Annotated in this window: 53 protein-coding genes and 3 tRNA genes (1 of these 56 only partly in view); 31 read left to right on the top strand and 25 right to left on the bottom strand. The window is 58.8% G+C overall.

What is annotated here, in order from left to right:
- Nucleotides 1–306: 306 nt before the first annotated feature.
- Nucleotides 307–1,371, bottom strand: a complete 1,065-nt coding sequence (hisC, locus tag MHM85_RS12535; RefSeq protein ID WP_139526263.1) for a histidinol-phosphate transaminase — start codon at nt 1,369–1,371, stop codon at nt 307–309.
- A gap of 182 nt (nt 1,372–1,553) precedes the next feature.
- Here hisC and MHM85_RS12530 point away from each other — a divergent pair, with 182 nt between their 5' ends.
- From MHM85_RS12530 to mnmH, 4 genes are all read left to right on the top strand, one after another.
- Nucleotides 1,554–2,003, top strand: coding sequence for a copper resistance protein NlpE N-terminal domain-containing protein (locus tag MHM85_RS12530; RefSeq protein WP_139526264.1), 450 nt, complete (start codon nt 1,554–1,556; stop codon nt 2,001–2,003).
- A 98-nt stretch (nt 2,004–2,101) separates the two neighbouring features.
- Nucleotides 2,102–3,475 carry a DNA repair protein RadA gene (radA, locus tag MHM85_RS12525; RefSeq protein WP_139526265.1) on the top strand — a complete coding sequence of 458 codons (1,374 nt, stop codon included), beginning with the start codon at nt 2,102–2,104 and terminating at the stop codon, nt 3,473–3,475.
- A gap of 34 nt (nt 3,476–3,509) precedes the next feature.
- Nucleotides 3,510–4,547, top strand: a complete 1,038-nt coding sequence (gene selD / locus MHM85_RS12520; RefSeq protein WP_219863939.1) for a selenide, water dikinase SelD — start codon at nt 3,510–3,512, stop codon at nt 4,545–4,547.
- Complete coding sequence (gene mnmH / locus MHM85_RS12515) at nt 4,544–5,632, top strand: tRNA 2-selenouridine(34) synthase MnmH (RefSeq protein ID WP_219861795.1); 1,089 nt, start codon at nt 4,544–4,546, stop codon at nt 5,630–5,632. Before selD ends, mnmH begins: the two co-directional genes overlap by 4 nt.
- Before the next feature lie 25 nt (nt 5,633–5,657).
- Here the strand turns inward: mnmH and MHM85_RS12510 are convergent, their stop codons facing one another.
- Nucleotides 5,658–6,350 carry a type 1 glutamine amidotransferase gene (locus MHM85_RS12510; RefSeq protein ID WP_153844183.1) on the bottom strand — a complete coding sequence of 231 codons (693 nt, stop codon included), beginning with the start codon at nt 6,348–6,350 and terminating at the stop codon, nt 5,658–5,660.
- 153 nt (nt 6,351–6,503) lie between these two features.
- Here MHM85_RS12510 and MHM85_RS12505 point away from each other — a divergent pair, with 153 nt between their 5' ends.
- Complete coding sequence (locus MHM85_RS12505; protein ID WP_153844182.1) at nt 6,504–7,106, top strand: YjaG family protein; 603 nt, start codon at nt 6,504–6,506, stop codon at nt 7,104–7,106.
- A 4-nt stretch (nt 7,107–7,110) separates the two neighbouring features.
- On the opposite strand, the gene MHM85_RS12500 is transcribed toward MHM85_RS12505, so the two are convergent.
- The 5 genes from MHM85_RS12500 to hisB form a co-directional block, all read right to left on the bottom strand.
- Nucleotides 7,111–7,617 (bottom strand): hypothetical protein, encoded by a 507-nt coding sequence (locus MHM85_RS12500; RefSeq protein ID WP_153844181.1) that lies wholly within the window; start codon nt 7,615–7,617, stop codon nt 7,111–7,113.
- Nucleotides 7,618–7,648: 31 nt separating this feature from the next.
- Nucleotides 7,649–8,422 carry an imidazole glycerol phosphate synthase subunit HisF gene (gene hisF / locus MHM85_RS12495; RefSeq protein ID WP_139526270.1) on the bottom strand — a complete coding sequence of 258 codons (774 nt, stop codon included), beginning with the start codon at nt 8,420–8,422 and terminating at the stop codon, nt 7,649–7,651.
- On the bottom strand, nt 8,419–9,165 hold the full coding sequence (gene hisA, locus MHM85_RS12490) for a 1-(5-phosphoribosyl)-5-[(5-phosphoribosylamino)methylideneamino]imidazole-4-carboxamide isomerase (protein WP_219861792.1): 747 nt from the start codon (nt 9,163–9,165) through the stop codon (nt 8,419–8,421). The genes hisF and hisA overlap by 4 nt, the downstream gene beginning before the upstream one ends.
- An 11-nt stretch (nt 9,166–9,176) precedes the next feature.
- Nucleotides 9,177–9,818 carry an imidazole glycerol phosphate synthase subunit HisH gene (gene hisH / locus MHM85_RS12485; RefSeq protein ID WP_139526272.1) on the bottom strand — a complete coding sequence of 214 codons (642 nt, stop codon included), beginning with the start codon at nt 9,816–9,818 and terminating at the stop codon, nt 9,177–9,179.
- 94 nt (nt 9,819–9,912) lie between these two features.
- Nucleotides 9,913–10,506, bottom strand: coding sequence for an imidazoleglycerol-phosphate dehydratase HisB (gene hisB / locus MHM85_RS12480; protein WP_139526273.1), 594 nt, complete (start codon nt 10,504–10,506; stop codon nt 9,913–9,915).
- Between the two features lie 172 nt (nt 10,507–10,678).
- Here hisB and MHM85_RS12475 point away from each other — a divergent pair, with 172 nt between their 5' ends.
- The 7 genes from MHM85_RS12475 to MHM85_RS12445 all read left to right on the top strand — a co-directional run bounded on the left by MHM85_RS12475 (nt 10,679) and on the right by MHM85_RS12445 (nt 15,467).
- Entirely contained in the window at nt 10,679–11,158 is a 480-nt protein-coding gene (locus tag MHM85_RS12475) for an acetyl-CoA sensor PanZ family protein (RefSeq protein WP_139526274.1), read from the top strand.
- Nucleotides 11,159–13,492, top strand: a complete 2,334-nt coding sequence (locus MHM85_RS12470) for an AsmA family protein (protein ID WP_219861790.1) — start codon at nt 11,159–11,161, stop codon at nt 13,490–13,492.
- Between the two features lie 102 nt (nt 13,493–13,594).
- Nucleotides 13,595–14,686, top strand: a complete 1,092-nt coding sequence (gene mutY / locus MHM85_RS12465; RefSeq protein WP_239286085.1) for an A/G-specific adenine glycosylase — start codon at nt 13,595–13,597, stop codon at nt 14,684–14,686.
- Between the two features lie 48 nt (nt 14,687–14,734).
- Nucleotides 14,735–15,010, top strand: a complete 276-nt coding sequence (locus MHM85_RS12460) for an oxidative damage protection protein (RefSeq protein ID WP_139526277.1) — start codon at nt 14,735–14,737, stop codon at nt 15,008–15,010.
- A gap of 152 nt (nt 15,011–15,162) precedes the next feature.
- Nucleotides 15,163–15,238, top strand: a tRNA-Phe gene (locus MHM85_RS12455).
- A gap of 6 nt (nt 15,239–15,244) precedes the next feature.
- Nucleotides 15,245–15,319 (top strand) — tRNA-Gln (locus MHM85_RS12450).
- A 72-nt stretch (nt 15,320–15,391) separates the two neighbouring features.
- Nucleotides 15,392–15,467 (top strand) — tRNA-Thr (locus MHM85_RS12445).
- A gap of 401 nt (nt 15,468–15,868) precedes the next feature.
- On the opposite strand, the gene MHM85_RS12440 is transcribed toward MHM85_RS12445, so the two are convergent.
- On the bottom strand, nt 15,869–16,189 hold the full coding sequence (locus tag MHM85_RS12440; protein ID WP_153844177.1) for a DUF4124 domain-containing protein: 321 nt from the start codon (nt 16,187–16,189) through the stop codon (nt 15,869–15,871).
- Between the two features lie 249 nt (nt 16,190–16,438).
- Nucleotides 16,439–16,888, bottom strand: coding sequence for an META domain-containing protein (locus tag MHM85_RS12435; protein WP_239286087.1), 450 nt, complete (start codon nt 16,886–16,888; stop codon nt 16,439–16,441).
- Between the two features lie 271 nt (nt 16,889–17,159).
- On the opposite strand from MHM85_RS12435, the gene MHM85_RS18505 reads away from it, so the two are divergent.
- The 4 genes from MHM85_RS18505 (at nt 17,160) to MHM85_RS12410 (ending at nt 19,156) form a co-directional block, all read left to right on the top strand.
- Complete coding sequence (locus tag MHM85_RS18505) at nt 17,160–17,441, top strand: general stress protein (protein WP_139526280.1); 282 nt, start codon at nt 17,160–17,162, stop codon at nt 17,439–17,441.
- A gap of 76 nt (nt 17,442–17,517) precedes the next feature.
- The gene (locus tag MHM85_RS12420) at nt 17,518–17,721 is read left to right on the top strand and encodes a hypothetical protein (RefSeq protein WP_139526281.1); all 204 of its coding nucleotides are present in this window, start codon (nt 17,518–17,520) and stop codon (nt 17,719–17,721) included.
- 52 nt (nt 17,722–17,773) lie between these two features.
- Nucleotides 17,774–18,610 (top strand): manganese catalase family protein, encoded by an 837-nt coding sequence (locus MHM85_RS12415; RefSeq protein WP_239286089.1) that lies wholly within the window; start codon nt 17,774–17,776, stop codon nt 18,608–18,610.
- 42 nt (nt 18,611–18,652) lie between these two features.
- A complete protein-coding gene (locus tag MHM85_RS12410; RefSeq protein WP_139526283.1) occupies nt 18,653–19,156 on the top strand; it encodes a DUF892 family protein in 504 nt (167 codons plus the stop codon).
- Between the two features lie 179 nt (nt 19,157–19,335).
- Here MHM85_RS12410 and MHM85_RS12405 read toward each other — a convergent pair whose 3' ends face one another.
- A complete protein-coding gene (locus tag MHM85_RS12405; protein WP_239286091.1) occupies nt 19,336–21,360 on the bottom strand; it encodes a CocE/NonD family hydrolase in 2,025 nt (674 codons plus the stop codon).
- A gap of 10 nt (nt 21,361–21,370) precedes the next feature.
- Nucleotides 21,371–22,663 (bottom strand): ATP-grasp domain-containing protein, encoded by a 1,293-nt coding sequence (locus tag MHM85_RS12400; protein ID WP_239286093.1) that lies wholly within the window; start codon nt 22,661–22,663, stop codon nt 21,371–21,373.
- Between the two features lie 425 nt (nt 22,664–23,088).
- Here MHM85_RS12400 and MHM85_RS12395 point away from each other — a divergent pair, with 425 nt between their 5' ends.
- The 3 genes from MHM85_RS12395 to MHM85_RS12385 all read left to right on the top strand — a co-directional run bounded on the left by MHM85_RS12395 (nt 23,089) and on the right by MHM85_RS12385 (nt 25,986).
- On the top strand, nt 23,089–23,892 hold the full coding sequence (locus MHM85_RS12395) for a Crp/Fnr family transcriptional regulator (protein ID WP_153842469.1): 804 nt from the start codon (nt 23,089–23,091) through the stop codon (nt 23,890–23,892).
- 317 nt (nt 23,893–24,209) lie between these two features.
- Nucleotides 24,210–25,193: an ectoine hydroxylase gene (gene thpD / locus MHM85_RS12390; RefSeq protein ID WP_239286095.1), complete on the top strand. Its 984-nt coding sequence runs from the start codon at nt 24,210–24,212 to the stop codon at nt 25,191–25,193.
- 127 nt (nt 25,194–25,320) lie between these two features.
- Complete coding sequence (locus MHM85_RS12385; RefSeq protein ID WP_139526288.1) at nt 25,321–25,986, top strand: fumarylacetoacetate hydrolase family protein; 666 nt, start codon at nt 25,321–25,323, stop codon at nt 25,984–25,986.
- Nucleotides 25,987–26,066: 80 nt separating this feature from the next.
- Here MHM85_RS12385 and speA read toward each other — a convergent pair whose 3' ends face one another.
- Together speA and MHM85_RS12375 are read right to left on the bottom strand one after the other, a co-directional pair.
- Nucleotides 26,067–27,989: a biosynthetic arginine decarboxylase gene (gene speA, locus MHM85_RS12380; protein WP_239286097.1), complete on the bottom strand. Its 1,923-nt coding sequence runs from the start codon at nt 27,987–27,989 to the stop codon at nt 26,067–26,069.
- Nucleotides 27,986–28,945 carry a homoserine kinase gene (locus MHM85_RS12375; RefSeq protein WP_153842471.1) on the bottom strand — a complete coding sequence of 320 codons (960 nt, stop codon included), beginning with the start codon at nt 28,943–28,945 and terminating at the stop codon, nt 27,986–27,988. The genes speA and MHM85_RS12375 overlap by 4 nt, the downstream gene beginning before the upstream one ends.
- Nucleotides 28,946–29,118: 173 nt before the next feature.
- Between MHM85_RS12375 and polA the strand changes: the two genes are divergently transcribed.
- On the top strand, nt 29,119–31,884 hold the full coding sequence (gene polA, locus MHM85_RS12370; protein WP_239286099.1) for a DNA polymerase I: 2,766 nt from the start codon (nt 29,119–29,121) through the stop codon (nt 31,882–31,884).
- Between the two features lie 112 nt (nt 31,885–31,996).
- Here polA and MHM85_RS12365 read toward each other — a convergent pair whose 3' ends face one another.
- Nucleotides 31,997–33,022 (bottom strand): Fe(3+) ABC transporter substrate-binding protein, encoded by a 1,026-nt coding sequence (locus MHM85_RS12365; RefSeq protein WP_139526292.1) that lies wholly within the window; start codon nt 33,020–33,022, stop codon nt 31,997–31,999.
- Between the two features lie 237 nt (nt 33,023–33,259).
- On the opposite strand from MHM85_RS12365, the gene MHM85_RS12360 reads away from it, so the two are divergent.
- On the top strand, nt 33,260–34,357 hold the full coding sequence (locus MHM85_RS12360; RefSeq protein ID WP_139526293.1) for an ABC transporter ATP-binding protein: 1,098 nt from the start codon (nt 33,260–33,262) through the stop codon (nt 34,355–34,357).
- A 25-nt stretch (nt 34,358–34,382) separates the two neighbouring features.
- Here the strand turns inward: MHM85_RS12360 and MHM85_RS12355 are convergent, their stop codons facing one another.
- The 4 genes from MHM85_RS12355 to dctP all read right to left on the bottom strand — a co-directional run bounded on the left by MHM85_RS12355 (nt 34,383) and on the right by dctP (nt 39,266).
- Complete coding sequence (locus MHM85_RS12355) at nt 34,383–36,083, bottom strand: iron ABC transporter permease (RefSeq protein ID WP_153842472.1); 1,701 nt, start codon at nt 36,081–36,083, stop codon at nt 34,383–34,385.
- A 173-nt stretch (nt 36,084–36,256) separates the two neighbouring features.
- Entirely contained in the window at nt 36,257–37,585 is a 1,329-nt protein-coding gene (locus MHM85_RS12350) for a TRAP transporter large permease subunit (RefSeq protein ID WP_196781559.1), read from the bottom strand.
- Nucleotides 37,582–38,085 carry a TRAP transporter small permease subunit gene (locus MHM85_RS12345; RefSeq protein WP_139526296.1) on the bottom strand — a complete coding sequence of 168 codons (504 nt, stop codon included), beginning with the start codon at nt 38,083–38,085 and terminating at the stop codon, nt 37,582–37,584. The genes MHM85_RS12350 and MHM85_RS12345 overlap by 4 nt, the downstream gene beginning before the upstream one ends.
- A gap of 77 nt (nt 38,086–38,162) precedes the next feature.
- Nucleotides 38,163–39,266, bottom strand: a complete 1,104-nt coding sequence (gene dctP, locus MHM85_RS12340; protein ID WP_139526297.1) for a TRAP transporter substrate-binding protein DctP — start codon at nt 39,264–39,266, stop codon at nt 38,163–38,165.
- 331 nt (nt 39,267–39,597) lie between these two features.
- Between dctP and MHM85_RS12335 the strand changes: the two genes are divergently transcribed.
- Nucleotides 39,598–41,799, top strand: coding sequence for a GNAT family N-acetyltransferase (locus MHM85_RS12335; RefSeq protein ID WP_139526298.1), 2,202 nt, complete (start codon nt 39,598–39,600; stop codon nt 41,797–41,799).
- Between the two features lie 32 nt (nt 41,800–41,831).
- Nucleotides 41,832–43,289, top strand: coding sequence for an aminoacyl-histidine dipeptidase (locus MHM85_RS12330; RefSeq protein ID WP_153842475.1), 1,458 nt, complete (start codon nt 41,832–41,834; stop codon nt 43,287–43,289).
- Between the two features lie 106 nt (nt 43,290–43,395).
- Here MHM85_RS12330 and MHM85_RS12325 read toward each other — a convergent pair whose 3' ends face one another.
- Nucleotides 43,396–43,872 (bottom strand): Dps family protein, encoded by a 477-nt coding sequence (locus MHM85_RS12325; protein WP_139526300.1) that lies wholly within the window; start codon nt 43,870–43,872, stop codon nt 43,396–43,398.
- 161 nt (nt 43,873–44,033) lie between these two features.
- Entirely contained in the window at nt 44,034–45,167 is a 1,134-nt protein-coding gene (locus tag MHM85_RS12320) for a glycerate kinase (RefSeq protein ID WP_239286101.1), read from the bottom strand.
- A gap of 116 nt (nt 45,168–45,283) precedes the next feature.
- On the opposite strand from MHM85_RS12320, the gene MHM85_RS12315 reads away from it, so the two are divergent.
- From MHM85_RS12315 to MHM85_RS12300, 4 genes are read left to right on the top strand one after another with little or no spacing between them, the layout of a single operon-like run.
- Entirely contained in the window at nt 45,284–45,859 is a 576-nt protein-coding gene (locus MHM85_RS12315; protein WP_239286103.1) for a hypothetical protein, read from the top strand.
- A complete protein-coding gene (locus tag MHM85_RS12310; RefSeq protein ID WP_239286105.1) occupies nt 45,856–46,230 on the top strand; it encodes a hypothetical protein in 375 nt (124 codons plus the stop codon). Before MHM85_RS12315 ends, MHM85_RS12310 begins: the two co-directional genes overlap by 4 nt.
- A complete protein-coding gene (locus tag MHM85_RS12305) occupies nt 46,230–46,901 on the top strand; it encodes a DUF1007 family protein (protein WP_275443487.1) in 672 nt (223 codons plus the stop codon). Before MHM85_RS12310 ends, MHM85_RS12305 begins: the two co-directional genes overlap by 1 nt.
- A gap of 59 nt (nt 46,902–46,960) precedes the next feature.
- Complete coding sequence (locus tag MHM85_RS12300; protein WP_239286107.1) at nt 46,961–47,971, top strand: nickel/cobalt transporter; 1,011 nt, start codon at nt 46,961–46,963, stop codon at nt 47,969–47,971.
- A 2-nt stretch (nt 47,972–47,973) separates the two neighbouring features.
- On the opposite strand, the gene MHM85_RS12295 is transcribed toward MHM85_RS12300, so the two are convergent.
- Nucleotides 47,974–48,393 (bottom strand): HIT domain-containing protein, encoded by a 420-nt coding sequence (locus MHM85_RS12295; protein WP_153842480.1) that lies wholly within the window; start codon nt 48,391–48,393, stop codon nt 47,974–47,976.
- A gap of 166 nt (nt 48,394–48,559) precedes the next feature.
- On the opposite strand from MHM85_RS12295, the gene MHM85_RS12290 reads away from it, so the two are divergent.
- Entirely contained in the window at nt 48,560–48,691 is a 132-nt protein-coding gene (locus tag MHM85_RS12290) for an entericidin A/B family lipoprotein (protein ID WP_139526306.1), read from the top strand.
- 121 nt (nt 48,692–48,812) lie between these two features.
- Complete coding sequence (locus MHM85_RS12285) at nt 48,813–49,172, top strand: I78 family peptidase inhibitor (RefSeq protein ID WP_239286109.1); 360 nt, start codon at nt 48,813–48,815, stop codon at nt 49,170–49,172.
- Here MHM85_RS12285 and MHM85_RS12280 read toward each other — a convergent pair.
- On the bottom strand, nt 49,169–49,774 hold the full coding sequence (locus tag MHM85_RS12280) for a LysE family translocator (RefSeq protein ID WP_153842481.1): 606 nt from the start codon (nt 49,772–49,774) through the stop codon (nt 49,169–49,171). The two genes, MHM85_RS12285 and MHM85_RS12280, sit on opposite strands and share 4 nt — an antisense overlap.
- 95 nt (nt 49,775–49,869) lie before the next feature.
- Here MHM85_RS12280 and MHM85_RS12275 point away from each other — a divergent pair, with 95 nt between their 5' ends.
- Both MHM85_RS12275 and MHM85_RS18500 read left to right on the top strand, forming a co-directional pair.
- Nucleotides 49,870–50,955, top strand: a complete 1,086-nt coding sequence (locus tag MHM85_RS12275) for a PLP-dependent aminotransferase family protein (RefSeq protein WP_343218335.1) — start codon at nt 49,870–49,872, stop codon at nt 50,953–50,955.
- Entirely contained in the window at nt 50,940–51,209 is a 270-nt protein-coding gene (locus MHM85_RS18500; protein ID WP_343218334.1) for a hypothetical protein, read from the top strand. The genes MHM85_RS12275 and MHM85_RS18500 overlap by 16 nt, the downstream gene beginning before the upstream one ends.
- On the opposite strand, the gene MHM85_RS12270 is transcribed toward MHM85_RS18500, so the two are convergent.
- The 3 genes from MHM85_RS12270 to MHM85_RS12260 all read right to left on the bottom strand — a co-directional run.
- Nucleotides 51,210–52,214, bottom strand: a complete 1,005-nt coding sequence (locus MHM85_RS12270) for an ion transporter (protein WP_239286111.1) — start codon at nt 52,212–52,214, stop codon at nt 51,210–51,212. It lies immediately after the preceding gene.
- Between the two features lie 33 nt (nt 52,215–52,247).
- Nucleotides 52,248–52,793 carry an acyl-CoA thioesterase gene (locus MHM85_RS12265; RefSeq protein ID WP_089675809.1) on the bottom strand — a complete coding sequence of 182 codons (546 nt, stop codon included), beginning with the start codon at nt 52,791–52,793 and terminating at the stop codon, nt 52,248–52,250.
- Between the two features lie 72 nt (nt 52,794–52,865).
- Nucleotides 52,866–53,897 carry the 3' portion of a short-chain fatty acid transporter gene (locus MHM85_RS12260; protein WP_139526311.1) on the bottom strand. Its footprint extends 279 nt past the window's final position, so only the last 1,032 of its 1,311 coding nucleotides appear in the window; its start codon lies off the right edge, out of view — the gene reads right to left on this strand; its stop codon occupies nt 52,866–52,868.

Raw genomic sequence — 53,897 nt, 5'->3', positions numbered from 1 at the left:
ACGGGAACCGCTTCAGCGGGCCCGAAGGGCGAGTCTCAGGATGAGACGAGTAAAGTCGCGGAGCGCCGCCCGCCGGGTGGCCGGCCCGAACATAATCAGGCACTTATACCGCAAAGAACCCAGCCAACCGGCTGGGTTCTTTGTTGCGCGCTCGATAAGCCCCGTACACACCGTGTACGGGGCTTTCTGCCGTGTGGACGCAGTACCCAACAGAGAATGTACACTGCATACTAAAAACCCAGCCAAGTGGCTGGGTTTTGGTGTTCAAGCATCAGGTGCTTCAGCATTGCGGGAAGCTAAGTAAAGCTATTGACCGCATAGGGACTCTAGCGCTTCGATAAAGCTATCCATCTCGTCATCGGTGCCGATGGAGATGCGCAGGAAGTTGTTGAGCAGATCGGTATTGAAGTGGCGTACTAAAATACCTCGCTCACGAAGCCCTGCAAACAGCTGCGCTCCGGCAACGTCCGGGTGCTGGGCCAGCAGGAAGTTGGCTTTCGAGGGTAGCACTTCGAAGCCAAGGGCTTCCAAGCGCTGACGCGTGCGCTCCCTAGTAGCTATGACGTTGTTTCGGCAGGCGTCGAAGTGTTGGGTGTCTTTCAATGCTTCGATCCCTACGACGCTGGCTAGGCTGTCGACCGGATAGGAGTTGAACGAGTCCTTCACTCGTTGTAAGCCTTCGATCAGCTCGGGAGAACCAATCGCGTAGCCGAGGCGAAGCCCGGCCAAGCTGCGCGACTTCGAAAACGTACCGGTGACTAGCAGGTTGGGATAACGCTCGATAAGAGCCACCGCGCTCTCAGCGCCAAAATCGACGTAAGCTTCGTCGACCAACACCACCCGATCCGTCACGCGCTTCAGCAGGGCTTCGATACTGGCGAGCGGGTGGGCATGTCCGGTTGGCGCATTAGGGTTGGCAAAAATTACCCCAGCACGCTCAGAGGCGCTCGCCAAAGCGTCCAAGTCGACTTCCCACTGGTCGTTGAGTGAGTGCTTACGTAACTCGACGCCATACAAATTGGCATAGACGGGATAGAAGCTGTAGGTGATCGAGGGAACATCCAACGGAGCGCCTTGGCAAAAAAACGCCTGAAAAGCGAAGGCCAACACCTCGTCGGAGCCGTTCCCTACGAAGGTTTCTGCTACGCTAACGCCATAGGTCTTTGCCAAGGTTTCCCGCAACGACAGCGAGGTTGGATCAGGGTAAAGACGCAAATGATCGATCGCATACTGGCGCAGCGCCTCGCTCACGCCAGGCGCGGGCGGGTAAGGATTTTCGTTGGTATTGAGTTTGATGACACGTTCGCGGGGTTGTTCACCCGGCACGTAAGGCGTCAGATCCCTAATGGCAGGGCTCCAATATTGGCTCATGAGCGTAACCTGATTATCCTAGCGGTAATCGCACCATGGTCGCCTGATGGCCGCAAGAGCGCAAGCCTTCCCTGTGGCATGCGATAACTGTCTGCGTGGGGGTGGGCGTCGCACCTTGTAGCGGTTATGCTGTCATAAGCGCGCGAAAGAAATGTATGTCCAACACCATAAGGAGACACCCAATGCAATTCAGGAGTTTGCTAGCCGGTTCGGCTATGTTGGCACTGTTGGCGGGCTGTGCAGCTGGCCCAACGGATCAGCGCGACGATGCAGGGATGACAGCATCGCAGGCTAACTATCAAGGCACCCTGCCTTGCCGTAACTGTGACGGCATTGACCTGGATGTTACGCTGGTTGGTGAAGAGATGAGTGCTCCGGAAGAGCGTACGTTCACTCTGGATGCTACCTACCGTAACCATCCCCAGACACCGCCAGACGAGAACTACGCCGGTAACTGGGAAGTGTTGACCGGCACGCCCTCTGACCCCGACGCAACGGTCTACGAGCTTACGCCGAACGGCGACGGTCAGATCTACTACTTCCAGCGCATCGATGAGCGTACTCTGGAGCTGATCGACCCTGAGCGCCGCCGTTTCGAAAATGGCGAGATGTTGCAGTTACAGCGTCAATAAGCCCTATACGACGCTCGAAGGCGGCCACTGGCCGCCTTTTGCATTTCTGAGCACTCTTTTAGCCCTTTACGTGACACAAGAAAAGGAGCGAACAGGCGGTGGCAAAAGCGAAAAGTGCCTTTGTCTGCACTGAATGCGGTGCAGAGTATCGTAAATGGCAAGGTCAATGTACCAGCTGCCAAGAGTGGAACACGCTCACAGAGGTCAAACTGGCAAGCGCTCGTCCCGGTAGCGGCACCGCATCCAGCGGGCGAGCGGGTTACGCAGGCGATCTGTCGCGCGACGTGGTGGATCTCAGCAATGTCGATTTAAGCGAAGTTCCCAGGCTGACCTCGACCTTCGCCGAGTTCGACCGCGTACTCGGCGGTGGTTTGGTGCCAGGGTCTGCCGTGCTGCTGGGCGGTAACCCGGGAGCCGGTAAATCGACGCTGCTGCTACAAACCGCCTGCAAGCTTGCCCAGCAGCGGCGTATTCTCTATGTCACGGGAGAAGAGTCGCTGTCCCAGGTGGCCATGCGCGCCCACCGCCTGCAGTTACCCACCAATGGCTTGAAGATGTTGGCAGAGACCAGCGTCGAGACCATTCTAGCGGTGGCAGAGCGGGAGAAGCCGGAAATATTGGTCATCGACTCCATTCAAACCATGCATTTGGAGGATATTAGCTCGGCCCCTGGCGGCGTTGCCCAGGTGCGCGAGTCCGCCGCTGCACTGACTCGCTTTGCCAAGCAGACCCATACCGTGCTGCTGCTGGTGGGGCACGTCACCAAGGATGGCACGCTGGCGGGTCCCAAAGTGCTCGAACATATGATCGACGCTTCGCTACTGCTGGAAGGCGGCGCCGACTCCCGCTTTCGCACCCTACGCGGCCAGAAGAACCGTTTTGGTGCCGTCAACGAGCTGGGCGTTTTCGCCATGCTTGAACAAGGCCTCAAGGAGGTCAAGAACCCCAGTGCCATCTTCCTCTCGCGTCAGGAACAGCAGGCGCCGGGCAGCCTCGTCATGGTGGTGTGGGAAGGAACCCGGCCGATCCTGGTCGAAGTGCAAGCCCTCGTCGATGAGTCTGCTCTGGGCAACCCGCGTCGTGTGGCCGTCGGGGTCGATCAGAATCGCCTGGCCATGCTGCTGGCGGTATTGAATCGCCATGGTGGGCTGTTTACCGGGGATCAGGACGTTTTCCTGAATGTGGTAGGTGGTGTCAAGGTGCTGGAAACCAGTGCGGATCTTGCCGTACTGCTGGCCGTGGTGTCCAGCCTGCAGAACCGCGCGCTTCCCAAGGAGCTGGTGGTGTTTGGTGAGGTAGGACTTTCCGGTGAGATACGCCCGGTCCCCAGCGGCCAGGAGCGTATTGCAGAAGCGGCCAAGCACGGTTTTCTTCGCGCCATCGTCCCGCGCGCCAATGCACCCAAGCAGGCCCCCAAAGGCATGGAAGTGATTCCCGTGGATAAATTGAGCGATGCCCTGGAAGCGCTGTAACTTCGGCTATGCTTAACCAAAAAGGAGAGGGATGATGAGTTCGATTCGCTTGACCCAATATAGCCACGGAGCGGGCTGCGGCTGCAAGATCGCTCCGGACGTACTCGATGGCATTCTCGCCAAAGCCGGGCCTGCGGCGGGGCACCAGCGGCTGATCGTAGGCAATCAAGGTCGTGAAGATGCCGCCGTCTACGATCTGGGCGATGGTCGCGGCATGATTGCGACCACCGACTTTTTCATGCCCATCGTCGATGACCCGTTCGATTTTGGTCGTATCGCCGCGACCAACGCCATTAGCGATGTATACGCCATGGGAGGTACTCCCGTCATGGCGCTGGGCATTTTGGGTTGGCCGCTGGATAAGCTGGGCCCAGACATTGCCGGCGATGTGGTCGCAGGTGCCCAAGCGGTCTGCCGTGAGCTGGGCATTGCCCTGGCCGGTGGACACTCCATCGATGCCCCAGAGCCAATGTTTGGTTTAGCGGTAAACGGCCTGGTCGATCTCGACCATTTGAAACTCAACAGCCAAGCCAAGCCCGGCGACCTGCTGTTTCTGACCAAACCGCTCGGTGTCGGCATACTCACCACGGCCGAAAAGCGCGGCCTGCTGGAAGCAGGGCACCATGGTCTTGCGCGGGAAACCATGCTCAAACCCAACGCCATTGGGGTCGCGCTCGCTCAAGTGAAGGGCGTCAATGCCATGACGGACGTGACCGGCTTTGGCTTGGCGGGGCATCTAAACGAAATGTGTAGTGCCAGCGGCGTGATGGCCGAGATCGATTTTCGCCGCCTGCCTAGGCTCGCCGAGGCGGAAGGTTACCGTCGCCAAGGCGCCGTGCCCGGTGGTGCCGTGCGTAATCGTGACGCACTGGGGAGCGCGCTACCGGCGATGGATGAAGCCCACTGGCAGTGGCTATGCGACCCGCAGACCTCGGGTGGCCTGCTGATCAGTGTGGATCCCGCCTGGGAAGATGATGTAGAGCGCATTGGGCGCGAGCATGGGCTCACGCTAGCGCCGTTCGGTACCCTCAAAGCAGCCCTGGGCAAAATAAGCATCGAGGTCGTTGGATGACGCTGTCGACCACGCCAGCCTCTCTTGAACTGATTGTAGCGAACACACCGCTGATCGATGTGCGCGCCCCGGTTGAGTTTGCCCAAGGCAGCCTTCCGGGGGCGGTCAATCTGCCGCTGATGATGGACGAAGAGCGCCATCAGGTCGGCATTGCTTACAAGCAGCAGGGCCAACAGGCCGCCATTGCGTTAGGTGAGCGGATGGTCAGTGGTGAGGTGAAACAAGCCAGGATCGCTGCTTGGCAGCAGTACTTGGCCCAGCACCCAGAGGCGATCGTTTACTGCTTTCGCGGCGGGCTACGCTCGAAAATTGCTCAGCAGTGGCTGGCCGATACTGGAGTTCATCGTCCGCGTATCGAGGGAGGTTGGAAGGCGCTTCGCCAACGGCTTTGCCAGCGGATCGATGAAGCCGCTCGCCAACCCATGCTGGTGATTGCCGGGCTGACCGGTTGCGCGAAGACCGCGCTGATCCATCGACTGCCCAATGGGATCGATTTGGAAGCCTGTGCCAATCACAAAGGCTCCGCATTTGGCCGACAGCCCGAGGAACCCACGACGCAAATCGATTTCGAGCATGCCTTGGCCCAGCGTTTGATAGGGCAGACGGGCAAGCTCGTCTTGGAGGATGAGTCGCGGCAAATCGGCAACGCCAACATTCCGCTAGAGGTTTGGTACGCCCTGCAGCGCGCGCCGCGTATTCGCATCGAGATGCCGCTCGATTGGCGACTAGATCAGTTGCGTCGCGACTATATCGAAGCGCTAGAGCAGGGCTATGCAGCGCGCTTTGGCCCGGAAGAGGGACGACGACGTATGCAGCGCCAACTGTCGAGCGCCCTGGAACGGCTGGCCAAGCGCCTGGGCAATGCGCGTCTACAGCGCCTGCAGCGTCTGCAGACCATGGCGTTCAGAGCTCATGCCGCTGGCGATATCCAGGCCCATGAGGCGTGGCTCGCCCCGCTACTCACCGAGTATTACGACCCCCTTTACCGTTACCACCTGGAAAAGCAGCAGAACAATCGGCCCGCAGAGCTCTTCGTGGGCGATTGGGAGAGCTGTCTTGCTGCTGCGCGGCAGTGGAGTACTTAACGGTGACGCCCCGAGCGGTGGGGCATCAAGCGCTCTTAAGCCACTGAGTCATGACGCGATCCAGCAGCGGTGCCAAGCGCTGAAAGCGCGCGGGGTCTTCCAGTATCTCCTCATCGGTTTGCAAAAAACGCCCGGTGGAGGTGCTTTTCGCCTTGGGGCGGTCGGGATCGCGAAGCAGCGGAGCGAGGCTCGCTTGGGTGGTCTCGACGTGGCATAGCAAGCCTACTACCCGGCCGACATCCCAGCTAAACCCCTGTAGCGGCGCCGCCGCGCTGCCGCCCAGCGGAATCGCACCATCGGGTAGGCTGAATACCAAACGATGCCACATGAATGCCTCGAACTGCTCGGGTAAATCGAAGCCGCTTTCCGGCGCTAGGGTAACGGTGTGCCAACCGGTTTCGGGGTAGGTGCCGGGGGCGATGACGGCCTCGAGTGCTTCTGCTACCCAAAGCGCTCCCAAGCCAATGCCCAGCATTGGCTTTTGTCCATCTAGATAACGATGGATCAGTTTACGCTCCGCTTTGTGCCAGGCGGGAGGCTCGCTAACTAGGCTATCGGGGCCATCCAGCACGATGAGCGCATCGGACTCCCCAGGGCGGGGCGTGAGTTCTCCCGCGTAAAGATGAAAAACGGTGTAACTATGGCCCATACTCTCAAGCCAGTCGGTCAGACGGGCGGGGCCATGGTCAGGGCCGTGCTGTAGCAGATGAATATGCATGGTAATCTCCTCGCCGGCCGAGCACATCGAGTGCAGCGGTGTACCCGCCGCGTGGGTGCGACGATAACGTATCGTGTTCGATTCACCAACTCAGTTTCGCCAACTCAGTTTCACCCACATACTTTCACCAACAGAGTGACTCAGGACATCAGCATGGTGGCTAAACCCCAAGGATTCTATCAGCGGCTGCAACTGCTGCCGCTGCCCGCCCAACAAGCCTTCATGGCAGCGCTGTGTGAGCGCCTACTGCCGAATTACGCCCTGTACGAGCAAACCAGTGGCCAGGGCGATGGGCACACCCTTCGCACCGTACTGAATTTGGTGTGGGAGCGCTTGAGCGTCCCCCACGCCAGCATCGATTTTGCCCGCCAAGCAGACAAGTTGGCCGAGTGCGAGCCGCCGGAGGGGGACGAGAGTTTTGGTGCACGTCGGGCGCTGGACGCGGTGGTGTCGATCTCTGCGCTACTCGATACGCTGCAAGGTGAATCCCCCGAAGCCGTGCTGGACGTCAGCCGCACGTCGCGGGCTGGCGTGCGAGCGTTCATCGAACTCACCGAGGGCGAAGTGGACGCGCAAGCGCTGGCTCTGATCATTCGCGACCATCCGTTGATGGAGGACGAAAACGACTTCCAAGACGCAGTGCTTGAAGCGGTCAGCGGGCCGATCAATAAAACCACGCTCAAAGAGATTCGCACGCTGGGTCGCAATGGCGGTATTAGTAATTTGGGTTTGAGCCTGGAAGACGCCGACGGCTAGAGCATCAAAAGCGCATGCCTGCCGTTATCATGACGCCCGCCGTTCCGAAGACGATGAGATCAGACTCCACTCGCCCCCACTGAACGCCAATGCTGGGCAGAAGCGCGGGGGCAATCTCTAAATGGTTGAGAGGAATTTTATCGCGGTATTCGTCTTTATAGCCGCGTAGTAAACCGCCCGTTAGCTTGGCGCGCACGCTAATCTCATCGGTGAGCTGCCATAGTGGAAACTCACGGCCAGCGTAAAAGTACCAAGTGGGTTGATCGAACGAGTTTTTGAACCAAGCCGCACCGGCTAGCCAGCGCTCTGGATTGTGAAGCTCGATACTCACCAGATTTTGCTGGTTGGTGTGTTCTGGGTCGGGCTCGAAGTGTCGTGTCAGCAGGCTGGTTTGCACAAGCGTGTGATCGAGCGTAAGAGTGGGAGGCCAGTCCGGCAAAGAGAAGGCTGAGGCAGATGCACTCAGCCAAACTCCTGCCACTCCTCCAATCCATGGAATATTGCGGCGCATTAACAGCCCCTCAGTAAAGGGATAAGAGTCATCACAAACGCATTTCGATGCCGCGCTCGGCCATGTAGCGCTTGGCTTCCGGAATGGTGTATTCGCCAAAGTGGAAAATGCTGGCCGCTAGGACTGCATCGGCACCGCCTTTGAGCACGCCATCGACCAAGTGATCTAGGTTGCCGACACCACCGGAAGCAATCACCGGCACGCTGACCGCCTCAGAAATGGCGCGGGTGACGCCCAGGTCGAAGCCAATCTTGGTGCCGTCACGGTCCATGCTAGTGAGCAGCAGCTCGCCTGCGCCAAATTCGACCATTTTTTTGGCCCACTCCACCGCGTCTAGGCCGGTAGGGCGGCGGCCGCCGTGGGTGAAAATCTCCCAGCGATCGGGCTCACCCTCCTCAGACACTTTTTTTGCATCGATCGCCACCACGATACACTGGCTGCCGAAACGCTCGGCGGCTTCGCGTACGAACTCGGGGTTGGTGACGGCAGCCGTGTTGATCGAGACTTTGTCTGCACCTGCGTTCAGCATGGTACGAATGTCGTCGCAGGTGCGGATGCCGCCGCCCACGGTCAAGGGAATGAACACCTCGCCTGCGATGCGCTCGACCATCTCGACCGTGGTGGCGCGGTCTTCATGGCTGGCGGTGATGTCGAGAAAAGTGATTTCATCGGCACCCTGCTGGTTGTAGCGCTGGGCGATCTCGACCGGGTCGCCCGCGTCACGAATACCGACGAAGTTCACGCCTTTCACCACCCGCCCGGCGTCCACGTCTAGGCAGGGAATAATTCGTTTGGCTAAGCTCATTCTTGGCCTCCGCTGAGTTGGTCGCTCAGGCGCTGGGCCTCCGCCACATCCAGGCTGCCTTCGTAAATGGCCCGGCCTGTAATCGCGCCGAGGATGCCGCTGTCGGCCACGTCGCACAGCGCGCGAATGTCCTCCAAGTTGGTCACGCCGCCGGAGGCGATGACTGGCAGGCCGCCGTCACGGGCCAGCGCCGCGGTGGCCTCGACGTTGACCCCCTGCATCATGCCGTCGCGTGCAATATCGGTGTAAACGATGCTGGAAACGCCGTCGTTGGCAAAGCGCTTGGCAAGCTCGGTGGCTTTGACGGTGGAGACCTCCGCCCAGCCGTCGGTGGCCACATAGCCATCTTTGGCATCCAGCCCCACGATGATATGACCGGGGAAGGCGCGGCACATGTCAGTCACGAATGCCGGCTCTTTGACGGCTTTGGTACCAATGATCACGTAAGACACACCGGCGCTGAGGTAGTGCTCGATGGTCTCCGCCGAACGAATGCCGCCGCCAATTTGGATTGGCAGGTTCGGGTAGGCGCGGGCGATGGCCGTGACCGCTTCACCGTTGACGGGCTTACCCTCGAAGGCACCGTTCAAGTCCACCAAGTGCAAACGGCGCGCGCCGGCTTCTACCCAACGCGCCGCCATCGCGACCGGGTCGTCGCCGTAGGAGGTCGCATCATCCATGCGGCCCTGCTTCAAGCGCACACACTGGCCGTCTTTGAGATCGATCGCGGGAATTACCAACATAGTGAAACCTCTCAGGGCGTCCAGGTGACAAAATTTTCCAGCAGGCGCAGGCCAGCACGGGAGCTTTTTTCCGGGTGGAACTGTACGGCGAAAGTAGCGTCGCGACCAATCGCGACGTGAGCACTCACACTGCCGTACTGGGTAGTGCCGAATACTTGGGCATCGTCGGCGGCATTGACGTAATAGCTGTGCACGAAATAGAAGTGCTCATGATTATCGATGCCTGCCCAGAGCGGATGCTCGTGGTGCTGATCCACCAAGTTCCAGCCCATGTGCGGTACTTTTAGGCGCTGCTCTTGCGCGTCGCGCATGTTGGCCGGAAAGCGGTCCACGCTGCCCTGAAAAAAGCCCAAGCAGTCCACGCCGCCATTCTCTTCGCTGCGCTCCATCAGCATCTGCTGGCCCACGCAAATGCCCAGAAGCGGTTTGGCTTGGCGGGTCAACACGTCATCCACTAGGCCGCGCAGTTCGGTGCGTTCGAGTTCGCCAACGCAGTCACGAATCGCCCCTTGGCCGGGCAGCACTAGACGGGTCGCGCCCAGAATGCGGCGCGGGTCGCGGGTGATGATCACGTTTTCATGGGTGACGTGCTCGAGCGCCTTGGCCACCGAGTGTAGGTTGCCCATTCCATAATCGATTACCGCAATGGTCATGAAGCGCTCCTTGAGGTCGTAGGCGAGAAGGTCATGGTCTTGGGAGTCGCGGAGGAGATGCGTGCCGCCACGCTGCTAATCGCAACGCCCAACATTATAAGCTTCCTTTGGTAGACGGCATCTGGCCCGCCATGCGCGGATCTTCTGCAACGGCCATGCGTAGCGCGCGGCCAAAGGCTTTAAAAATGGTCTCGGCCTGGTGGTGAGCATTGAAGCCTTTCAGGTTGTCGATATGCAGCGTGACCCGGGCGTGATTGACGAAGCCCTGAAAGAACTCCCAAAACAGCTGCGTGTCCAGTCGGCCGATGGTATCGCGGGTGAACTCGACGTTCATGAATAAACCAGGGCGGCCAGAAAAGTCGATCACCACGCGAGACAGCGCTTCATCCAGCGGCACATACGCGTGGCCGTAACGGTAGATGCCGCGCTTGTCGCCGATGGCCTCGTTGAATGCTTGGCCGAGGGTGATGCCCAAGTCTTCGACGGTATGGTGGTCATCGATATGCAGGTCGCCTTTGGCATCGATATCGAGGTCCACCATGCCATGCCGAGCCACTTGGTCCAGCATGTGGTCCAAGAACGGAACGCCAGTGTTGCACTTCAAGCGGCCTTCGCCATCGAGGTTGACGCTGACCGTAATCTGCGTTTCGTTGGTGTCACGGCTTACCGTGGCAATACGCGCTGACATGTTGCATCTCCTGCGCCGTGGCGCACTCTGAGGAATAATCGGCGGGCGGCAACTGTGGCCAAAACAACCATTATAGAGAATCGGCGCCCCCATCCGCTACAATGCGGGGAATGTCGCCGCCGTTTGCGGCGCTAAATAGCAGCCTAGCTGCGTTGGCAACGAGGATTTCACCATGCCGGTGACACTGCAATATGTCGACCAGGCCCGTTGGGAAGCAGACGAGCAGGTACGCATCGATCTGGTGCGCATTTATGAAGATGCGCCTCAAGAGCGCATGCCCACCCCCACGGTTTTGCCCTTCATCGAACAGCACTTGAGCGGCCAGCACTTTTTTGCCTGTGCGCATTTCAACGACCGTTTATTAGGTGCGGTAGCCATACAGGAAGCCGATGACCGGGCATGGTGGCTCTCTGAACTGTGCGTGCGTAAAACCACGCGACGCCGCGGCGTCGGCTCTCGACTCATGGCGCTGCTGGGCGAGCAGGCCAAGCAAGACGGCCGCGTGCTGCGTATAGCCACGACGACGCTGCCGCTGGCGGACCGCGTCCTGCTATCGAAGCTTGGCTATCGGCCAATGGCCGATGAGTCGTCCGAGCCGGGCCTAACGGCGACCAGTGATTTTGTCGAGCTAGACCCACAAGGGAAAGGGTAAATGAAACAGCTATTACGCATTTTGCTGGCGGCAGTGGGTATTCTCGCCATGGTGGCCGTGGCCGCCGTGGTCTATGTCACCACCTTTTTAGACCCCGAAGACTTCAAGCCACGCCTGACGGCCGTGGTCGAAGAGCAAACCGGCCTCAATCTTGCCTTGGAAGGCCCCATCACTTGGTCGTTCTACCCGCGTATTGGGGTGAGCGTCGAGCAGGCCCGCGCTTGGCTGCCCGAGCAGTCTCAAGACGATACCGCCTTTGCCGCCATCAACCGTGCAGAAGTGAGCGTTGCCTTTGCGCCACTGCTTCGTGGCGAAATCGCTGTGGATGGCCTGACGTTGGATGGCATGCGCCTGAATTTAGAGAAAAACGCCGAGGGTGAGGCCAACTGGCAGCCGCTTTTGGAGCGTCTTTCCGAGCACAACAACGAAACCGCCGAAACCGTGCTGGCGCCTGCCAGCGCTGGCCCCAATGTCGATGCAGGCAACCTTTCAGTGGTGTTGAATATCGCCAGCGTCGACATCAAAGAGGCCGATATTCGCTACCGCGACGAGCAGAGCCAAGCGCTTTGGCGGATACAGCCGCTGAATATGTCGGGCACCAACGTCAACCCGGTGCGCTCGTTTCCGTTGAAAGCGATGTTTACGTTGACCAAGCACAACCGTCTGGATGCCGAAGTGCTAGAGCGAGGCCCGGACCTGTCCAGCGACGTCAACCTAGAAACACGCCTTCGGCTAGGCCTTGAAGAGGAGCAAATCGTTTTCGAAAATACCCAGCTCACCACCCAAACTCGGCGCAGTGCCGATAGCGAGCCGCAGCAGCTAGCCCTGAAAGCGGCTGAGATCGTTGCGCGTATGGGCGAGCGACAGCTCAGCATTCGCCAGGGAGTGTTGGAAACCGGCCTTCGGCATGCCGACAATTGGCAAGGGAGCTTGGCGCTTTCGTTGGCGTTTGGTTTCGATGGCGACTTCGCTGCGCAAACGGCCCAATTAAAGGATCTGCAATTGACCGGTCCTGATGGACTGCGAGTCAGTGGTCATCTCAATCTCGAGCAACTGCTCGATGCACCTCAATATAGCGGCCAGCTCACCGCCGCCCCATTCAACCTGCGTCCCTGGATTGCGCGTACCGGCGCATCGCTCGATACCGCCAGCGAAGCCGCACTGAGCGATGTTGCGCTGACCAGCCCCATCGAAGGGAGCCTGGAGCGAGTAGCGCTACCGCGCCTTTCGTTAGTCGTCGATGACAGCACCTTTACCGGTGACGTCAGCGCGGCGCTGGATGGTAATCAGCTCTCTTTTACTCTTGAAGGCGATGCACTTAACCTCGATCACTACCTGCCTGGGGCGGCCACCGCGCAGCAAGCCAGTCGTGGGTTACTGCGTAAAGCATTTGCTCAAAGTGAAGAAGCACTGTTGCCCCAAGAGTGGCTCAGAACCCTCACGCTGCAGGGCGATTTGAGTGTCGAGCAACTAGTGTTGGCCGGATTGACCTTCAGCAATACCCAATTGGCACTACGCGGTGAGAACGGTAGCCATCGCCTGACATCGTTCGAGTCCGACTTCTACGAAGGGGAGCTCAACGCCACCGGCCAGCTGGACGCCACTGGTAACGTATTGGAGTGGCAGCTCTCACCGAACGTCCGTAACGTGCAGGTCGCCCCGCTGATCGAAACCTTCAGCGAGGAAGAGGCTCCGCTGCGTGGCCGCTTCAACTTGGAAGGCGCGCTGACCACCCAAGGCAACCGCCGCGATGTGCTGGTGAGCAACCTCAACGGCGAGCTTGACGCCCGGCTGAACGACGGTGCCATTTTGCGCTCTAACGTCTCCCGTGAGATGTGTGAGCTGGTGGCGGAGCTAGAAGGGCGGGAGGTAGACCGCGAATGGCACCCCGATACCCGCTTCGAGCGTTTCGACGCCACTTTCCAAGTGCGTAATGGAGTCGTAGAGAGTGACGATCTGCTGGTTCGCCTACCGGGAATCGATGTGCAAGGGGAGGGGAGCTTCAACCTCAACAGCCTTGATTTCACTACGCAAGCCAATGCACGCTTAGTAGATACCGCCGATGCTGCTTGCCAAGTAAACCCACGGCTTCAACAGTTACCGTTACCGGTGCGCTGTGAAGGCCACGTTGGCGACGATAAAACCCAGTGGTGCCGCTTCGACCGGACCGCCTTTCAGGCCTCTGTGGTCGATCTGCTGCGTGGCGAAGCCGGCAGCCGGGTAGGAGAAGAGTTGGAAGAGCGGCTTGGTGAATCCCTCGACCGCATCGATGAGCGCCTTGGCGAAGGCGCAGGTCAAGAGCTGCGCGAAGGCATTCGTCGCCTCTTCAATTAACCGAAGCCTGCGTTGACGACGACCGCGTTGACGCACGATGCACCGTATGCGCCGGCCTTGGGCCGGCGCTGTCGTTCAAAGCGAGTGTTCAAAGGAAGCCCAATGGCCGAGATGCCCACGCCTTGCCTACCGGCGGAAGAGTTTCAACAACGGCTGCTCACCTGGTTCGACAAGCATGGCCGTCACGATCTGCCCTGGCAGTCACCCCGCAGCGCTTATCGCGTGTGGGTCTCCGAAATTATGCTGCAGCAAACACAGGTCGCAACGGTCATTCCTTACTTCGAGCGTTTCATGGCCCGCTTTCCCACGCTGGAAGCCCTGGCTACCGCGCCGCAAGATGACGTATTGCACCACTGGACGGGCCTGGGCTATTACGCTCGGGCCCGCAACCTGCACAAAGCGGCTCAGGTTGCCATGGAAACGAACGGGGGTGAGCTGCCCACCGCTAGCGTAGACGCGTTGATGGCGCTGCCCGGCATAGGCCGCTCCACCGCTGGCGCCATCATCGCTCAAAGCACCGGGCAGCAGGCGGCCATACTGGATGGCAACGTCAAACGCTCGCTCACGCGGCTACACGCCGTCACAGGCTGGCCCGGCAAGCCCTCGGTAGAACGCTCGCTGTGGGCGCTGGCCGACTACTTTACGCCCACCACGCGACTGGCGGATTACACCCAAGCAGTCATGGATTTCGGCGCGACGCTCTGTAAGCGCAGCAAGCCTGACTGCGTGATATGTCCATTCAATGACGTATGCCGCGCCTATGCCCAAGGGGAGCCGCAGCGCTATCCGGAATCTAAACCTAAGAAAACCACGCCTACCCGCGATACCATTATGCTGTTGCTGCGCGATCCCCAAGGCCGCGTTTGGCTAGAGCAGCGCCCACCCAGCGGCCTGTGGGGCGGGTTATGGAGCCTGCCGCAGTTTGAGCGCCACAGCGAACTCAACGACTGGCTGGAAGACAACACCGAAGCCCCCGAGCGTCAAGCCGCGCTGCCTAGCTTCACGCACGCTTTCAGCCACTTTAAGCTGTCGATTACGCTGCAGCCGGTGAACTGCCAGCGTATCAGCGGCGTGCGCGAAAACGGCGTATGGTATGACGTTCACCACCCGCCTGCGCTAGGCTTGGCGGCACCGGTCAAATCACTACTGAGCCAGCTAACGCCGTTTACCCTAGACCCTGCCCCCGGGCCTTAAACGATACGGACGATTGGCCGACACAGACACACTCTATAGGAGCACACCATGAGCAACACGGTTTTTTGCCGCAAGTACCAGCAAGAGCTACCCGCACTGCCTTTCCCGCCGCTGCCGGGTAAGCAGGGCCAGGAGATTCAGGCCACCGTATCGAAACAAGCCTGGGAAGAGTGGCAGGCGTTGCAAACCCGTCTGATCAATGAGAAGCACCTCAACATGCTGGAGCCGGAAGCACGCGCTTACCTTATGGAGCAGATGCAACGTTTCTTGGATAACGAAACCACCGACCAAGCGGAAGGGTACGTGCCGCCCAGCCAAGCATAAAAACAGCAACGCTGCGCTAAGCTACGGATGACGTGGCCTTTAATGCTTTTCGGCAAGCACCTGATGTGCCCTAAGCATGTGACTAGAAAGAAAGTTTCACAAAGGTGTTGACGAAAAGAGGAGCTTTTGGTTTAATACGCACCGTTGGCAAGGGCCAGATAGCTCAGTTGGTAGAGCAGGGGATTGAAAATCCCCGTGTCGGCGGTTCGATTCCGTCTCTGGCCACCACAACGTTGGGGTATCGCCAAGTGGTAAGGCACCGGTTTTTGGTATCGGCATTCCCAGGTTCGAATCCTGGTACCCCAGCCATTGCCAACAAGATTTCTTGTTGATTGGTTTGTCTAAGGGCAGCCCAGTCAAGTTCTCAAGAAAATGCGAAGCGCCGACATAGCTCAGTTGGTAGAGCAACTGACTTGTAATCAGTAGGTCCCGGGTTCGACTCCTGGTGTCGGCACCAAAGCATTAGAGAATATAAAAGGCCATCCAGTCGGATGGCCTTTTTCGTATGTGTGAGATAAACGAATAGCCGACTAATATCGCTTATTTTGGCATGACGTCTCATGCCCCTTTCTATACCCTTCGAGCCGCTCTAGAAAGCGTTTCAGGCTGTTCTGACTTTATCTCACTCTCCCCACCCCTCTCTGGTTACTATGTTGAATCGCTGCAAGAAGTCGATTTTAAGTTCATTAAAATTTATTGAATAGTTGAGAGTTGTATCGACTAGGCGCTCAATCGACTTCTAATGCCGGTAGCAATCTAATAGCTATGAAGAAAAGCCACTCAATCGAGCGGCCTGTTTATCAGCGTTTTCCTGAAGCGATAAAAGAACTTTCCGAAAGACGTGGCGTCACGCTCGCTTTACCAGCCGCGTCTCAATGGATAGCGAGCGCGTGTTTTCACTCGGCTGTTACGCAGTTCGAGAGCCGTTTGGTGTTGGTTTCTGTAGGGCGCAGCAAGGCGTGGAACAGGGCTAGCCCTGACGGATGGCTCGGCGCGAGCGGTGACGCTGGGTGGCGGAATAATGGTGAGGTTGTTGATATTGACTGTCTCTGAGGTGCCATCTGCGCAGGGGGCATCCTGGTAGGTGGTGTGCCCATTGCCATCGATACACTTATGTACTTCTGCTTGAGTAGAGAAAGGTATCCATACCAATAGCGCAGTCAACGCGAAAATCTTCATCGTCCGTGAACCCTAAGTGAATATAGGTAACATAATGTTGCCAGTAATGAGTAGAGAGATGTACCTTAAAAAACGAGAAAACACCCCGTTGCTTATGATGGAGATAGTAATAGCTTGGGTGAGTTGAGAAGGCAGGTGGGCGCCTACATGAAAAACTTTTTAAGTAATTGTTTTTTTCTATTTCACTAGTGTGTAGCAACGCGGCGTAGCTCTTCCGCGTCCATACTATCGCTAAGCTTTTTGTATTTTTTAATAAAGGTGTACTGCCCTGAGCCCTGCCAGTGGCTCCCCTTTATCATTGAAGAGCACTAAGCGTTCACCGTGGATCTTCCAATGCGTGGTTTGATAGAGCGCGCTCAGCATGGCTTTCTCGATGTGCATTAATGCAGCAGGGCAGGTCATTTTCGTAGTGACGATGGGGTGGAACGTGAGCTGCTGGCGGGTGTGCTGGTAGCGTCCGCTGAGCGTGTTGCAGCCGGTGGCGCCTGCCAAGCGAGCGCTGTTGTCGATGTGCAGCACTATATGTGCTTCGCGAACATTGTCTGCGGCCACCACGGGGTCGTCGTTTACGGTCAGTAGCTTCCAGTAGGTATTGATGAGCGATTCATCGGCTGCCATGGAGGCTTGCAAAGCCGCATGGTTTTGGCATCCGGTCAGCCAAAGGCCGAGCGTGGTGGCGAGGGCGAATCGTGAGCGCATGGGATGGCCGGTTCCTTGATGTCGGTATGCCCAGAAAGTGTGTTGTCAGTTTAGGAATTTAGTCAATCTTTTTATCTTTGGTTACGGGGAGATGGTTAAAAAGTTATTTGATGGAAATGGTTGGCTGTGATCATAAAGGTTAAACGTTGTCGTTTAAGCCGCCATTCGCTTGATAAGAGAGTGAGGTTGGCTAGTCTCAAATTACTCGAGTGACACACCGAGTGCGAGTCAATGAGTTGGTTTTGCCGAATTCATGAAAAGGAGATTTATCATGGCGAATAACCGCAACGATAATGGAATGAGTCGCGAAGAGGCAGGACAAAAGGGGGGTGAAACTACCTCCAAAACCCACGATAAAGAGTTTTATCAGGATATCGGCCAAAAGGGTGGCGAAGCCACCGCTGATAGCCATGGCAAAGAGTTTTACGAAGATATTGGCCAAAAAGGCGGTGAAAACAGCGGAGGCAACTTTGCCAATGATCCCAAGCGCGCTTCAGAAGCCGGTAAGAAAGGCGGTGAGAATAGCCACAGTGGTGGTGGTAACAACCGCTAACTAGGTAGCTGCCGCGTTCTCTTTACACGTTCAAGAGTGCCTTTTGCCTTTAGGTAAAAGGCACAAGGAGTCAAGGATGAATCATCCTGTGAACGATAAGAACTTCGATATGGTGAGCACGCTATATCATGCCTCTCAAGGCGTTCAGCTAAGCCAGCAGTTTTCTCAAGATGCCAAAGAAAAGTCGGATCAAGAGACGCAAGCGTTTTTTGATCGCGTCACGCAGCATTATGAGGACATTGCAGACGAAGCACGGAAGCTATTAAAGCAAACGCTTTAAATACGTTGCCAGGGAGTGCGCTCCCTGGCAATTCACGAAGGAGAGTAGCGCTATGTTCCACCACTCTGGAAAGTTGCAGTATCCCGTTAAAGTCGACACTCCGAACCCAGAATTTGCCATGCTGCTGCAGCAGGCTATTGGCGGTATTGAGGGTGAAATCCGAGTGGCCATGCAGTACTTCTTTCAAGCAATGGGGGCTCGTGGTGATGACCGTATCCGCGATATGTTGATGTCCACGGCCACCGAGGAGTTGTCCCATATCGAGATGTTGGGTCATGCAGTGGCGCTCAATTTGGAAGGGGCGCCGGTTTCCTATCAAGAGGCGACAGCTAAAGACCCGGTTATGAACGCCATTTTGGGCGGTGCCAATCCACGTCATCTGCTTTCATCGGGCTTGTCGGCGATGCCAGTGAATGCCAATGGCGTCCCTTTTGATATGAGCCACGTTTACGCCACGGGCAATATCGCTGCTGATATGCTGGCCAACGCTACGGCCGAAGCTGGCGGTCGTGTCTTGGCATCGCGTCTCTACAATTGGACCGATGATCACGGCATGAAGGATTTTCTATCCTTTTTGATTGCTCGTGACACCTACCATCAGCAGCAATGGCTCGCAGTCATCGAAGAGTTGGGCGGCTTCGAAAAACAGCTGCCAATCCCCAATGCCACGCCGGAAGATCATGAGGCGATGCAGCACTCTTATTACTACCTCAACACCTTGATGGACAAGGAGGCGCCGAAGGGTCGTTGGTCCGAAGGCCCCTCGTTGGATGGCCGGAGCCAGTACAGCGTACGTAATCAGCCCGCCCCCGAAGGCCAAGAGCCTAGTCTGGGGATTGCCAAGGAAAAGTCCGGGGCACAGAAGGAGCAAATCGACCCCAATAAATAAGGGAAAGTCCTACGCCGCGAATGAACAAGGAGAGAGCACACGATGGAAGCCAAGTATTTGGAAGATTGGTTACGCGATGCGCATGCTATGGAAAAGCAAGCGGAAGAGATGTTGAAAGCGCAGGCCAAGCGGATAGAGCACTACCCGGCGCTGAGCGCCCGCATCGATCAGCATTTGCACGAAACCGAGCATCAGGCAGAAAAGCTAGAGCGGGTAATGAACGAGCTGGGTATCGATACGTCCGCCGTCAAAGATATGGGCGGTAAGCTAACCGCTTTCGGCCAATCGCTAGGCGGTATGATGGCCGGGGACGAAGTGGTCAAAGGCGGGATTGCGAGCTACGCCTTCGAGTGTTTCGAAATTGCCAACTATAAGGCATTGATTGCCGCTGCAGAGCAGGCCAATCAGCCGGAGGTAGTGCGTGTATGCCGTGAGATCCTTGAAGAAGAACAGGCCATGGCCGATTGGTTGGACCAGCATCTGGACGATACCACGCGCACGTTCCTGGCGCGCGCGGATGACAACGACGTGCAGGCTAAAAAATAGCGCGAAGCAACGCTGTCAAGCCCAGTAGCTTACTTGCACGTCCAGTAGCTTACTTGGCAACGCCCTTTTCCCCGGTAGCCCTGACCGGGGTTTTTTATGCATGTATCCATGCACATTGAGCCAAGACCGCCCCTGCTAATAACGAAGGGCGGTCTGACGATCACTGGGAGCCTGACAGGTTACAGGTGGTCTCGAGGAATCTTGGACGACCAATTCTTGGAAAAGACACGATAGGCGTTTTCATAGGCATCTAGCTGGGCGTGAACCAAAAAGTGTGTGTCGGTGCAGGTAAGTACCGTGCGGGTATACACCTCGGTATCCCAGTCGCCGCGTTTGAAGTGGCTTTCGGTGAGGGTTTCGCCTTGGGCAGATGTGAAGTCATCGGTCACGGTACTGTAGTACTCCCGCGCGCTCCGGTGAATCTCGGTGCCCGTATCGTCGATGCGAAAACGTCCTTGGTCGTTGATGACTTCCAGCGTCGATCGTTTGGTGGCCAGGTCTCGGTGTAATAGCCAGTTATGTTGACTGGGATCAAGCGTGGTGGTGGCCAGCGGTGGCGCTGCTTCGGGAGCGGCAAAGGCAAAGGGCGTCTCTGCGTGAGACACCGTGCGTACGGGGAGATGCAATTGGCACTCTTTTAGTGTGATGTCGACCTGAGCAGGCGCAGGAGATAGCCACGCCAACGGCCAGTAAGTGGTCGAGATCGACAGGCGAAGCTGGTGTCCTTTAGGGAAGCGCTGAGCAATACCGTTCATGGCCAACTGTACTCGGTACTCTCTGCCGGGCACCAGCTCGCTCGGGTGCTCATCGCTCTCCCGGTGGGTCAGGTTGAGCAGCCCGTAGGTCACGCGGGTCGCCTTGCCATCGGGAGCCACGTCGGACAGGCGCGCGGCCAGCATGGCCTGGGGTTGATCGCAGGAAACCGTCAGTGACAATGTGGCGACGCCGAACATATCCAGCGCTTCCTCTAGCGGCTCGCTGCTGAACACTAACGATCCTCCGTCCTCTTCACGCTGGTCACCGGGAAGGTCTGGCGTGGCGGCATAGGAGCACCATTTTCCCGCCGACATCCCTACGCTAACAGGCGACTGTAAACCCAGTGTGGACGGCACGAGGTGTGCTGGCATCGGCTCGGTCGTCAGGCGGTTGGGCTGTAGGTAGTAGCGCTGCATGTGGAGGTTGGGGGAGGGCCATTGCGCTTCGCTCAGCCAGCGCCCAGGCCGCTCGGCGTAGCTATTATCCGGCGGTACACTGTCTTGTTGCCAGACACGCAACATGGGTTCTTCCATGATGCCGTTCTGTTTACCTTTCAACCAGTAGTCCCACCAGCGCAGCGCTTCCTGGAGGAACCCAATGGCCGGGCCGGGAATGCCTTGGTGAGGGTATTTATGCCCCCAGGGACCAATGAGCCCTTTCCGGGGTACTTCCAAATGCTCCATCAACCGCAAGACGGTGTTGGTAAATCCATCGGCCCAGCCGCCCACGGCGTAAACGGGGCACTGTATCGCCTCGTAATGTTCGCCCACCGAGCTGGTCGACCAGTAGGCGTCTCGACGCTGATGGCGCAGCCACTGATCGAGCCATAGCCCGCTGTGCTCCATGCGATCGAACCACATGGTTCGCCAGCGGTCGCCGACGATCTCTGGATCGGGAGGCAGTGCATTGAAGGCGAACATCACCGTCGCCTCGGAAAGGTTATCGCCCAACAGACAGCCACCCATGTAGTGCATGTTGTCGGCATAAAGGTCGTCGCTAGAACACAGGCTGATGATTGCCTTGAGGGCGGGCGGCTGTTTGGCCGCCACTTGCAGACTATTGAAACCACCCCAGGAGATACCCATCATACCGACGTTGCCATCGCACCACGGCTGTTCAGCCAACCAGGCGATAGCATCGACCGCGTCTTGCTGCTCTTGCTGAGTGTACTCGTCAGTAAGTACGCCGTCGGAGTCGCCGCTTCCGCGCATATCCACTCGCACACACACGTAGCCGTGGCCCGCCAGGTAAGGGTGGTTGCTGGCATCGCGGCCTCGCGTCACGTCGCGTTTGCGGTAGGGAATATACTCCATGATGGCAGGAAACGGTGTGGCGTCGGGCGTGTCGGGGAGCCATACCTTGGCGGCTAGCTGTTGTCCATCGCGCATGGGGATGAAGAGGTTTTCAATCTCGCGGATGGGGTAGGGAAAATCGCGAACGATTTCCATAGGGGCCTCCTTACGTATCGATGGGCTCGATATCGAAATTGAGAACATCCAGGCAGAACTGATAATTCTGCTCGATCTCCTCATGAGTGTTGCCAGTCACGTAAAGCGTGCCCAGGCGGTAACAGAAACTGTCCTGATGCATCAGATGGCTAAGCTGTTGGCCTGGCGCGACATCGATCACGACCTCTGTATGCGGCAGCCGTTTTCTCAGCGCGGCGATCTCTGCGTCACTGGGGATGCGCTTGACCACGCCATCTTGGTGGGCAAAGGGAATGAAGCATTTGGCGGCAATCGGGGCAACGCCCTGACGGTTCAGCAGCGATGGGCGTTGGCCGAGGGCGATATCCAGGGCGATTTCATGATTCGACATGCCATCGACCATGACGAAAATCTCGCTATGAGATTGCGAGATGCGCGTATTCACTTCGATTAACCATAGTTTTTCTCGTGCCTCGTCCCACATGAACTCGACGTTGAAACAACCGTTGTTATAGCCGATATGGGTAAGAAAGGTTTTGGCGGTTTCCACCATTTTATGGTGAACGTGCTCAGGAAGATTGCTGGGGTACTCCAAGCGATCGAACAGTGAAATGGAGTTCTTGGCTTTAGGTTGAGAGATGATGCCGTGAACATTGAACTCCCCGTTGAAGACAGAACCTTCAGGGGCACCTTGAACACCGCTGATGATCTCTTCAGCGATACAGGCATTGCCGTCTAAATGCGCTATCTCATCGGGTACGTTTACATAAGAAAGTGCTTCATTAAAAGCGTCACCGAGTTGGCGGATGCCCGCGCGAATCTCTTTGATAGCCTCTTCGAATTGAGCCGACGTTTCGATCTTGAAGCCTAGATGGGAAGAGAACGCTTTCACTGGCTTCAACCAAAACGGGTAGTCGAGCGTCACTTGGGAGAGCGGATCATCGGCGAAAGGATCGATCCCGCAAAACTTAGGTACCACCTCGGGCACGACTTTTTGCTGCTCTATGCGGCTCCAATACTTATGCTCACATTTTAAAACGCTCGTAATTGAGGGTGAGGGAATTTGGTACTGTTGGCATAAAATAGGCACGATCACACTCGTGGGAAAGTCCCATTGTGCAATAATCGCATCGACCGTGCCGGGATACGCATCTAGGTGCTCTTTGGCTAATGAAAGTAGATGATTAAAAGAGATTTTCTCTGCTTCCACGGCGCTCTTTACATCTAATACTCCATGTATATCTAAGTTCTTTTGCTCTCTTAGTGTTTGCATGGATTTTTTTTGCTTGTCTTCTAAAGCAATGACGAAAACGTGACGTTTCATGCGCTACTCCATTAGTCGGTAAGTGGGCGAACGATCCCTATTGCCCCGCACTGAGCGTATGAAAGACCTTTTTTATTTTCCAGGGTACGTAAGTTTTAAAGCTTAAAAATTAATGTATGTGGCACTTTTAATGAGTTATGTACGAGGGTGAATGTTTCAGCCGGTGTGTTTGTTTTTGATTTTGTTATGCTGCGGGGTGCGATAGGATTAATTGACTATTGTCGAATACGCGTAGTAGAGAAAATTTTAACAAATGTTAATAATCGGATGTTTTTTGACATTTGCTAGCATGGATTATAAAACCGTCTTGTTTAGTCATTTATATTTGTCTATATTTTTGTCGCGTTATCTTCCTTTCTATATATCGGCATTATAAATAATTCCTGGTGAGTATAGCTTTTGTCTAACTACAAAGGAGTGTAGAGATGGATAAGGTTACTGAAGAAGAGTATCAGCAAGTGGAAGATAGAAATCGCAAAAGTGTACATGGCGGCTTGAGTGGTGATAGTTCTTGTATAGGGTTGGGTGAGGTACTTGGCCTCTACGGTGAACTGGGGGGCGATGCCCGAGAGGCATTGGCGAACATTCGACAAAAACCCGTCGAGCTACGGCGTAACCAAAAAGTGTTTTCGCTATGCGAGGGTCGCGCCGACATTTTTGTGGTCAAGGAGGGGTGGGCGAGCCTTTCGCATGCGACCAGCACACGAGGGCAGGACATATGTAATGTCTTCATGCCGGGCGATATCATTGGCATGCGTGAAAGTTTTTTTGAAAGCCATGATATCGTGATTCTTTCTTTAACTAATTGCAAACTCGAAAAAGTATCGGTCGATGACTTGCACGAGTTGCTTAAAACCAATGAGGAAGTACGAAAGGCCATCACCTCTTATGTCATGGTCAATGACAATATTACGATCGAGCGATTAAGAAGCTGTACGCATCATCGCTCGGAAGAACGCGTGGCACACTTTCTTTTAGAAGTGTATGCTCGCTTTAATTTTAAAGGATTGCTAACAGGCAATGTGTTCTCGTTCCCTGTCACTCAAGATGTCGTGGGTGAACTGCTGGGAATGACGAGCGTGCATGTGAGCCGGTGTATGACAGCACTAGAGCAGAAAAAGCTAATCCGTAAAACACGTAGCAGTATCAAACTGTTGAAGCCCGAGGAAATGGCGCGAAATACCGGGTTCGATCGCGATTTTATTTATGGCCATTTATGCCTTGGTTAGCGTTTCCGAGAGCTAGAATAACCAGAGCGGCGCTTGTAAAGGCTTCTCTGGTTTTTTTAGGTCTATCGATCAGAGCGAAACAAGAGGTCACTATTATCAGGCGTTAAAGTTATAAGTTATATCGATAAATAATAAAGATTTTTCTTAAGGCGTTTTTTGCGATAGTCAGAGATGAGGGGGTGAATGTCATAACCCACGTTATGAAAGGAGCCATCCTAGGTTGCAAGCGCAGAAAGGTTAGCTACCCTATCTACTGCGCTGTGTTTCTAAATGAGACACGTTTTAACTGAAGTTTAATCATACAAGGAGTGGATTAGATGACAGTCAGCAATACACCGCTTAACCATGTGACCGCCCACAAACAGTATAGCGAGATGGCCGACGTGCCCACGGCGGGCAATGCTAGGGTGGTAGACGCTTATCCCACACGCTTGGCCCAAGCGCCTGCATCACTCACGCAACCCCGCCAGGATGGCGTCGTAAAAGGGCGTGCGCTACCGGGACCGCTGAGTGAGGCTCAGCTCGATGAGTTCGAACGCAAGGGATATTTGTTCATTCCCAATTTGATCGATGGCGAAGAGCTGGAGGCGCTGCGCCAAGAGATGAACGCCCTGCTGAGCAACGACGCCTATCGCGATAAGGCGTTCAGCATCACCGAGCCAGAAAGCCATGAGATTCGCTCACTGTTTGCCGTGCATCGCCTTTCTGAGCGATTAGGGGCGCTTGCCAGCGACGAGCGCGTGGCCGGTGCGGCTCGTCAGATCATCGGTGACGACCCCTACGTGCATCAGTCGCGTATCAACTACAAGCCGGGCTTTGCCGGTAAAGGCTTCAATTGGCACTCGGACTTCGAGACCTGGCACGCTGAAGATGGTATGCCTAACATGCACGCGGTCAGCGCCTCGCTGATTTTGACCGACAACCACGAGTTCAATGGCCCGCTGATGTTGATTCCGGGCTCGCATATGGAATTCGTGCCTTGCCTGGGAGAAACGCCGGAAGACAACCACAAGCGCTCGTTGAAAGCGCAGGAAGTGGGCGTGCCGAGCCCAGAGGCGTTGACACACTTGGTCGATAAATACGGCATCGATGCCCCTAAAGGGAAAGCTGGCGGGCTGCTGTTGTTCGATTGCAACACGCTGCATGCGTCCAACGCCAACCTCTCGCCGGATCCGCGCAGCAACGTGTTCTTCGTGTTCAATCGGCCCGATAACCGCTGCGTTGCCCCGTTTGCCGCGCCTAAACAGCGTCCTTCATTCTTGGCGCATGGGCCTGAGGAGAGCGGGTATCCCGAGGCATAAGCGATCCAGATACTCCTGCAATTCGGAAATACGCGGTCGATACTGTGGAACATGGGCATGGCTGGGGTAGACTAATGCGCCTGTCGTTGCGAATACGGCACGCATAACGAGAAGGAGAAGACCCGCCATGCGTTTTGTTCCACAGTTTACCGATGGTCAGGAGTTTCCCCACGCGCTGGGCAAGGTCATCTGTGTCGGCCGCAACTATGCCGACCATGCCAAAGAGTTGGATAACCCGGTTCCTAGCGAACCGCTTCTGTTCATCAAGCCCGCCACCAGCGTGGTAGATTTAACCAAACCGCTCGATCCGCCATTTTCACGTGGTGACGTACACTACGAAGTCGAGCTGGCGCTACTAGTAGGCGAACGTCTGACCCACGCCACTCAGGATGAAGCCGAGCGTGCCATTGCGGGCATTGGTTTGGCGATGGATCTGACGCTGCGCGATGTGCAAACCAAGCTGAAAGAGAAAGGCCACCCTTGGGAGATCGCCAAGGCGTTCGATGGTGCCTGCCCGCTATCGCCCTTTTTGCCACTGAGCCGCGTGCCTAACTGGAACGCGCTGGCCTTTACCCTGGAAATCGACGGGGAAGAACGCCAGCACGGCGAAGGGGCCGATATGATTTTTGCCATTCCCACGCTGGTGGCAGAAATGAGCCGCCATTTCACCCTTGAACCGGGCGATGTGATTTTGACCGGCACGCCTGCGGGCGTGGGCGAGCTGCCGCGTGGCGCATCGCTACGTCTGACGCTCACTGGCGGTTTGGAGATCACCACCAGCGTCGTCGAATAACGTCGTCTACCTGCTCGCTTGTAACGCAAAGGCCACCGAGTGTCTCGGTGGCCTTTCTTATACACATTGAACCAGAGGGGCTACTCCAGGTAGGTGTAGCCCTCGAGGCCTTCGGTCAGGCTAGCGGCAAAGTGCGCCTGCTCCTCCTGAGAGAAACCGCTCGTGACCAGCTGCTCGGTGAGCTTCTGTTTCAGTACGCGGGCATCGAAATTGACGTAAGCCAGTACGTTGGCCACTGTGTCGCCCGCCTGGGGGTTAGAGAGCACCCACTCGCCGTCAGCGCTGAGCGCCGCATCGACGGAGTCGGTGTCGCCGAACAAGTTATGTAGGTCTCCGAGAATCTCTTGGTACGCTCCTACTAGGAAGAAGCCCAGCCAGCGCTCGTCATCGTTGGCCCACTCGGGTAGCGGCAGAGTGCTTTCTACCCCTTGTCCATCCACGTAACTATCGATACGCCCATCGGAATCGCAGGTGATGTCCTGAATCACCGCACGGCGAGTCGGCGCTTTGTCCAAACCGGTGAGAGGCAGCACGGGGAAGATCTGCTCGATGCCCCATACGTCCGGCACCGACTGGAACAGCGAGAAGTTGACGAATAGCTTGTCGGCGAGCTTTTCGGCCAGCTCGTCCATGATCTCGCGGTGAGCGCGATTGCGCGTATCCAGCTTACCGCGCAGGCGCGTGCAGGCGGCCATGTAAAGGCGTTCGCCCTCGGCGCGGGCGTTGATGCTGCTCAGACCCAGAACGAAACGGTCGTGTAGCTCGCTGACTGCCTGCAACAGGTCGTGCCACGCCTCGACCAGCACCCGCGGTTCTTGGGTCTCGGCCAACTGGTCGAACACCCGCCACAGCTCTTCGACCTGCGGGTCCTGCTCTTGCGTTGCCCGCTCTGGCGGCGTGTCGTTGACACGCTCTTCGCCGATCACGTTGGTGATCAGCACTGCGTGGTGGGCGGTGAGTGAGCGGCCCGATTCGCTGATCAAGTGCGGCTGGGGCAGGTCAGCCTCCTGGCAGAGCTGGGAGAACGCGCTGACCACGTTGCGGGCGTACTCCTGCATGGAGTAGTTCGCCGAGCAGTAGCTGCGCGAGCGGGTGCCTTCGTAGTCGATGCCCAAGCCGCCACCGACGTCGACGGTGTCGATGGGCGCGCCCAGACTCATTAGATTCTGATAAAAGCGGGCGCATTCGCGCAGGCCGCGCTGAATGTCGCGAATGTTGGCGATCTGCGAGCCTAGATGGAAGTGCACGAGCTGCAGGCTCGCCAAGGCATCTTCGGCGCGCAGGGTGTCGACCACTTCCAAAATCTGGCTGGCGGTGAGACCGAACTTCGATTTCTCGCCGCCCGTGTTCTGCCACTTCCCTTTACCCACCGAGGACAGGCGTGCTCGCAGGCCAATGCGCGGCGTCACGTCCAGCTCGCGGGCCTCCTCGAGAATCAGCGCCAGCTCGGAGAGTTTCTCGACCACTAGGTACACTTTGTGGCCGAGCTTCTCGCCCAGCAGCGCCAGGCGCACGTACTCGCGGTCTTTATAACCATTGCACACGATCAGTGACGAGCCGCCATCCGACAGCGCCAACACTGCCAGCAGCTCCGGCTTGCTTCCGGCTTCCAGGCCGACGCGGCCGTTACCCCGCTCGGAGGTCGCCAAAATCTCCTCCACGACGCGGCGCTGCTGGTTCACTTTGATGGGATAAACGGCGGTATAGCCGCCTTGGTAGTCCACGTCCCGCATGGCGGCATCGAAGGCACCGCAGAGCTGCTCGACGCGGTCGTGGAGAATGTCGCTAAAGCGCACCAGTACCGGCAGGCGCAGCCCGGCGCTTTGCAGCTGGCGGACCAGCGCGCTGATGGGCAGCGCAGGGCCTTCCGCATCGCTGCCGAGTGGGCGCACCAGGGCCTGGCCGTGGTCGTCGACGTCGAAGTAACCGCTGCCCCACTGGTCCATGTTCCACGTGCGGCGGGCACGCACGGCGGGGCTACTGCTCGTTGCCATGTCACTCATGAAGATGCCTCTGGAATGGGAAGTGCGCCCCACGCGATGCGTGCCTTGAGAATCACGCGGAAGCGTTCGGGGTCATGGGGAGTCAAGTCGTGGGCCGGCGGGTCGACATACACCACCAGAAGCCGCGACAGCCAGTAGCGCAGAGCCGTCATCCGCAGCATGGTTGGCCACAGGGTGCGCTCGGTCTCGGTAAGCGGACGACGTGCTTGGTAGGCGCTCAAAATCGCATGGTAGCGCTCGGCATTCAGCGAGCCATCCTCATTGGAGGCCCAGTCGTTGATTACGATGGCGAGATCGAACAGCAGGTCGCCAGTGCAGCCGTTGTAGAAATCGATGATGCCGCCGAGGCTGTCGCCTTCGTACAGCGTATTGTCGCGGAACAGGTCGCCGTGCAGCGCCCCCTGGGGCAGCGCGCCGTGCTGATGGAACTCGCTCTCGACATCGTCGACTTCGTTTTTCATCAGCGTCTGATCGTCGGGGCTAATGTAGGTGAGCACCTTATGGTGGACCGCTCGCAGCCAGTGCAGGTCGCGGGGGTTGGGGCGGTGCCCAGGAAACCGTTGCGACACTTTATGCAGTTGACCAAGAGCAGTGCCCAGCGCATGACACTGCGCCAAGTTGGGGGCGCTGGGGTGTTTGCCCGGTAGGCGCGGGAACAGTAGCGCGGGCTTGCCCGCCAAACTATGTAGGGCAACGCCCTCACGGTCGTGAATGGTGCCCGGTACCGGCAGGCGGTGCTCGTCTAGGTAGTCGAGCAGTTCCACGAAAAACGGCAGCTCTTCGTGCTCGCCCTGTTCGAACAGGGTGAGGACCAGCTCGCGGCGGTCGGTGGTCACGAAAAACGTCGAATTCTCCGTGCCGCCGGCCACACCCTGAAGTGCGACAAAGCTGCCAACATCGAATTTTTCCAAAAACGCGGCGACCTGTGCGTCGCTAAGCGGGGTGAATACTGCCATGAGGATCTCGCCCAGGTTGCTAAGCCCATTATTGTAGCGGCTTGCCGCACGAGTTGGCAGCGTTGTGTGGCGATGCGCCTCGTGTTTTACGGCTCTTTTCTGCAGGCCCGGCGTTGAACGCGTATCATAGAGAGCAGACATCCTTACCGTTTTGCTGACTATGGAATTTGGTTATGGCCCGTGCCCCAATCGTGCTCGTCGATGGCTCTTCGTACCTCTACCGCGCGTTTCATGCGCTGCCGCCGCTAACGACCTCTAACGGTCAGCCGACCGGGGCCGTGAAGGGCGTACTGAACATGCTCAAACGGCTGATGAAAGACTACCCCGATAGCCCCATGGCGGTGGTGTTCGACGCGCCGGGTAAAACCTTCCGCGATGAGCTGTACAGCGATTACAAGGCCCATCGTCCGCCCATGCCGGACGACCTGCGCAGCCAAATCGAACCGCTGCACGCCTGTGTCAAAGCACTCGGCCTGCCGCTGCTGTGCATCGAAGGGGTCGAGGCGGATGACGTGATCGGCACATTGGCGCACCACGCCACTCAGGCTGGCCGCGACGCGGTGATCTCCACCGGCGATAAGGACATGGCCCAACTGGTGAACGGTCACATCACGCTGGTCAACACCATGAAAGAGGAAACCCTCGATGAAGCGGGCGTGGAGGAGAAGTTTGGCCTTCCTCCCGCACTGATCATCGACTTCCTCGCGCTGATGGGCGACAAGGTGGATAACATCCCCGGCGTGCCTGGGGTGGGCGAAAAAACCGCCATCGGTCTGCTGCAAGGTATGGGCGGCGGTTTGGACACGATTTATGGCGATTTAGAACGCGTGACCACCCTCGGTTTCCGTGGCGCGAAAACGTTACCCAAAAAACTGGAAGAGCATCGGGAGCAGGCCTTTCTCTCTTATCAGCTGGCCACCATCAAAACCGACTGCGACTTGCCCGTGGGATTGGATGATTTGGACATTGCCCACCCGGACCGCGAAGCGCTGGTCGAGCTGTACAAACAGATGGAGTTCAAACAGTGGCTCGCCGAGCTGCTGGAAGGTAACGACGAAGGCGTGGACGATGTGGCAGGCGGCGAGCCCGTCTCGGAAGCAGCCGACAGCGCGACGGAGACGGCGCCGACCGAGCGCCACGACCATGTGATTACCGAGCAGGCCGAGCTGGAGGCGTGGCTCGAACGGCTCAACGAAGCCGAACGCTTCTGCTTCGATCTGGAAACCACCAGCCTGAACTATATGGATGCCGATATCGTCGGCGTGGGGATTGCATTGAAGGCAGGCGAGGCCGCCTATATTCCGTTGGCTCATGATTATCTGGACGCCCCGGCCCAGCTGGACCGCCACACGGTTCTCCAGGCATTGAAGCCGCTACTGGAAGATCCTGCCAAGACCAAGATTGGCCAGAACCTGAAGTACGATATCTCCGTGCTCGCCAACGTGGACATTCATGTCGTGGGGCCGCTGGCGGACACCATGCTGGCCTCCTACGTGCTCAACTCCACCGCCACGCGTCACGATATGGACTCGCTGGCGTTGAAGTACCTGGGTGAGAAAACCATTTCCTTCGAAGAGATCGCAGGCAAAGGGGCCAAGCAGCTCACCTTCAACCAGATCGCCCTGGAGCAGGCGGCGCCTTACGCCTGCGAGGACGTCGACATCACCCTGCGCCTACAAGAGTCGTTGCGCCCGCAGGTCGAACGGGAAGGGCGTTTGGCCGAGGTGCTCGACCGCCTCGAACTGCCGCTGATCAACGTGCTGTCGCGCATTGAGCGCAATGGCGTTGCCCTCGATGCAGAGCGCCTTCACGAACAGAGTCAGCAGCTCGAACAGCGTATCCGTGAGTTAGAGAGCGACGCCTTCGAGCTGGCGGGCCGCGAGTTCAATCTGGGCTCGCCCAAGCAGTTAGGGCAGATTCTGTTCGACGAGCAGAAAATCCCGGTGATCAAGAAAACGCCCAAAGGCGCGCCCTCCACGGCGGAAGCGGTACTCGAAGAGCTGGCGCTGGACTACCCGCTGCCTAAAGTCATCATGCAGCACCGTGGGCTGGCCAAGCTGAAATCCACCTACACCGATAAGCTACCGCGCCTGCTCAACAAGACGACGGGGCGGGTTCACACCAGCTATCACCAGGCGGTCACGGCGACCGGGCGGCTGTCGTCGTCGGACCCCAACCTGCAGAACATTCCCATCCGCACCGAGGAGGGGCGCAAGATTCGCCAGGCGTTCGTGGCGCGCCCTGGCTACCGCATCGTCGCAGCGGACTACTCGCAGATCGAGCTGCGCATCATGGCGCATCTATCTGAAGACAAAGGGCTGCTAGAGGCGTTTGCCGAAGGGCGCGATATCCACACCGCGACGGCGGCGGAAGTCTTCGGCACCTCGCTGGACAAGGTCTCCGCCGACCAGCGGCGTAGTGCGAAAGCCATCAACTTTGGCTTGATCTACGGCATGAGTGCCTGGGGGCTCTCTCGCCAGCTGCACATTGACCGTAACCAGGCGCAAACCTACATCGACCGTTACTTCGACCGCTACCCCGGTGTGGCCCGCTATATGGACCGTATTCGTACCCAGGCGGCGGAAGATGGCTTCGTCGAAACCGTGATGGGACGGCGGCTTTACCTGCCAGAGATCCACTCACAAAACCGCAGCCGACGACAAGGCGCCGAGCGTACGGCGATCAACGCGCCCATGCAGGGCACGGCGGCGGATATCATCAAGCAGGCGATGATCGACGTAGATACGTTGCTAGCGGAGGGAGAGTTCGATGCACTGATGGTCATGCAGGTACACGATGAACTGGTGTTCGAAGTGGCCGAGGCCCAAGTAGATCGCTTTATCGAGCAGGTGCAGGCGCGCATGCAGGCGGCGGCATCGCTCAACGTCCCGCTGATTGTAGAAGCGCAAAGCGGCGCGAATTGGGATGAAGCTCACTAACGAACGAGAGAGCACTCGCCAATAACACACAACCCCCACAGCGGTCGCTGTGGGGGTTGTGTTGAGTGCGTTACTTAAGCACCGGCTTCAAAAGCGTGTGCCCAGGCCGCGCTTAACGCCAGCTAACGCGGTCGAAGATACGTACCGCTTCCGGGTTGTTCTCACCCAGGATGCTGATGTTGATGTCGTCTTTGGCGAAATCGCCCCAAGACTCCAGCACCGGGTTTTTCTTCACGCCCTCGACCACCGGGAACTCGTAGTTACGCTCGGCCAGCACTTCCTGCGCTTCGTCGGAGGCCAGGAACTCCAGGAAGCGAATACCGTTTTCTGGGTTTTGAGCGTTGGCAACCAAGCCTGCACCGCCCACGTTCACGTGGGTGCCACGGTCATCCTGGTTGGGGAAGATCACGCCTACTTTGCGTGCGGCTTCACGCTCGGCGGCATCGTCAGAGTGCAGCAGACGCACGTAGTAGTAGTGGTTGGCGACGGCGAGGTTACACTCACCGCTGGCAACGCCGAGAATCTGATCCGTGTCACCGCCTTCTGGGTCGCGAGCCATGTTATTCACGACGCCCTGGGCCCACTCTTGCGCGCCCTCTTCGCCGTGGTGCTCGATCATCGACGCCAGCAGAGACTGGTTGTAAATGTTATTGGACGAGCGAATGCACACTTGGCCTTCGAACTGTGGATCGGCCAGGTCTTCGTACGTGGCGATCTGGCTCGGGTCGAAGTTTTCGCGGTTGTAGAAAATGACCCGCGCACGCTGGCTAAAGCCAAACCACATGCCTTCCGGATGACGCATGGAGGCCGGCAGGCGCTCGTTGAGTACCTCGGATTCGACGCTCTGGAACAGGCCATCTTGCTCGGCACGCCACAGGTTGCCCGCATCGACGGTCAACATGACGTCAGCAGGACTGGCCACGCCCTCACGCTGCATACGCTCCATTAGCTGGTTGGCGTCGCCTTCCAGCACGTTGACTTCAATACCCGTTTCGTCGGTGAACGCTTGGTAGAGAATTTCATCAGAGTCGTAATGACGAGCAGAGTAGATGTTGACTTCGTTAGCGAGTGCGCTGCTGGCAAACGCGGAGCCGGCCATGATGGCGGCAACGGAAGCCGAGAGACGTGCCTTTTTCATAAATAGCATCCTGAATGTTTATGATAATAAGTTGCATTAGCGCCGTAGGCTATTGAAACGTCTTGTTCGACACACGTCAAGTGAAATGGTAATGACACGCATCCCTTTTTATGTCAGGCGGGTCCGCGCAAGACGTGCATCTCTCGTTGATAGAAAATAGAATGCAAATACCTTTCAACCGTGTTTGCAATATCCATATGCTCAGCGCTATGTTGCGAACAACTCATGGGTGAACGAATGACGGCAACAGTGTCCCTTTCTGAGGTGGCTGCGCCCGCATCGGCGCTATCGCTGCGCGGTGTGCAGCATACGTTTGCAGCCAATCACGTCGTTAAGGGCATCGATCTCGATATCGCCCAGGGCGAGGTGGTCTGTTTGCTTGGCCCGTCTGGCTGCGGTAAAACCACGCTACTGCGCATCGCCGCAGGGCTCGAAGTGGTTCAAGAGGGCACCGTCAGTCTAGAAGGGCAGGCCATCGCTGCTCCCGGTAGACGTCATGTGCCGCCGGAGAAGCGCAATGTCGGGCTGGCGTTTCAAGACTCTGCCCTTTTTCCGCACTTGAGCGTGCTGGAAAACGTCACTTTTGGTTTGAAGCATCTGCCCTCTGGCCAGCGCCGCGCCCGAGCGCTGGAGCTATTGGCACAGCTGGGCATGGCCGATTACGCCGAGACTTACCCCCATATGCTCTCGGGTGGCCAGCAGCAGCGGGTGGCGCTGGCTCGCGCCCTGGCGCCCACCCCAAAATTGATGTTATTGGATGAGCCCTTCTCTAGCCTGGATGCCCGGCTACGTGATCGGATTCGCGACGATACGCTGCACGTGTTGAAAAAGCTGGGGTCTGCGACGCTGCTGGTTACCCACGACCCGGAAGAGGCGATGTTCATGGCCGACCGCATCGCCCTGATGCGCGATGGTAGGATCGTGCAGACGGGCACGCCGCGGGAGCTGTACTGCGCCCCGGTCGACCCGTTCGTCGTGACGTTTTTCGGTGAAGTCAACGAGCTCGAGGGCGTGGTAAAAGGCGGTGTCGTGCAAACGCCGGTGGGGCCCGTGGACGCAAGCTGGCTGCCCGAAGGCAGTGCCGCGCAGGTGATGATTCGCCCTGAGGCGCTGCGCATCAAAGAGCGCGATCTGCCGGCCGACGCTCATAGCCACAGCCATGTGGTGATGGCAAAGCTGCTCGGCCGCACGAGTTTGATTCACCTCTGCGCCCACGGCGCAAAGGGCCAGGAGGCACACCTCCACGCCCGTGTGCCGGGTGTTTTCCTCCCCCAAGAGGGACAGCCGATCGATATCGACCTCGACCACTCCCAGGTGTTTATCTTTCCGCGTTAAGCGCCTTGTTTTGTAAGGCGTCCGCTTACTCGGCTTGGCTGCCCGGGCGCGCCCGGCGCATCGCCAAGCTAAGAAGGATCACCGGCAAAATACCCACCACCACGATGGTTAACGAGGCCGTGGAGGCCTCCGCCAAGCGTTCGTCGGACGCCAAGCTATGGGCGCGCACCGCCAGGGTATCGAAGTTGAACGGGCGGAGAATGATCGTGGCGGGCAGCTCCTTCATCACATCCACGAACACCAGAATGCCGGCCGCCAGCAGGCTGCTGCGCATCAGCGGCGTATGAATGCGCCGTAGCGTCCCTCCAGCGGTTTGTCCCAGTGTACGTGAGGCGGCGTCCATGCTCGGGGTGACCTTGCCCAAGCTTGCCTCGACCGCGTTGAACGAGACGGCCAGAAAGCGCACGACGTAAGCGTAAATCAATATGAACGCCGTGCCGCTGAAGACTAGCCCGATGATGGTGTCGTAATGGGTGTGCAGCCAGGTATTAATGGCATTATCTAGCCAGGCAAACGGAATCAAAATCCCCACGGCCACCACCGACCCCGGAATGGCGTAGCCCATGGCCGCGATGCGGGTAAACAGCCGCGCGCTGGGGGAGTCGTGCAGCCGCACGCCGTAGCTCAGCAGCACCGCTAGCCCCACGGCAATCAGCGCTGCAACCGTCGCGAGGCTCAGGCTGTTCATGGCAAAGCTGATGAAGCGCGTACCGAACAGCCGGTCCCCGGTGGTGATCGCCATTTCCAACAGAATGCCGCTGGGCAGCAAGAAGCCAACGGTGATCGGTAACAGGCAGGCCAGCGTCGCCCCGACGGCGTGCCAGCCGTGCAACCGGTACTCAGGCAACTGTTGATAGCGGTTGGTGGTGTGGAAGTAGCGGCGCTTACCCCGCGACCAGCGCTCCAGCAGCACGAAGGCGATCACGAAGGTCAGCAGGCAGGCGGCAAGCTGGGCCGCAGCAATCGGCTCACCCAGGCCAAACCAGGTGCGGTAAATACCCGTGGTGAAGGTATCCACGCCAAAGAACTGGACCGCGCCGAACTCATTGAGGGTTTCCATCAAGACCAGCGAGACGCCGCCTACCAGCGCCGGGCGCGCCAACGGCAGCGCCACGCTGGCAAACAGCCGCCAGGGGCCTCGCCCCAATGTTCGTCCCACATCCAGCACACACACCGATTGTTCTAAAAAGGTGGCACGGGCCAGCAGGTAGACATAGGGGTAGAGCACGAAGGTAATTAGCGTGGCGGCACCGCCCAACGAGCGCACGTTGGGGAAGTAGTAGTCGCCCACCTGCCAGTCGAACCACTCCCGCAGCAGGCTTTGTAGCGGCCCGGCCACCTGTAGAAAGTCGGTGTAGGCGTAGGCGATCACGTACGTCGGCACGGCCAGCGGCAGTAGAAGCGCCCACTCGAACAGACGCTTGCCGGGAAAGCGACACATGACCACCAGCCAGGCGGTGCCGGTGCCGATCACCAAGGTGCCTAGCCCGACCCACAGTACCAGCCAAAACGTGTTGGAAAGATAGCGCGGTAAAACGGTACTGGCCAAGTGCTGCCAAACGCCTTCGGTGGGCATCACGATATGCGCGAGTACGACTAAGATGGGCAGCGCCACGATCAGCGCAATCAAGAACAGCGTCACTGACCAAGGGCTGAGCGACAGCGTAAAGCGCGAGGCGAAACCTGACAGCAGAGCCGTGGGTGAGCGGCGAGCAGGCGTAGACACGTCGTGAACTCCTAGGACGAGAGGCAGCGTGGCTCGTCAATGCGAAAAGATAGCGGCTGCAAATAGTATCACCTGGGCTGACAGGGTGCAGCCAGCATTCCTGCCGTCACATCGACAGGCAAAAAAAATCCCTCCGCAGCGCGAAGGGATGTGTGGTACCGAAAATGACGCGGTCAGTAACCGACCATCAGGCTCGGCAGGCCGGTAATCAAGCCGGGGAAGATCGACATCAAGATACACGCCAAAAGGATGATGATGACGAACGGCACCACCGCTTTATAGAGATCGACGATCTCGACCCCAGGCGGCGCCACTCCTTTTAGATAGAACAGCGCATAGCCAAATGGCGGGGTTAGGAAGGAGGTTTGCAGCACCACGGCCACCATCACCACGAACCACAATACGTCGACGCCCATTTGGGCGATGATGGGCAGCATGATCGGGAAGCTCAGCAGTACGATGCCGGTCCAATCCAGGAACATACCCAAAATGAAGACCAGGAACAGCATTAGAAGCAGCGCACCAAAGGTGCCACCCGGCATGGCCAGGACGAAGTCGCTGATCACCGTCATACCGCCACCAATGGAGAACACGCCGGTAAACGCCGTGGCGCCCACCAGTACCAGCATCACCATGGTGGTGGTTTTGCCCGCTTCGATCAGCGTGTTGTAGCAAGTCGAGAGCTTACGGTCGCCAAAGATCAAGAACAGCAAGAAGGCGATAAACACGCCAATCGCCGAGGCCTCGGTCGCGGTGGCGATCCCGGTAAATAGAGCACCGAGCACGCCCAGGATCAGCGACATCGGCGGTACGACGTATTTACCCAGCATGATCAGCAGCGCTTTGGTGCTGACCTCGGCGCGCTCCTCTTTCGGCACTTTGGGGCCGTAGCTGGGTTTCAGCCAGCAGATCAGCACCACGTAAAGCGCGTACATCACCCCCAACAGCAGGCCGGGCACCAGCGCTCCTGCAAACAGCGCGCCCACCGATACGGGCGAGTAGCTGGCCATCAAAATCAGCATGATGCTGGGCGGAATCAAAATGCCTAGACAGCCGCTCGCCATGATCACGCCCGCGCTGAGCTCTTTGTTATAGCCATACTTCAGCATCGGCACCAGCGCGATCATCCCCATGACGGCGATGGACGCCCCGACGATGCCGGTGGTGGCGGCCAGCAGTACCGAGACCACGACCACGGTTAGCGCCAGGCCACCGCGTACGTTGGCCAACAGTAGGCGCATGGCGTCGAACATCTTCTCCGTGACGCCGGAGTCGTTGAGAAAGCGCGCCATCAAAATGAACAGTGGAATGGCGACCAGCACGTAGTTGTCCATGGCGTTGCCATAGACGTTGTTGATGATGATGCCCAGGGTATTGATACCGGGGCCTAGATACGCGCCGATGACCGCCATACCGCCCAGTACGAACGCCAATGGGTGCCCCATGAATAGCCCGACCAGCAGTCCGCCAAACATCACCAGCGTTAGTAGTTCTGCACTCATGCGGATGTCTCCTCACGCAGTTGCATGATGGCGCGTAGGACGATGGCAATCGCCTGCAGCAAAATCAGCGCAGCGGCCACGACGATGACCCCTTTCACCGGGTAAACGGGAATCGAGACCATGCCGTAAGTCGTTTCGCCACGGCTGAAGGAGCGCTCGAAAAAGGCCCAGCCGTAGGTCAGCAGCAGCCAAATGAACGGGACGAAAAAGACCAAATACCCAATGAGATCCAGCACGGCCTGCTTTTTACGGGATAGCAGCCGTTTCACCACGTCGACTTCCACGTGGGCGTGATGGCGCAGCCCGTAGGCGGCCATGAGCATGAAGTGGGCGCCAAACAGCATCTTCGTCACATCGAACGCCCAGTCGCTGGGGCGACCAAAGAAAAAGCGCGACACGATGTCGTAAAGCACGATAAGAGTAATGATGGCAATTAACGGCGCAATGATGCGGCCAAACAGCTCGTTAATCGCATCGATCGCCTTGGCAATCGCATTCATGGAAGATCTCCGCAACTGAGCTAAGGCCGCCCCGACAAGGGGAGGGGCGGCCATGTTACGCTTTTATAGTGAGTGCCTTATAAGCAGGCTTCGATCTCTTCCAGTGAGGGGAGGTTGTCCATGGTACGGCTCATGTTGAAGGGGGCCGTCACATCACGCCATGCGGCGTACTCTTGCAGGTAGGTGATCATGGAGTGGTAGACCTTGGCATGGTCTGGATTCTCACAGGCGCCGCGTACGATGACCTCGTTGGTGATCTCCTGGATGCGCGCCAGATCCTCTTCCGAGAACTGGTTGATGGTCACGCCCGCGTCGATGAACTTCTGAGTCGCTTCGGTGGACTCGCGCTCGGACCAGGAGAGTGACCACGCCATGGTGGCTTCGGCGGCAATACGCAGTTTGGCCTGGGTCTCTTCGGAGAGGGCATCCCACGCGTCTTTATTGATCATGACGCCGAACACGCTCGCTGACTGGTGCCAGCCGGGGGTCGCCCAGTAGTCGGCGACTTCGGCAAAGCCTGCATTGAAGTCAACGCCAGGGGTGGAAAACTCACCTGCGTCGATCACCCCACGCTCGATGGCTTGGTATACTTCACCACCGGCCAGCGTGACTTGGGAACCGCCCAGCTCTTCGAGTACGCGGCCCTGGTCACGGCCAGAGAGACGCAGGCGCTTGCCTTCTAGGTCGGCGATGCTCTCGATGGGCGTGCGGCCCATGAAACCCGATTCGTTGTTGGTGATGCCGTAGGGCAGGTACACCATGTTGTACTGGCCGTAGATCTCTTGGTAGAGCTCGAAGCCGCCCCACTGTTGGATCCAGTTCAGATAATCGACACCGTTGAACAAACTGGTGGTGGTGGCCAGCGGCGAGAACGCCGGGTTCAGACCCGCCCAGTAGCCGGGCCAGTCGCCTGCGGCTTGAATCGCACCGGTTTCGGTCGCATCGAATACCTCGGTGCCCGGCATCAAGGTGCCGCCTGCGCGGAAATTGATTTGGACTTCATCGCCCGCCAGTTGGTTGACCAGCTCGGCCCAGTGCTGATCGATCTTGATCAGGTCGAGGTTCTCCGGCCACGTGGTGGTCATGGTCCACTGCTCCTGCGCTTGAGCGGTAGACGTGAGGGCGGCGAAGGCGACGCCAGCGGCAAGGCTGGTGAGTGCGAATTTTGTGGTCTTTTTCATTGTATGTTTCCTGGTACTTTGGCGGTTAGCGTTATTAGTGTTGGAGACCTGAAAGCAGGAAAGTACAGCAGCATGCTGACGTTTACGTAAAGTAAAACAACGCTGCGCTGCATCGCTAAGCTAGCACACTCCACCCGCTGCAGCGCAATATCAGTAAATCAAGGAAGTTAACGCGACAGCCATCGCAGAGATAATGTGGAAAAAGCCGTTAAAACATTGCTTTAAAAGGTACTTCTACGATCTTTACCCCGTCTTGAGGGGTGAGAAAACGTTGAAAAGCCCGGGTTTGTTCAACCAAAGTTGTAAGAGAATTCTTGCCTAAGGAGCCGCTATGAGCGGGTCACGCCACGCCGAGCCCACCTTATCCCGCGAACGCATCGACAGAGACGCCGCCACGCTCATCTGCCATGCCCGCCGTTTAAAGCAGCGGGGCTGGCGCGGACTGGTGTGGTTAAGCGGTGTGCCGGAGCAGGCCCGTCAGCAAGCGTTGGCGCTGTGGCAGGCCGCCGACTGGCAGACGCCACTGTGGGTAGGCGATGCCCAACAGGCCCCTGTCTCAGCCAGTTTATCTAGCCGTAAAGCGCGTACCCGGCTGGGGGCCGAGCACCAGCTCGTGATTCTCGATGCCAGTGGCCACGAAGGGCTGGATCCCGATGCGCTGGGCGCGCTGGCGGGGACGGTGAGTGCGGGCGGTCTTCTGGTGCTGATGACGCCCTCGGCTTGGGGTAGACAGCCCGATCCCAACTACGCTCGCTTTGCCGATTACCCCTGGCCTTGGGAGCACTTTAGTGCCCACTATTTGGCGCGTTTGGCGCGCTTGCTGAGGGCGTCGAATCAGGTGGTGCGCTGGCCTGTGGGAGGGGCACTGCGGTTGCCGATCCTGGGCAAACGGCCAAGCGCCCCTGAGCCCAGTGAAGACGCGGACTGTCTTTCCGCGGACCAAGCCTTGGCGGTGAGCGCGCTGGTCAAGCTCAAACGGCGTCGGCCGCTGGTCGTGACTGCCGACCGAGGTCGGGGCAAGAGCGCCGCACTGGGCATCGCCTGCGCACGGCTACTGCAGCAAAGCGACGGTGGCGAGTGGCTGCTCACCGCGCCTCGGCTAAGCGCCGTGGAAAGCGTCTTCAACCGTGTGGCGGCGCTGTGCCCGGCGCTGCAGCGCCACGGCCCCGCCGAGGTGTCGCTGGCCAACGGCAGTCGGTTGCGCTTTTTGCCACCGGATGTCCTAACGGAGCTCGTCGAACAGGGTACGTTGGGGGGCAGTGGCAGTACGCTGCTGGTCGATGAGGCCGCTGCCATTCCCGCCTCGCTGTTGGGGCGCTGGCTGTCGGCGTTTCCGCGCATTGCCTTCGCCACCACGGTGCATGGCTACGAAGGTTCTGGGCGCGGTTTTGCGCTGCGTTTTCGCGATGTGCTGGACCGCCAAGCACCCCACTGGCGCGAGCTAACGCTGCAAACGCCGATACGCTGGTCGACCGGAGACCCGCTGGAGGCGCTCATCCAGCGCTTGCTCTTATTGGATGCGCCGCTACCTAACGCAACTCCTTCACAAGACGAGTTGCCAGCGAGCGTCGTGCTCAGCCAAGCGCAGCTCGCGAGTCAGGATGCACGATTAGAAACGCTGTTTGGTCTGCTGGTGCAGTCCCACTACCGCACCACGCCGAGCGATTTACGCCAACTGCTGGATGGCCCCGGCACGGGACTACGCATGATACCCAGCCGCGACGGGGACGACCCGCAAGCCGTTCTGGTCACCCGCGAGGAGGGCGGCTTCGCGGCCGAGCTGGCCGACCAGGTGGCCAGGGGCGAACGCAGGCCCCAGGGGCATTTGCTGGCGCAGTCGCTCGCAGCCCATGGTGGCAGTCGAGCGGCCCTCATCGCCCGCTGGCGGCGGGTGGCGCGTATTGCCACGCATCCCCAGCGCCGCCGAGAAGGGCTGGGGCGACAGCTCCTGGAAGAGGATATCGATAGCGCCACCCAGCAAGGGCTGTCCCTGTATGGCGCCACCTTCGGGGCGGAAGCGTCGCTACTGCGCTTTTGGCTGGCGCTAGGGTTCGTACCTGTCCGTTTGGGCATGACCCGCGAAGCCGCCACCGGCGAGTATGCTGTGATGGTCGCCAGGGCGCTCAACCCCGAGGGGCACGCGGTGCTGGACACCTTGAGGAGCGGCTTTGCCGCTTCACTGCCTAGCCTGCTGGCCTTCGAGCTGGCCGCATTGCCTGCGTCGGTCGTGGCGCTGCTGCTCGCTGCACTGCCCGCTCAGCCGCTCGGCACGGCCGAGCGCCAAGCCATTCATGACGTGGCTTATGCCCGTCGCGACCCTGCGCTGGCCCGACCCGCGCTCCAGGCGCTAGCGCGGGAAGCCAGTCGACAGCCGCTGGGCGAGGCTCAGCAGGCGCACCAGCAGCTCGCCGCCTGGGCCTACCAAAACCAGCCGCTGGACAAGACCCAGAACCTCGCCGTGCAGCGCTTGCGCGAGTCGGCGCAACAGGTGATCACCGCGTGCGAGCTTTTCCCCAGTGAGCCAGAGCGGTAAAGTAAGTCGGTTATCGATAATGAAGAGTTTCCATGAACGCACATCTAGCAGCGCTCGAGCCACGCCTTGTATGGCAGCACTTTCGTACTCTGTGTAACACGCCGCGCCCCTCCGGTCATGAGGCCGCGTTGGTCGCTACCTTGGAAGCCTGGGCGGATGCGCAAGGGCTTGCCCACGACCAGGATGCCTTCGGCAACCTGCGTATCCGCAAGCCTGCCACCCCTGGCTGTGAAGGCGCGCCGGGAATCGTACTGCAGGGCCATCTGGATATGGTGGCCCAGGCCAATGCGGGGCATGCGCATGACTTTACCCGCGACCCCATTCGCACCGTGGTTAAAGAGGGCTGGCTGCACGCCGAAGGCACGACGCTAGGAGCGGACAACGGAATGGGCGTGGCCGCGATATTGGCCGTGCTGGAAGACCCCGACCTGACCCACGGCCCACTCGAAGCCCTGTTCACCCTAGAAGAAGAGACCTCCATGGGCGGTGCGCTGAATCTTGCCGAGAACTGGTTGGAAGGCTCGCTGCTGCTCAATTTGGACAGTGAAGACCGTGGCGAGGTGTATATCGGCTGTGCTGGCGGCGCCGATGTGGTGGTCGATGCGCAGCTGCCTTGCACCGCCCTGCAAGCCGATGAGCGACTGCTTTCCCTCTCGCTGACGGGCCTTAAAGGCGGCCACTCGGGCATGGACATTCACCAGCCTCTGGGCAACGCCAATCGCCTGTTGGTGCGCGTTCTTTGGGCGCTAGAAGAGTACGATGCTCGTCTAGTGAGCTATCAGGGCGGCACGCTGCGCAACGCCATTCCCCGTGAAGCCTTTGCGCAGGTGGCGCTGCCCGCCGACGATATGGAGGCCGCCCTGGCCACCGTCGAGAGGCTGGCCGCCACCCTCAAGGCCGAGCTGGGCAGTGGCGATAGCGGCCTGGTATTGACCGCCGAGCGCGCCGAGCAGGCCGACGCCGAGCCGCTGACGCTCGATGCCAGCGCGATGCTGCTGGCGGCGCTGCATGCCGCCCCGTGCGGCGTCGAGCGCATGAGCGCCGACGTGCCAGGCGTAGTCGAAACCTCCAACAACCTGGGTGTGTTAAGCGTCGAAGCCGGTCGCTTTCATCTCTGTGCCCTGGTGCGTTCGTTGCACGATAGCGCTGCCCAAGCGATGGCCGAGCGCTTTCAGGCGCTGTTTGGGCTCATGGGCGCACGGGTGAAAGTCGAAAACGGCTACCCCGGCTGGGCACCCAACCCGGATAGCCCGCTACTGGCCACCTTCAAGGCGCGCCACGCGGCGCTGATGGGCCACGAGCCCGAGGTGAAAGTGATCCATGCGGGGCTAGAGTGCGGTATTTTGGGCAGCAAATACCCGCACTTGGACATGATTTCCTTCGGCCCGCTGATTCGCGGCGCGCACTCGCCGGATGAGCGGGTGGAGATCGAGTCCGTGGCGGAGTTCTGGGCCATGCTGCGCGATCTGGTGGCGGCGCTGGCGAAGTAACGTCCTCTCGCCATGCCCAACACCATCAAAAACGGCACCCTAGAGGTGCCGTTTTTGATGAAGCGTGATGACCGCCTGCGATATCGATGGCGGCCAATCGCCTCGCTTATTTGCCTAGATAGGCGTTGAGCATCCACACGGTTTTTTCCTGCTCGCGGATGTAGTCGCCCGCTTGGGCGGCGGTGCCCTCGTCATCGGCGTCGGACGCTAGCGCCAACAGTTCGCGCTGCAGTTCGATCAGCGTTTGATAGCCTGCCAGAACGCCTTGCACGCAGGTCTTGCCATCGTGGACGTCTTTGTCTTCTTGGATGCGCGACAGCTTGGTGTAATCGCTGTACGCGTGAACCGGTTTGTGGCCCAAGGTCAAAATACGCTCAGCGACCTCGTCGACCTTGGTCAGCAGGTCGGTGTAGAACTCTTCGAATTTTGCGTGCAATTCGAAGAAGTCGTTGCCTTTCACGTTCCAGTGATAGCCACGAACGTTCATGTAAAAAATCTGATAATTGGCCAACAGGTGGTTGAGTTTCTCGGCGAGCTGGCTGGCGCTGCCTTCGTGTAAACCAATGCTATTGGTATCGTCCATTGTCTGCTCCTCCTTGGTGGGCGCTGCATTTCAACGTGTGTCTGTTTCGTGTCGAGTTCAGCTTAGAGTGCTGCAACGGCGAGGTGAAACAGATTTTTTGCATCGCCGTCATAGCGGATAAGGTATACGTGCAGGCACCATCACAGGATTTCAAGGGGCGCTTAGCGGCAGGCGAGCCAAAGCCGCGCAATGCTTTCGCAGCGGTCTGCCAGCAGCTCCGCAGTGCGTGGCAGCGCCTGCTCTAACGTCATCAATCCATCGGCGAGGGCAAAGGCGGCGGTTACCCCCTCGTCGGTACACGCCTGCCAGCCATCGCCCAGGCTACCCGCGAGCACGACCACCGGTTTACCCAGGCGTTTAGCGACGCGGGCGACGCCAATCGGCGTTTTGCCCGCTAGGCTCTGACCATCCAAGCGGCCTTCACCGGTAATGACCACGTCGGCCTCATTCATCAACCGGGCAACGTTCGCCTGTTGCATGATCATCTCGATGCCCGGCGTCAGCGTGGCGTTCAGAAAACAGCGGGCTGCAAAGCCCATGCCGCCTGCCGCCCCAGCCCCTGGGAGCTCTCGTTCATCGCGGCCCAGCGCTTTGGCCGTCAGGTCGGCAAAGTGGCCAAGCGCGCGGTCGAGTATGGCGACATCGCCTTCCGTCGCGCCTTTTTGTGGGCCGAAGACGGCGCTGGCACCGTGTTCGCCCAGCAGCGGATTATCCACATCCACGGCGGCTTCAACGTGCAAGTCGGCGAGGCGTGGATCCAGCGTCGACAGATCCAAGGTGGCCAGCTGCTGGAGCGCCGCGCCGCCGCGGGGCAACGGCTGGCCTTGGGCATCCAACAGCGTGGCGCCCAGGGCCTGGAGCATGCCCGCGCCAGCATCGTTGGTAGCACTTCCGCCGAGCAGCAACAGGGCATGCGTGGCGCCTGCCTCCAAGGCAGCGCGAAACAGCTCACCTACGCCGTAGGTGGTGGTGTGCAGTGCGTTGCGCTCGTCGCGGGTCAGGTGCTGTAAGCCGCTGGCTTCTGCCAGCTCGATAAACGCGGTACGCTGCTCGTCGAGCCAGCCCCAGGCGGCTTGTCGGGGCCGTCCCAGGGCGTCCTTGACGGTAAGGGTGCGGCGTTCGGCGCGCGTGGTGGCAATCAATGCGTCCAGGCTGCCTTCGCCGCCATCGGCCAGGGGGCAAAGCTGTGTGATGGCACTGGGAGCTGCCCGTTTGATGCCCTTGGCCATGGCCTTGGCGGCCTCGTCGGCACTTAGGGCGTCCTTAAAACTGTCAGGGCAAAGCAGTACATTCATCGCACGACCTCCTTAAAACGTTGTCTCAGCGTGTTGTCGTTCTTTTAATGTCTGTTGGCGAGCTTAGCGCGCTGCTTGGCGACACACCAGCCATGACGGTAGCGAGAGGATTTTTCATGAAGGCCATACCCCTTAGCATCACCTGCCTATTGGCACTGGCAGGTTGCCAAACGGTTCCCGACCGTCTGCCCCAAGCAGAGCCTGCGCCAGCGGCGGCGTGCTTCTTTCGCACCGACCCTCCCAGCGGCCAGCCTGCGCCTGATGAAACGCTGCACGTTTTGACGCAAAGCATCGACGTCCTGGAAGCCTGGGGATTTTCGTTGGAAACCACCGATACCGAGCTTGGACTGGTCAGCGCTTCGCGGGAGCGCGAGCTAATCGGCTACTACGACCGCTATGACTACGACTATGGCTACGGCAGCGGCTTCCGCCTGTTTGGTGGGTTGGGCATTGGCCGCAGCGTAGGCATTGGCGTGGGTGGCTCCTTCGGGCCTGCGTTTGGTCAGCAGCCGGTCGAGGTGGAACGGGTATCGCTGCTGGCCCGCGATGGCCACATGCGCATCTCTCGTGACATTCGTCGTTTCGACCATCTGGGCGAGCTGCGCGAGTCTTACAGCGCCAGTAACGATGATTTTTGTGGCCGTTTCCAGGAAGCCTTTTATTCATCCTCCACGCCTCAGGGGGCATCATGACACCGTCCCGTCCCACCGTATTGGCAGCCCTCACGCTATGCACCATGTTGTGGCTGGCAGGCTGCGCCACGACGCAGCCGTTAGAACCCAGAGAGCTGCGCTACAACGCCCCAATGGAGCAAGCCTTCCGCGAGGCGGTGGCACTGATGATGGAGCAGGGCTATGTGATACGCCACGCCGATTTGACCTTAGGGCGCGCCGAGGCAAGCCTGGCACGCTGGCCCGGATATCGGGTTCAGCTTCAAGTAAGCAAAGCTCAAGGGGGGAGTCTGGTCAGCGTGTCAGCACTGCGCGGTAGCCAGCCGATACCGCCTTATGTGCTAGACCCCTGGCTCGTGGCGTTACAGCGCAATTTAGGAGAATTGCCGTGATGAATGCATGGTCACCTGCCACGCTGCGTCGTACTGGCCAAGCGCTGCTGGTGGGCAGCCTGTTGGTCAGTTCGATGGCACAGGCCCACCCTCACGGCTGGATCGACATGAGCGTGCGTGTCATTACCAACGACGACGGTGCAGTCACCGGGCTTCATCAAACGTGGCGAATGGACCCCTTTTATAGCTTGGTCGTCATGGAGGAGTTGCAGCAGGTACCAGGCACGAGCCTGGAGCAGGGGCTGGATCAGTTGGGCAGTGAGATTCGCGATAACTTGACTCCTCAGCACTACTTTACCGAGGTGCGGATCGGCGAAGAGCCACAGACGTTTGGCGAGGTCACCGAGTACACCGCGCTGGCGCGAGACGGGCGTTTGACGTTTATGTTCATCCTGCCGCTGGCGACTCCCCAAGCGCTCAGCGGGCAGGTGCTGGAGTACCAAGTCTTCGACCCCACGTACTACATCGAGATGGTACATGAGGAAGAGAATAACGCGCCCTCTCCTCGGGCGCTGATTCTCAACGGCGACCCTGACTGCGCGCTCAGCGTTTTGCCTGCCGATCCCGACCCTGAGCGGGTCATGCAGGCGGCGCTGTTGGATGTAGACGAAGAGGGCGAGCCAGGGTTAGGCCGCCACTTTGCGGAAACGGGCCGCGTGGATTGTCGCTAGCCGCCCATCGGGCGAGTCGTGTATAAAGTGTTACTTTATATCTTTTATGCGGAGGGGGCATGCCGTTAAGCCGACGACAACTTACCAGCGGCGCTGTGGCGATAGTGGGCGTGGCGCTGCTGGTATGGGCCATACAGGTGAATTTACAGAGCGTTAGCCTTCAGCTGTTGGCGTGGCAGCGGGAGCTACACCGTAGTCTGACCCTGGCGATTACCGAGCTGTCGCGGACGCCCACCACCGCCACGTGGGTCACGCTGCTCGGCGTGAGCTTTGCGTACGGCGTCTTTCATGCGGCCGGGCCGGGGCATGGTAAAGCGGTATTGGCGACCTATTTGGCGTCCCATGGCGGTGCGACTCGCCGGGCGCTGGGGCTCTCGTTTGCTGCCTCGTTACTGCAGGGCCTCACGGCTATCGCGATGGTGGCGGTGTTGGTACACGGGCTAGGCTGGGTGACGCGACAAGCCATGGGCAGTGTGGCTTGGGTGGAACAGGCCAGCTTTCTTCTGGTAGCGCTATTGGGTGCTTGGCTCTGTTGGCGGGCGGTGCAGCAGCTGCGCCACGCCTATGCGGCTCGCCATGAGCCCGTGATGGAACATACGCATTCTCATGACCACAGCCACGATCACAGCCACAGCCACGATCATACCCACTGCTGTGGCGGGGCTCATCACGTCGAACCCGCGCAGGCGCTGGATTGGCATACGGCGTTGATGACCGTTGGGGCGATCGGTATGCGCCCCTGCAGTGGCGCCATTCTGATGCTGGGGGCCGCAAGTCTCTTGGGGCAATTTTATGTGGGGGTTGCATCGGTGGTGGCAATGTCGCTGGGCACGGGTATCACTGTATCGATATTGGCACTGGCCAGCATCGTGGCTAGAGGATGGGCGACCAAGCGGCTACACAAGCAGAGCCAGCAGCGGGTCGAGAAAGCGGCGGGCTGGGCGGCGCTCACTGGTGGGGTCGTGATCATTGCCTTGGGTATTTCCTTGGCGCTGGCAGGTGCGGCGCAGCCCGCCAGCGGCACATTACTCAACGAGCCACCCGCGCGCAGCTCTCTGCTGGGGGGCTAAGCTTAAAGCGTCAGGCTCTCGATGTGCGCCAGAAGCTGTTCACGGCGCTCACCCTGCTGGTCGAGCTCGTAAGGCGTGGCGGTGCCGTTGCCCCACACGGGCGCGGGCCAGCTGGCGTCATCGGTATAGCGCACCACCAGATGGATATGTAGCTGGCTAACCACGTTGCCTAGCGTGGCAATATTGAGCTTGTCGCCTTGAAAGCCCTCTTTCATGGCGGCGCCCAGCTGCGTCGCCTCCTGCCAAAGTTGGGCCTGCTCGGCCTGACTCAGCTCGAATACCTCACTGATCGAGGCCACGCGGGGCACGAGCACCACCCAAGGGTAGCGAGCATCGTTCATCAGCAGAGCGCGGCAAAGCGGTAGGTCAGCGAGGGGAAAGGTATCGGCCTCTAAGCGTGAATCGAGTTCGAAGGTTGCCAAGCGGAGTGCTCCTAAGCCAAACGGTTGGACTAGCATCATAGCAGGCAGTGATTATGTCAGGGAAAACAGGCGAAATGATTAAAATCTGTTACGCTGAAAACACTCCCAGGCGGTAAGGCTGCCGCCGGAGCTTCCCGATGTCGAATGACCTGTTAAGGAGAACACCATGAAAAAATTACTGGCGACTAGCTTTATTCTGCTCATGACGGCAGGCGCACTCGCGGGCTGCAACACCATTGCAGGAGCAGGACAAGACGTGGAAGAAGGCGGCCAAGCCGTTCAAGACGCCGCAAGCTAAGGCTCGGCCTCAACGGCTTGTCGTGTTTACGTGCGGGCTAGGCAGCAATGCCTAGCCCGCACTGCTTAGTGAGCCAGTGACACGTGTGAGTCAGAACAAACTTCATCGAGGAACATCAATCATGACGCCAGGAAGCACGGGGATGATGATCGCAAAGGGCCATGTGAAACGCTTGAGCAGCGCGCTGGCCGTGCTGCTGCTTGCAGGGTGCAGCAGCGCACCCAGTGAAACGGCCGCGCCGACACCGCCAACGGTCGATCAAACGGCACCGGCTCGACCAACATGCGATGCTAGCGCCGTGCAGTACGCCATCGGTGCGCCCTTCGATGAAGCCAACGTCGAAACACTTGAAGCGCAAAGTGGCGCCAACCAAGTGCGGGTGCTGCGCCCGGGCAGCGCCGCCACCATGGATTACCGTGACGATCGACTCAATATTCATCTGGAAAGCAACGACATGATTGAGGCGCTGCGCTGCGGCTAACGCAAAATCAGCCATACGCAGGCGGCGGTGAGAACGCCCATCGTGATGTTGAACCCACGCCACGCCCGGTCGCTTTTGATCCACTGCCCAATGGCGCTACCAAATGCGGCCCACAGCGCAATGCAGGGCAGCGCCACCACTTCCGCAAACCCGGCCAGTACCAGGGCATTGACGATCGGCTGGCCGCTCTCCGGTAGAAACCCCGCCATCAGCGCCAACCCCATCACCCACGCTTTAGGGTTGGCGAACTGAAACATGGCTGCCTGCCAAAACGTCAGCGGCACCCCGTGCTGGCTGGCGTGTAAGTTGGGCGGCGGGGCGGTGGCGATTTTCCAGGCAAGGTAGAGCAAATACGCACTCCCTACCCAGCGCAGCGTGGTTTGCACCACCGGGAAGCGTTCGAACAGCACGCCTAGCCCCAGCGCAATGCTGGCAAACAGTAAGAAACAACCTCCTAAAATGCCCCACATATGCGGCATGGTGCGCCGAAAGCCAAAGTTGGCCCCCGAGGCGGTGAGCATGATGTTATTGGGCCCAGGTGTGAGCGTCATCGACATCATATAGAGCGCTGCGGGGCCAAGGATGAGCCATTCGCTATTCATTTTGTAACCATACAATTTTGATGAATTGGGTTGTTGGTGGGCATTTTTGTTAGCATAATGTGGCTATTTTTTACGTCAAAGGTTTTATTGTCACCATGACAATTTGGGTGCCTTCCATTGAACACATGACCGGCCCACGCTATCGGGCGATTGCCCAGGCCATTGGCGATGCCATTGCCAGGGGTGGTTTGGCGCCAGGAGAGAAACTGCCGCCCCAACGCCGGTTAGCGGATGCGTTAGGCGTCACCGTGGGCACCGTCACCCGGGGCTATGCCGAAGCAGAGCATCGCGGATGGGTGAGCGCCCGGGTAGGCAGCGGCACCTATGTGAAAGAGCGCAGACCAAGCCACGTCTTTGGCAGTCAGCCCAGTACGCAAGCCGGTGACGATTCGATCGATTTGAGCCTCAGCCTGCCGCCACCGCATCTTTTAAGAGAGCAGGCGCTGAGTGCGGCTCTGACCACACTCAGTACTTCGGCGGATGCGCTCAGGCGCAGCGTGGCTTACTCAAGCTCCCAGGGTAGCGACCACCACCGCGCCGCTCTCTCTCAATGGCTCACCCAGTTAGGTATGGCCCTCGACGCTGAGGAACTGCTGATCACTCAAGGCGGGCAGTACGGCATTAGCCTGGCCATCGGCACGTTGTTACGCCCCGGAGAGCTGATCGCCGCCGATGCCTTGACGTACCCAGGGGCGATCAGCGCAGCCCAACAGGCGCATCTCAAGATGGTCGCCATCCCTTTCGACCAGGAGGGGATGTGTATGGAGGCGCTGGCGGCCCAGTGCGCGCGTCAGCCGCCGCGATTGATATACCTTACGCCTGATCAAAACAATCCCACCGGCATCTGCCTGAGCGAAGCGCGCCGAGAGCAGCTCGTGGCGCTCGCAAGGCGCTACGATATATGGCTGCTAGAGGATGGCGTGCAGTACCTACCCGTCGAGCAGCGTGGCACGCCGCTCTATCGGTTAGCGCCAGAGCGCACGCTGTTCGTCTTTAGCACGGCAAAAGTGCTGGCGGGCGGGCTGCGTATGGGCGTGCTGCGCGCGCCACCTGCGCTGCTGGATCGGCTGGCGGCGGCCTTGAGAGCGCAAAGCTGGATGGTGCCACCGCTCATGGTGGATGTGGTCTGCCACTGGGTGAGCCAAAGCTCGTCACGGACCATCTGGTGGGCTACTCGCTGAGCCGTCGGCCAAACGGCAGCAACGTATGGCTAACGCTGCCCGATGGCGTAAGGGCGCTCGAGCTGTGCGAGCGGCTCAACCAGCAGGGTGTCAAAGTGACCAGCGCGGAACCCTTCTGCGTAGGCAGTGCACCGGCCCCCCAGGCGGTGCGGATTTGCATCGGAGCGGCCGTTGATCAGGCGGCGCTTACGCGTGCGCTGTCCATTGTGCGCGCAAGCCTAGAGCAGACGCCCCTTGCGACCGCAACGGTCTAGCTAGTCGTAGCGATCTTTCCAACCCTGATGGCGCACCTGCTCTTTGAGCATGTCGAGCACGTCGTAAAGCACCTGTTCGGTCACTTTGGCGCTGGTGTCGTCGACGGTCAACCAACTGTCAAAGCTGGTGTCGGCGGTGCGCTCGACGAGTTGACGAAAGGCGGGGGAGTGCATGCCTTGCGCCATTTCATCCACCAGCCGCTGGGCGACACTGCTGATAGAAGCTTGCATCGCGCTTGATGCGGTTTTTCCCATGGGTAAGCGGTGTAGTCGTTGAATGTCCGGGCTCTCCCGCAGCGTGCGGCTCACCAGATCGTCGATGGCCATCATGATGGCGGTGCGATTTTGCTGATACGCCCGTCCGGCCGTCGCCTCGAGGCGCTCGGCGATTTCATGGATCAACTGGGTTTTGCGCGGCATGATCACCCGCTCGATGACGCGTTCGGTGAGCGAGTCGCTGGACATGATCTGCTCCTGAGCGTTGCCTAGCAAACGCAGCGCTATACGGTCTGAGAGCTCCTCCAGCAAAATATCGTAATACTTGGCAAAAAATCGATAGACCGACCAACGGGTCACGTCGATCAAGCGCAGTCGATGTAACCGGTGTAGGAGCGAAATGACGCGTAAGGCACGTAGCCAACGAAACCCACTGAGTGGGATGCAGCCCAGCACGTCGTACCAGTGTACGAAGGGATAGAAAAACCAGCGGTGATAGCGCCGCTCGGCAATCGCGACGGCCCAGCCCAGGAGTACATCGGCAATGAAGACGCTGACGAAAACCAAGTCGATGGTGATGAAGCGGCTGTGAATCGTCGTATCGTAAAACTCGTGAAAGCCAGGTGCGATGGTGGCCAGCGACTGGTTGATTGGACCGATAAGGAACAGCGAGTCAAACAGCAGCAGGCTTAGGTTGAGGACAACGGCGGCAAGGATCAAGAGATCCCAGCCGATGTGCGCATACTCGACGGCCTTGGGCAGGTGGGGGTAGCGCTGCCTGATGGGCATGATGACTCCTTGTCGTCGCGGGTAGGGTAGCGCTTAGCGCTGCTGGTGATGCTGTTGAGTCAGCTCCTCTTCGCGCTCGGCCTGCTTACGCAGCTTCTTGCGCAGCGCCGCCTTTTCGAAGCGCAGTTTCTGTAGCGGGGTCTCCAACGCCAGCGGCGGCACCCGGGCGGGCTTGCCGTTGGCATCCACGGCTACCATGGTGAGGTAGCAGCTATTGGTATGACGAATCAGCTTCTGGCGAATATCCTCGGCCACCACTTTGATGCCAATTTCCATGGAGGAGCGCCCCACATGGTTCACGCTGGCGAGAAACGTCACCAACTCGCCGACATGGATTGGCTGTTTGAACAGCACTTGATCCACCGATAGCGTCACCACGTAGTGGCCGGAGTAGCGGCTGGCGCAGGCGTAGGCGACTTCATCGAGTTTCTTCAGAATAGCACCGCCATGCACTTTACCGCTGAAGTTCGCCATGTCCGGCGTCATCAAGACCGTCATGGAAAGCTCGTGCTGGCCCGGTAAGGCGCTGTGTTCAAGGCTCTGGTCTGAGGCGTTGGGTACAGCAGAGGCGTCGGACATAAAAGTCACCCTACGATTAAAAATGCCCGCCCCCAGGCGATAGGGGCGGGCGTTGACGTCGTGCTTAGCTGCTTAGAACCAGACCAAGCCTACGGAAATGATAATACCGGTAATGAATAGCTGGATCAGACAGAAGCCCATGATGTCCTTGGCTTTCAAGCCGGCAATCGCCAACACCGGCAGGGCCCAGAAGGGCTGAAGCAGGTTGGTCCAGGCGTCGCCCCAGGCCACCGCCATGGCCACGCGGGCAATGTCGGCACCCAGCGCTTCTGCGGCAGGTAGCATGACCGGCGCTTGTACCGCCCACTGGCCGCCGCCGGAGGGCACGAACAGGTTGACGATACCAGCGCTGAGGAACGACCAGAACGGCAGCGAGTTAGCGGTGGCAAACGAGACTAGCCATTCGGACATGCTCTGGGCCAAGCCCGACTGCACCATGATCGCCATGATGCCTGCATAGAAGGGGAACTGAATGACGATCCCTGCGCCGCCTTTAATGGCTTCGTTCAGGCTAGTGAGCAGGTTACGGGGCGTGCGGTGCAGCACGATCGCCAGGAACAGGAACATGAAATTCACCACGTTCAGGTTCAGACCGCCGCCACGCAGAAGGAAGTGGTCGAGCAAGAACAGCAGGCCCGGTACGCCCACCAGCAGCGCCAGCGGCATGCTGTTCTCGAGCTTTTCGGCAGGGCGCGTGAGACGGCCCACGGGCTCTGGTTCGTCGTCGAGCAGTTTGGGGTCGACGTAGACGCTGTCTTTCTCATCCGGCAGCATCATGCGGTTGACCAGCGGTACGGCGATGAACAGGCAGATGACGATAGCCAGGTTGAAGAAGGCGAAAATGGTCGAACCGGTGCCGATGACGCCGATCTGGTCCGCAGAGAAGTGGCCTTCGGTGGCGATCGTCAGCGGCACGGAACCGGCCAGGCCACCGTGCCACACCACGAAGCCGGAGTAGGCGCTGGCCACCAGCAAGCGGTAGTCGACCTTGATCAGACGGGCCAGCTCTTTGGCGAACAGTGCGCCGACCACCAAGCCAAAGCCCCAGTTGATCCAGCTAGCCGCCAGCGAGACCAGCGTGACGAGAATGATCGCGCCGCCGGG

Origin of the sequence: Halomonas sp. McD50-4 (assembly GCF_022348135.1) — a bacterium.
Classification (GTDB): Bacteria; Pseudomonadota; Gammaproteobacteria; order Pseudomonadales; family Halomonadaceae; genus Vreelandella; species Vreelandella piezotolerans.
Note: the sequence above shows the minus strand (reverse complement) of the source record. Positions and strands in the feature narration are given on the sequence as shown.

Excerpts from the sequence above, each read along its gene's own strand:
- hisA (WP_219861792.1), bottom strand. The coding sequence starts at position 9,165 with ATGTTGGTAATTCCCGCGATCGATCTCAAAGACGGCCAGTGTGTGCGC.
- MHM85_RS12385 (WP_139526288.1), top strand. The coding sequence starts at position 25,321 with ATGCGTTTTGTTCCACAGTTTACCGATGGTCAGGAGTTTCCCCACGCG.
- MHM85_RS12375 (WP_153842471.1), bottom strand. The coding sequence starts at position 28,945 with ATGGCAGTATTCACCCCGCTTAGCGACGCACAGGTCGCCGCGTTTTTG.
- MHM85_RS12420 (WP_139526281.1), top strand. The coding sequence starts at position 17,518 with ATGAATCATCCTGTGAACGATAAGAACTTCGATATGGTGAGCACGCTA.
- MHM85_RS12440 (WP_153844177.1), bottom strand. The coding sequence starts at position 16,189 with ATGAAGATTTTCGCGTTGACTGCGCTATTGGTATGGATACCTTTCTCT.
- MHM85_RS12345 (WP_139526296.1), bottom strand. The coding sequence starts at position 38,085 with ATGAATGCGATTGCCAAGGCGATCGATGCGATTAACGAGCTGTTTGGC.
- thpD (WP_239286095.1), top strand. The coding sequence starts at position 24,210 with ATGACAGTCAGCAATACACCGCTTAACCATGTGACCGCCCACAAACAG.
- MHM85_RS12435 (WP_239286087.1), bottom strand. The coding sequence starts at position 16,888 with ATGCGCTCACGATTCGCCCTCGCCACCACGCTCGGCCTTTGGCTGACC.
- MHM85_RS12530 (WP_139526264.1), top strand. The coding sequence starts at position 1,554 with ATGCAATTCAGGAGTTTGCTAGCCGGTTCGGCTATGTTGGCACTGTTG.
- MHM85_RS18505 (WP_139526280.1), top strand. The coding sequence starts at position 17,160 with ATGGCGAATAACCGCAACGATAATGGAATGAGTCGCGAAGAGGCAGGA.
- MHM85_RS12400 (WP_239286093.1), bottom strand. The coding sequence starts at position 22,663 with ATGAAACGTCACGTTTTCGTCATTGCTTTAGAAGACAAGCAAAAAAAA.
- hisB (WP_139526273.1), bottom strand. The coding sequence starts at position 10,506 with ATGTCAGCGCGTATTGCCACGGTAAGCCGTGACACCAACGAAACGCAG.
- MHM85_RS12265 (WP_089675809.1), bottom strand. The coding sequence starts at position 52,793 with ATGTCCGACGCCTCTGCTGTACCCAACGCCTCAGACCAGAGCCTTGAA.
- MHM85_RS12505 (WP_153844182.1), top strand. The coding sequence starts at position 6,504 with ATGGTGGCTAAACCCCAAGGATTCTATCAGCGGCTGCAACTGCTGCCG.
- MHM85_RS12365 (WP_139526292.1), bottom strand. The coding sequence starts at position 33,022 with ATGAAAAAGGCACGTCTCTCGGCTTCCGTTGCCGCCATCATGGCCGGC.
- mutY (WP_239286085.1), top strand. The coding sequence starts at position 13,595 with ATGGCCGAGATGCCCACGCCTTGCCTACCGGCGGAAGAGTTTCAACAA.
- MHM85_RS12280 (WP_153842481.1), bottom strand. The coding sequence starts at position 49,774 with ATGAATAGCGAATGGCTCATCCTTGGCCCCGCAGCGCTCTATATGATG.
- MHM85_RS12315 (WP_239286103.1), top strand. The coding sequence starts at position 45,284 with ATGAAGGCCATACCCCTTAGCATCACCTGCCTATTGGCACTGGCAGGT.
- MHM85_RS12330 (WP_153842475.1), top strand. The coding sequence starts at position 41,832 with ATGAACGCACATCTAGCAGCGCTCGAGCCACGCCTTGTATGGCAGCAC.
- hisC (WP_139526263.1), bottom strand. The coding sequence starts at position 1,371 with ATGAGCCAATATTGGAGCCCTGCCATTAGGGATCTGACGCCTTACGTG.
- MHM85_RS12300 (WP_239286107.1), top strand. The coding sequence starts at position 46,961 with ATGCCGTTAAGCCGACGACAACTTACCAGCGGCGCTGTGGCGATAGTG.
- MHM85_RS12310 (WP_239286105.1), top strand. The coding sequence starts at position 45,856 with ATGACACCGTCCCGTCCCACCGTATTGGCAGCCCTCACGCTATGCACC.
- MHM85_RS12405 (WP_239286091.1), bottom strand. The coding sequence starts at position 21,360 with ATGGAAATCGTTCGCGATTTTCCCTACCCCATCCGCGAGATTGAAAAC.
- selD (WP_219863939.1), top strand. The coding sequence starts at position 3,510 with ATGAGTTCGATTCGCTTGACCCAATATAGCCACGGAGCGGGCTGCGGC.
- MHM85_RS12470 (WP_219861790.1), top strand. The coding sequence starts at position 11,159 with ATGAAACAGCTATTACGCATTTTGCTGGCGGCAGTGGGTATTCTCGCC.
- MHM85_RS12275 (WP_343218335.1), top strand. The coding sequence starts at position 49,870 with ATGACAATTTGGGTGCCTTCCATTGAACACATGACCGGCCCACGCTAT.
- mnmH (WP_219861795.1), top strand. The coding sequence starts at position 4,544 with ATGACGCTGTCGACCACGCCAGCCTCTCTTGAACTGATTGTAGCGAAC.
- MHM85_RS12335 (WP_139526298.1), top strand. The coding sequence starts at position 39,598 with ATGAGCGGGTCACGCCACGCCGAGCCCACCTTATCCCGCGAACGCATC.
- MHM85_RS12510 (WP_153844183.1), bottom strand. The coding sequence starts at position 6,350 with ATGCATATTCATCTGCTACAGCACGGCCCTGACCATGGCCCCGCCCGT.
- MHM85_RS12350 (WP_196781559.1), bottom strand. The coding sequence starts at position 37,585 with ATGAGTGCAGAACTACTAACGCTGGTGATGTTTGGCGGACTGCTGGTC.
- MHM85_RS12305 (WP_275443487.1), top strand. The coding sequence starts at position 46,230 with ATGAATGCATGGTCACCTGCCACGCTGCGTCGTACTGGCCAAGCGCTG.
- MHM85_RS12460 (WP_139526277.1), top strand. The coding sequence starts at position 14,735 with ATGAGCAACACGGTTTTTTGCCGCAAGTACCAGCAAGAGCTACCCGCA.
- MHM85_RS12415 (WP_239286089.1), top strand. The coding sequence starts at position 17,774 with ATGTTCCACCACTCTGGAAAGTTGCAGTATCCCGTTAAAGTCGACACT.
- speA (WP_239286097.1), bottom strand. The coding sequence starts at position 27,989 with ATGAGTGACATGGCAACGAGCAGTAGCCCCGCCGTGCGTGCCCGCCGC.
- MHM85_RS12290 (WP_139526306.1), top strand. The coding sequence starts at position 48,560 with ATGAAAAAATTACTGGCGACTAGCTTTATTCTGCTCATGACGGCAGGC.
- dctP (WP_139526297.1), bottom strand. The coding sequence starts at position 39,266 with ATGAAAAAGACCACAAAATTCGCACTCACCAGCCTTGCCGCTGGCGTC.
- MHM85_RS12270 (WP_239286111.1), bottom strand. The coding sequence starts at position 52,214 with ATGCCCATCAGGCAGCGCTACCCCCACCTGCCCAAGGCCGTCGAGTAT.
- hisH (WP_139526272.1), bottom strand. The coding sequence starts at position 9,818 with ATGACCATTGCGGTAATCGATTATGGAATGGGCAACCTACACTCGGTG.
- MHM85_RS12285 (WP_239286109.1), top strand. The coding sequence starts at position 48,813 with ATGACGCCAGGAAGCACGGGGATGATGATCGCAAAGGGCCATGTGAAA.
- MHM85_RS12360 (WP_139526293.1), top strand. The coding sequence starts at position 33,260 with ATGACGGCAACAGTGTCCCTTTCTGAGGTGGCTGCGCCCGCATCGGCG.
- MHM85_RS12395 (WP_153842469.1), top strand. The coding sequence starts at position 23,089 with ATGGATAAGGTTACTGAAGAAGAGTATCAGCAAGTGGAAGATAGAAAT.
- polA (WP_239286099.1), top strand. The coding sequence starts at position 29,119 with ATGGCCCGTGCCCCAATCGTGCTCGTCGATGGCTCTTCGTACCTCTAC.
- hisF (WP_139526270.1), bottom strand. The coding sequence starts at position 8,422 with ATGAGCTTAGCCAAACGAATTATTCCCTGCCTAGACGTGGACGCCGGG.
- MHM85_RS12325 (WP_139526300.1), bottom strand. The coding sequence starts at position 43,872 with ATGGACGATACCAATAGCATTGGTTTACACGAAGGCAGCGCCAGCCAG.
- MHM85_RS12500 (WP_153844181.1), bottom strand. The coding sequence starts at position 7,617 with ATGCGCCGCAATATTCCATGGATTGGAGGAGTGGCAGGAGTTTGGCTG.
- MHM85_RS12475 (WP_139526274.1), top strand. The coding sequence starts at position 10,679 with ATGCCGGTGACACTGCAATATGTCGACCAGGCCCGTTGGGAAGCAGAC.
- MHM85_RS12320 (WP_239286101.1), bottom strand. The coding sequence starts at position 45,167 with ATGAATGTACTGCTTTGCCCTGACAGTTTTAAGGACGCCCTAAGTGCC.
- MHM85_RS12410 (WP_139526283.1), top strand. The coding sequence starts at position 18,653 with ATGGAAGCCAAGTATTTGGAAGATTGGTTACGCGATGCGCATGCTATG.